This is a genomic window from Streptomyces sp. NPDC001852 (assembly GCF_042891825.1).
In the GTDB taxonomy this organism is placed as follows: Bacteria; Actinomycetota; Actinomycetes; order Streptomycetales; family Streptomycetaceae; genus Streptomyces.
In genome coordinates this window covers 54,988-111,310 of sequence record NZ_JBIATN010000025.1, presented here as the reverse complement: position 1 = coordinate 111,310, position 56,323 = coordinate 54,988, and the positions used below count along the sequence as shown (strand labels likewise).

The following is a 56,323-nucleotide window of genomic DNA, read 5'->3' as shown; positions in this document are numbered from 1 at the left end:
GGGCCGACACGGTGCCCACCCGGTGTCGGCAGCATCGCACTGTCCGGCGGATAACCAGGCTCCATGCCATCAGCACGCCTCCCGCCTGACCGTCCGGGGCTGCCGGACCCGTCCGTAGCCCGGCTGCGGACTCGGCGAGCTCCTCACCCAGCCGAGGAAGAGCACACCGCCCCATGTCCGGACCAGAGTCCCGCACTGACGGAACATCAGCACCACCTTGACGACGAGGAGCCCTCGATGACCGCCGGCACGGAATCGGGAGCGACGACTACTTCGACCGCTACACCTCGTTCGCCGTCCCCGCCGAAGTACAGCTGCACACCGCCTCCCATCAGCCAATCTCTACTCCCCACCCAGCCAGCCACCACTCCCCCGCCCGCCCAGCTAACTGAACACACCAGCTCACGGACCCGCCCGCCCACCATGATCACCGGGCGCGGACACGGGCGGCTGATCTGCACGAGCTGGGTATGGTGTGGGACCCCTCCGAGGCGGCATGGGAGGAGAACCTCGCCGCCGCGCGCGGTGGCGCGGCTGATCGCCTGGGCGCCGAGGTGGCCGACATCGTGCCGGGCGTGACCTCACACGGGGTGGACGTGGGGCGGTGGCTTCAGCGGCAGCGCCAGCACGTCATCTGGGGAGGGCTCGCGCCGGGGCAGCGCGAGCGGCTGTCCGACCTCGGGGTCACGCGTCGCCGAGCACGGCGACGCATCCGGTCGACCAGCGCTCCAGCTGGACCTGGCAGGTGGAGGCGAAGTAGAAGTGCTCCGCGTCCTCCATGGCCGCAAGGAGGCGGGGGACCTCCCAGCCGCGGCCGGCGAAGGCTGCGCCAAGCCCGCGATGCAGACGCTGCATGAGTCTTTGGAAGAACCCGGCTGGGCGCCGCCGCCAACCGGCCCCGCTCCTGCGCCGCATCAGGACACGCTCGACTTCGGCTCACGCAACAGCGGGGCTGGACAAGGTGGCGCTGTCCGGCCCCGCTGCCCGGCCCAGAGCAGCTACGGCCGGCTCTGGACCTGTATCAGCGCGCCGTCAGCTGACCTGAACGGTGACCGGCGAGGATTGGAACGTGCCGGACTTGGTCGCCACCCGCACCTGCTCGCTGCCCTTCTTGGTGAACGTCCGCTTGATCGTGTAGGTGCCGTTCTTGTTGACGACTGCCGTGGTCCTCAGCGTGGTCCACTTGCCGTTGTGCAGATGCTGGAGCACCAGCGTCGAACCGGCCTTGATGCCCTTGACCCGGCCGGTGAACACCACGGTGTTGCCGACCTTGACCGCCTTGCGGTTGGCCGCGACGGTGATCGAGCCCATGGCAGTCGGCGTCCGCGACGGCTTCATGCTCGGCATACTGGTGCGCGTTATGGCGGCCTTGGGCGTCGGCATTCCGGTCGCGGTCGGCGTCCCGGTCGGGGTCGGCGTTCCGGTCGCGGCGGCGGCTCCCGCCGTACCGGTCGACAGCATGGCGGCGGACAGGGCGCCGGCGGCGAGCGCACGGGCGCGGCGGCTTCGGGTGGAGCTCATTGCGGGTCTCCCGTTTTCGTCGGAGTCCCCCCTGTGAGCGAGTCGGCCACTCGGGCGGCTCGCGCATCCAGGCTGGCCCGAGCGCGGCTGACCGGCATATCGAAGCGGACCCGCGAGCCGTTCAAACTTCTATCGCTTTGGGTGAATCCGCAGGCTGGACGGCGTTCCCTCCCCTCAATCCCCCTTACGATATCCTTACCTTTTGTCACTGAATCGGCTCAATGTCGCCACGGACAGTGAGCGCGGCAGGGTGTCATCGGGACGGCTGGCATGCCGGACACGCGGGGACCATCGGCCGGCTGAAGCACCGCATGACGTTTTTGCCGTTCGCAGGGAGCGTCCGGTGGACGTCGAACCGAGCGGCGAATAGGGGAACTTCACGACTGGCCTGCGGCCCCGGGATTCACAGCCATGACCTCCCGGGACCGCCTTCACCGGCCGGTTCGCCAGGTGACACGGGTGCGGCCCGACCTGCGCCGAGGACGGAGAAGATGCTGATCAAGGCCGCAGACACGCGGTGCACGCGTCGTGTCGACTGCTCAACGCAGACAAGCAGGCCAAGGACACGCAGCCGTCAACACTGCTTGGCTGATCATGTGCGGCGGACGGCCACTGCTCCGACCCTGCGCGAGACGCAAGAGGGCCAGCCGCCTGGTCGGCGGTGCCCCCTTCGGCCGGGACAGAGCCGAAGGGGGCGAAGGCGGCGGGGGCCGCGTGCGGGGCCGTCGGCACCCGACGGCACACGGGCCGCCGCGGTCAGGCGGTGGCGAACTCGGGGGCGATGCGCTCCGCTGCGGCCGCCGCGTGGCGCCTGACAAGCTCCTCGTCCAGGTGGTCCAAGCCGAGCTCGGCCAAGAGCCGGTCGGCCTGCTGGCGGGCCAGCGCCCCCAGCGTGTGGGGCAGGCTCTGGACGTCGGCCAGCTGCCCGGACTCCTTCAGCTTCTGGGTGGCCTCCCAGGCGGCCGCGTAGCCTGCCTGCTCCTCGGTGACGAGACGGTCCAGAAGGGAGCCGCCGTAGATCACGGTGTGCGCGTCCTTGTACTGCGCGATGCTCTGGGACACGGTTTCTCCTCGCATAGGGCCAGACCGGGCTCTTGCGCACCGGCCGGTTACCACCCCAGACAAACCCGACCCGGCCGACCCGCGCCCGGCAGCGCCCCATGAACGGGTGGCCTGCAGGGGGCGGCACGCGGCTGAATCGGCTCCGCCACATCTGGAACCTCGCGAACCCGATCTTGACAGTGATGCCGAACGATGTCCCTGCGCTCCGGCGCTCCTTGTAGCTGCCCCCGCTGACCGGGCAGGAACAGCGTGACGCCAGTCGGGAGGTTCATCATCATGACTGCGCGCACGGCGGCAACGCGCGCCTGCACCACATCCCTTGCCCGTCGTGCCACTTACCAGCGCTCAGGCGTCAGTCCGATGAGCGAGACAGCCGATGAGGGTGAACCAGCTGTTCTTGTTCCGAGGTTGCCTGCTCCGTCCGGGATGGCGGTGAGGGCGGGAACAGGAAGTCCTCCAGAGCGGTCAGCGCGAACATCATGAGGAGCACGATCTCCGGGGCGAGCAGAGCTATCACGATCACGACGCCTCCCCGCACAGCAGCGATCACAACTGTTGCTCGGCGGCAACCTGGTCACGCTCACCGTGCGACCGAACGGGCTACCCCGCACGCCGGGGACGGAGCCCGTGTAGGCCGATCGGGTGACGTCCTGTTCGTACGGATGCGCGACAGGGACGCGGCGGTGATCCTGGCGGAGCAGGGCCCCTTGCGGCCTGGGCGCCCCACGACAGTCGGGCGCCCAGCCCTCTCTGGCAGGCGTCACCTCGAAACGCCTCCCGCTCTTGGCTACAAAGCCAAGAAGGCTCGATCAGCACCGGGTCCAACGAAGGGCTGTCTCGCAAAGATCACGGGGTGGACCGGTCCCGCCGGCCGACCGGTGACGCGGCATGATGGCTGGCGTGAGCAACGATGTGGATCTGCATCCCGCACGGATACCCGGCTACCACCACGAGGGTCCGTTTGCGCAGCGCGCCGAGCTACTGGACGAGAAGCTGTTCTGGATGGGACACCTCTACTCCTGCTGCGGTTCGGGTGAAGCCGGGAGGCTGCTCTTCGGGCCCGGCTACGCGTGGGTGGACCATCGGGCCTATTGGCAGCGGCTGTGGCAGCGGGCCGACTGGCCCGCCTTCACCGTTCCGCTTGCCGCGGGTCACCGCCTCCATGTCGTCTACCGCACGGTTCCCGAAGAGGCGGGAGTCGACTATCTGGTGACCCATCCCAGCTGGGCTCGGGCCGAGCTGCTCGCACGGGACGACCGGCACTTCATGGGCCCTGGCCTGTCCTGGCCGGAGCTGGTCGCAGCCGCGGACAACGGCCTGCCCGGAGGCACCACCACGAACCCCCACACCCGCCTGCTGCTCCTGCTGCCCGCCTTCGGAGACGCAGCCGCACCTCACGAGGCCGTCGACCGCCTGGCTGCGGCCTTGTCCTCGCGCCTGAGCCTGCAAGACGTCGACTCGTTGGCCGAGGCGATGCTCGAAAAGCAGGGATTGGCCGGGCGGGTGCGCTGGGCAACTACCGAGGATGGCGGGCGGACCAACGACGGCAGGTACTCGTTTCGCAACCCCGACAACGACTTCGCCCTGCCGGGCGACCGTCTGGGCCGCGTGAGTGCCGCGCTGGCCCTTTGAGCGGTCCGGACGCGACCTGCCCTGGGAAGATCACGCCGTGGCTGGAGTGATCACGGCAGCGGAACCGTCATGGATACCCCCGTTCACCGGGCTACGCCCACGCGATTTCCGCAAGCTGATCACGATGTTGCGCCGAGAAGGCGCCGATCGGATGCGCCGAGGGCGTCCCTGGTCACTTCCACTGGAAGACCGGGTGCTCCTCGTCACAGCGTACTGGCGGACGAACCTGACACTGCGGCAGCTCGCCCCGCTGTTCGGCATTTCCAAGTCTGCTGCCGACAGAATCATCGACCACATCGGGCCTCTTCTGGCGCTCAAGCAGCGGCAACGCTTCCGCGCCGGCACGGTGCCCATCGTCGACGGCACGCTTGTACCCACCCGCGACCACAGCATCGCCGAGCAGTCCAAGAACTACAGGCACTCCAGGCGGCGCGCTATGGGCCACCAGCACCACCACAACCGCACGATGACCAAGCCCTGATCCCTGCCGTACGTAGCACGGGGCCGCGCACACCGCGGCCCCGTCAGCTTGGGATTTAACCCGTAGGAGCCTTGGGTGCGTGGCTCGCATACTGGTCCAATGAGCTCGATCTCCAAGCACCACCGGTTCCGGGACCCCCGGAGCACGAAGTACGACTTCCTCACGTCGGTTCTCGTGCGCTGTCCCGGCTGCGGAAAGATCGCGCACGTCGGTACAGCACCAGATCCGTCTGGAGTTCACGACCAGGGCCTCTTCGCATGCAGGCGTCTCGTGTGTCGGAGCTGCGGGAGGGCGAAGGAGTGGAGCCGTAGCGGTGTGGCCTTGCACCGGGACCGGCATGCGCCGGCCACAGACCCGTACTTCGATGTGCGGCTCTGGCTGCAGACCGAGACCCGGCACGGGTGGGTATGGGCCTACAACCTGGAACACCTGGACCTGATCAGACGATTCGTGCAGGCACCGCTGCGTGAAGGGATTCCCCGGCACGACCATGGCCGAAGGATGACCGTGGTGGCGCGCCTGCCCGCATGGATGCAACAGGCCAAGAACCGTGACGAGGTGCTGCGGGCCATCGCTCGCATCCACGCCTCACTGCTGCGCACCTGACCTTGCCTTTAGCCAGTTCGGCGCGGTTTTGTGCCGGCCTTGTGGTGGGTGGGGCGGCTGAATGCCTCGCCGGTGGCGAGGACTCTTCACCTCACCGTCTCCCGGCACGGCAGGCAGCACGGCCGCTCGACGAGACGCTGGACCGGCACGTCCGGACGACAGGGACAACGACGTCGCAGTCAAGGACGTGTACGCGGGTGAGGGCCGGTTGGGCCTGGGCTGAGGGCCTTGTCCGACTGCGATCCTGGCGGGGATCATGACCGCGTGCAGCACCGAGAGAACCTCCACGAACTACTCGCACGCGCCGGCCTCACGGTCGTCGAGGACGTGCGCCCGGGCAGCCTGTTCCCGCCGGAGGCCGGCTGGCGGATCGCGCGGGGGATCGCGGCGCCGGACAGCATGGCCCGCGAAGCGCTCGATGCCGCGTGGTGGCGCCGTCTTTGCGACGTCGACGGCGAGTTCCTGGTGGCCGTCCTCGGGCACCGGATCGGCGGCAACGACTCCTGGTGGACCCGGGTCCGGCACGCCGGGAGCGGCGTGCCGGAGTTGACCGGCGACCCCGGGTTCGTGGCACTCTCCCTCGACGGGCAGGTGCTGCTGGCGGAGGTGCCCTGTGCCGGCGGGCCCCGGGTGACGGCCCTCGACCGACTGCCGGAGCGGCTGGAGGAGGCCGCCGCGGCCGCCGGGCGCGAGACAGAGGCCGAGCGCGCCGAGGTATGGGCGGCGGTGCCCGGCCGACCTGCGTGGCCTTGGCACTGGGCGGAGGGGATCGGGTCCAATCCGGCCGCGACGGACGAACTGCTGATCCGGCTGCTGGATGTGGAGGAAGGCTTCCTGCACGGATGCGACCGGCCCGCCGTCCTCGACGCCGCCCTGGCGCACCCCGATCCGCGGGTGCGGTCAAGGCCCGCGGACACCTTCCGGCCCAAGCTCACCTCCGATCAGTGGGTACGCCTGGTCCGCGCCGAGCCGTCGCCCGATCGACGCGTGCTCTGGGCGGAGCGCGCCTGCATCTGGGGCGCCGAACTCCCCGAGGACCTGTACGACGACCTCCTCGCCGGCCCGTCCCGCGCGCGAGCCGCCGAACTCCCCGGACTCCCCGCACAGTACCTCCCTGGCCTCGCGGCCGACGCCGATCCCCGGGTGCGTGAGGCGGCCTGTGCCCGGTGGGAGGACCTCGCTGCGCCGCTGCGGCAGCGGCTGCTGGTCGACACCGACGACGCGGTGCGAACGGCTGCGCTGCTCGCCCACCACACCCGCGTACCCATGCCCCGCGAGGTTTTCGCCCACCTGCCCGACCCGCGGCGGGCGCTCGAACAGTGCCGCCTCGCCCCCGAACTGGAAGCGGAACTGGTCCAGGACGGGGACGCCGAGGTACGCCGGGCGCTGGCCGCCAACCCGGGCCTGGACGCGCACGCCGTCGCCGTGCTGGCAAATGACCCGCAGGACGACATCCGCTCCGCGGTGGCACTGCGCCCCGACCTCACCGAGGAGCAACGTGCCACGGTGCGCCACGACTTCGACCCGACGTCGATGTCGCACACCCTGCCCTGGGTCGAGGACCTGCACGGCGACACCGACGCGATGCGCCGTCTCGCCGCGTCGTCCCACCCGCTGGTCCGCCGCAGCGTGGCCCGAGCCCCGCACCTCCCGCCGGATGTCGTGGCCCGCCTGGCGCAGGACGAGGACCGGGTGGTCCGCCTGTTCCTCGCCGAATCGTGCGAGGACGCGCCCGCCGACACGCTCCTGGAGGTCTGGCGCTGGTGGGACGGCAGCTTCAGCCACCCCCACCGGCCCCACAGCCACCCCAACTTCCCCCGTACGGGCCTGCTGCGCTACACCACCGACCCCAGCGGGCGCATGCGCCGCCTGGCCCTGGACGATCCGGAGTCGACACCGGCCGACGTCGCACACCTGGCCCGGGATCCCGAAGCCGAGGTGCGCCACCGCGCGGCTGAAGACCCCCGGCTGTCACCGGCCGACGCGGTACGGCTGCTGAACGACCCGGAGGCCCACGTCCGCAGCACCGCGGTGCGCAATCCGCGGCTGCCGGCCCGCATCCTGGCCGGACTGCTGCACGACCGCGACACGGCATGCGCAGCGGTCACCAACCCGGCGATCCCGGTCCCCGTCCTGCACCGCATCCTCACCGCGGCCGCGGCAGCCGCGGCAGCCCCGCGCTCAACACCGACACCCCGCACGAAGACCGTACCGGCTCAACGCTGAACGCCCGTCTTCTTAGGCGGAGGTGTTGAGCATCTCGGTGAGCATGGTTCGTAGCGGATCGTGCGGTCATTGTCTTTGACCGTTCCGCGGATGTAGAGCGCGAAGGTACTGGTCCCGATCGGATTGCCGTTGTTGCGCATCCACACAGTGGTGACCTGAATGCCCGTACACACCGCGAAGCGTGACTTGATGTAGATGGCTGCATCCCCCGCCATGTGCGTCTTGCGCTCCTGCAGCGACATGGTGTGGGGCGGACCCGGATACGACACGGTTGGCCCAGTCGACAACCTCTGCGGCCGCGCGAGTGTGGGCGCGGGTGTCGCGGCCGGTGCTGTCGCCCGTGCGCCGTAGCCTGACGCCGGCCCGACCGTTTCCAGCGCCGTCCTGACGCCCGCCAGGCGACGCGTCTGATCCGCCAGGCGGTTACGCAGCTGTCGGTCATGGAGCTGCTTCAAGCTTGGCACTGGCGCACCGACGGGCAGCATGTACGTCTGCGCACGCGCCCCCTCCGCCGAACTGGCCGCAGCCCCGGGCGCGGACACCCCCGTCAACGCCCCCACGGTCAGCAGAACCGCCGCTCGGACTCCGACACGACGAAGCCATGGTCTTTCACTCAACGAATCCCCCGGTCATGCACGATGGCGAACCCTTTCGCCACCTGGTCGCCATCATCCCTATCGAACAAATGATCAATAGTGCGGTCGACACACCAGGACTGGGGAGATCACACCGCCACACTGGCCGAGACACAGTGCTGAGACCGGGGCCGGTTCGGATCAACAACCACCTGGTTATGACGGCGATCTCCGGCTCAGGTGGTCATGCGGGCACGCGCCGAACCACCACCTGGCCGAGCACCGTAGGCGCGGCGCTCATACTCGCGGTGGTGCCGGCGCTGTCCGGGTGCGGCGCTTTCGACAAGGGCGCACCCACGCCGGTCGCGACAGGCCCGGTGACAATCCCCTCCATGTTCGCGGCCGTCTACGCAACCCTCTCCGGAACATTCGCGGCCGCCACCGGCATCAGCTACACCATCTACCGCTCCCGCCGCAAAACTGACAAAGACGACTGACCAGCCATTCCCACGGCGACGGCGCACGCCGCCCATACCCCCAATGCCGGGACCTGCCAGGCTCCTACCCGCCGCCACGGCCAAGCAGCCAGCTGATGCCACCTATCAGCGGGCTTCATCATCGGTGCGCGGACGGACTGATCATGGGGGCCGGTGTGGAACCACTCTGCTGGGGGCACCGGAATGCTCAGGAGTGGGCCGAGGTGCGGGCCCGCACCGAAGGGTGTGGGAGGGCACATGGACGTGCTGGCCCGGCTGGACCGATACCAGCGGCGGCACCGGTGGGCGGGTATGCCGATCGCGGTCGTGTACAAGTTCTTCGACGACCAGGCCACCTACCTCGCCGCACTGCTGGCGTACTACGGCTTCGTCTCCCTCTTCCCGCTGCTGCTGTTCCTGGTGGCGATCCTCAGCGGCGCCCTGCACGGCAATCCTCAGCTCCAGCACACGATGCTGCACTCAGCACTCAGCGAATTCCCCGTGATCGGCGACCAGCTCGGCCAGAACATCCACTCCTTCCACGGCAGCGGCGCGGCCATCGCGGTCGGCATCAGCGGCAGCGTCTACGGCGCCCTCGGTATCGCCCAGGCGGTCCAGCACGCCCTGAACAAGATCTTCGCCGTGCCGCGGCACACCCGCCCCGACCCGCTGCGGTCACGGGCCAAGAGCCTGTACTTCCTGCTCCTGCTGGCCGCCGGCCTGTGCCTGACGACGGCCCTGTCCACCGCGGAAGGCGCCGCCCTCCTCTTCGGAACCCGCCTGGCAGTCGGCATCCGGATTGCCGTCGGTGTCGCGGGTGTCGGCCTCAACGCCGCCCTCCTGCTGCTGAGTTACCGGCTCATGACCCGGCGCGAACTGCCTGCGCGCAGCATGTACGGGCCGGCTTTGGGAGCCGCGTGTGCCTGGCAGGCACTGCAGTGGGGCGGCTCGTACTACGTCGGCCACGTGCTGCGGGGCGCCACGGCGACCTACGGAATGTTCGGCATCGTGCTGGGCCTGCTCGCCTGGATCTACCTCGCCGCCATCGTGTACCTCACCGCCGCCGAGATCATCGCCGTGCGCTGCCTTCGGCTGTGGCCGCGCAGCCTGGCCACCCCCTTCACCGACCACGTCCACCTCGCCACGGGCGACCTGCGCGCCTACCGCACCTATGCGACCACGGAGTCCTTCAAGGGCTTCGAGAAAATCTCCGTTCGCTTCGGCGAGCCTCCGCCGCCGGCCGTGGGCGACAAGGGGCCCCCGTGAACCGCCGGAAGGGATCACCGAGTACGTCGGTGGGCCTGGACGGCGGTACACGGCACGCCGCATGATCACATCTCATGACGGACGCTCAGGAGATAGTGGAACGGCAACTCGCCGCGTACAACGATCACGACATGGATGCCTTTGTCGCCACCTACGCCGACGACGTGCGCGTGCGTCTGCGTGATGGGACCTACCTGCGGGGGCCCGACGCTCTGCGGGAACGGTATGCAGCCCAGTTCGCCGAAGGGCGGTGCCAGGCGGAGATCGTCGGCAGGCTCACCGAGGGCGAGTGGGTGGTGGACCACGAGATCGCCCACGGACTGGGCGACGTTCCCCTTCGTGTCCTGGTCGCCTATCGCGTGCGCGCAGGGCTCATCGACCGCGTCAACTTCCTCGGCTGAACCAGCGCCCCGCGGATAGCAGACGAAGTGCGCCAACCCTTTCGCCATACGGCGACGATCCAGGTGGCGATCAGGTGCTCGAGCTGGTCGGCGGTCAGGACCGCGTCCGCGGACGGGTCGGCCCTGCGGTCGACCACGTCGGCGCCGGTGTAGCCGATCGGGTGTTCGAACAGCAGCTGCTGGATCACGCCGAAGGCCCGCTCGACGGCGGCCTTGTCGGTCGGCCGCAGCACCCGCGCAGGCAGGACATGGCAGCCGAGCACCCGCTCGACCTCGACGAGGGGGTGGTTGCGATAGACCGGTCCGTGGTCGGTGGTCGCTGTCTCCGGGGTGAAGAACGGCAGGCCGGCCACCGCGTGCCCGCCGAACTCGGCCACCACTGCGGCGGGCAGGCCAGGGTGGGGCCAAACCAGGTCCTCGTCCCAGTCCGCCCGTATCGGCAGCGGACCACACCCCGCCCCGGTGGACGTGGACGTCGGCCAACAGAAACGTGTCGAGGTCGTGGCGATCTCGGACGAAGTCCAGGGAAAGAGGCTGACCACCGGTCCATGAGAGACCGGCCCTGAGAGCCGAGCCCTGCGCCGTCAGTTCGCTGCGAGTTGCGCGGCGAGCGCGGAACTGAGCCAGGTGTTCACGGCGCCGAGAGTCGGGGCCGGGGTCAGCTCGCCCGCGAGCGCCCAGTAGCGGCGCATGGCGGGGTGGTCGCCCACCGCCAGGTCACGGCCGAGTTCGCGGCGGTAATCGGGAGTGTCGCGGCGGTCGTGCGCCCGGGCGTGGGCGGCGACGAAGCAGTCCAGGGCCTCGCCTTCGGCGGGGCCACGACCGGCGAGCAAGGCGGGCGCGGCAAGGTCGTAGGCCTCGCGCAGGCCGTCGTAGAGCATGTCCGGCCGTGGCGGCGAGGGCCGGTGCTCCGCCAGGCATGCGTCGTTCACGGCCACGGTCAGTTCGTGCAGCTGGGCGAAAGCCAGCACGTGTGCCGGCGAAGGTTGCTCCGGCAGCGGCGGCACCGCCGCCTCCACGATGGCGGCCACCAGCCGAGCGGGGAGCCGCGCCGGCAGCAGCCCACGCCAGTAGCGGGCCAGGGACTCCGTGCTGGGAGGTGTGCCGAGCGCGCCGACCAGACGCAGGAGCTCGGGACGCTCCACGGCAGCGGCCTCGTGCAGCAGCCGCAGTGCCGCCTCCCGCCAGCGCAGCGCGGCAAGCTGGGCGCCCAGACTGTCCAACTGCCGGGCCACGACGGCCTCGAGACCCTCGTCGAAGCCCTCCCCGGCCCCGCCCTCGGCCGTCTGCTCGGCGACGACACGGGCGATTTCCGGCAGCGACACGTCCAGCGCGCGCAGCGAGCGGATCAGCCGCAACCGCTCCAGCGCCTGCGGGGCGTAACGGCGGTGTCCGCCGCCGCTGCGGTCGGCCTCGGGCAGCAGGCCCTGCTCCGAGTAGAAACGCACTGCCTTCACGCTCACCCGGGCCCGCTCGGCGAGCTCGCCGATGCTCAGCAGGTTGTGCGGCAGCACCACTTGAACCTCCCGTTAGGGGAGTTCCTACCGTACCCGCATGCGAAGCGATCACGAGATTCAGACTGCGTTCATCCTGGCCTCCGGCCCGTTCACAGGCGGGCTGCTGTGGGACCGGGTGGGCGAGAAGCTGCGCGAGGCGGGCGCCGAGGTGCACGCCGCGACGCTGACCGGCATGGGCGGCGGTGCGGCGCCCGCAAGTGGTCAGGACGAGCGCGAGGTGGAGTTGGAGACCCACATCGCCGACGTGGTACGGCTGATCGACGGGGTCACCGCGCCGGAGGTGGTCCTCGTCGGGCACGACTACGCCATCCACCCCGTGCTCGGCGCGGCGCAGCGCCGCGTGGAGCGGGTGGCCCGGGTCATCTACCTGGACTCCGGGCTGCCGCAGGACGGCGACCTGCCACTTGCGCTGGTGCCCGACACGGACGTGCAGGCGCTGCTGCGCGAGCGGCCGGACGCGACCGTGCCGGCGCCTGCGCCCGACCAGTGGCGCAGGTGGGGCAACACGACCGGCCTGTCGCCGGCCGATCTGGAGCGGCTGTCGTCGCTCGCCGCGCCGCAGCCAGGCCGCACACTGACCGAGCCGCTGCGGCTGACCGGCGCGCTGAACGGCGTGCCGACCAGCGGCATCCTGTGCACGGCGGGCGGACTCACCATCGAGGCCGTGCAGCGGATGGTGACGTCAGGCATGCCGCAGTTCCAGACGCTCGCCGACCCGAACGTCGGCTTCTTCGAGCTGGAGACAGGCCACTGGCCGATGCTCTCCTGCCCTGACGAGTTGGCCACGACACTGTTGCGTGCCGCAGCCGGAGAGGGCCACCGGCTCAGTCCGACAAACAGCAGGCCGTTTCAGGGGCGTCCGTTCCTGCTCGACGTACCGGTGGCGGCACGGGAACGCACAGGGCGTCTGGACCTGCACCTGCCGGACTCGGCCGGCGACGGCGGCCGCCGTCCGGCGATCCTCTTCGTGCACGGCGGCCCGCTGCCGCGGGACATGGTGCCCGCGCCCCGGGACTGGCCGCTCTACGTCGGCTATGCCCGGCTTGCGGCGAGCCAGGGCGTGGTCGGCGCGGTTGTCGCCCACGGGCTCCACACGACGTCCGACTACCCGGCGGCTGCGGCAGACGTCGCAGAGGCGCTCCGAGTGCTGCGGGCAGATTCACGCGTCGACGCGGACCGGATCGCGCTGTGGACCTTCTCCGGCGGGGGCCTGCTGTTGTCCGACCATATGGCTGCTCCTCCGCCCTGGTTGCGCTGCGTCGCCGCCAGCTACCCAGTGCTGGCGCCGCTGGCGGGCTGGGTCGGTGTCGACCCGCGCTTCGCTCCGGCGGCGGTGCTGCCGAAGGCAAGCCGACTGCCAATCGTGCTGACCCGGGTGGGGCTTGAGGCGCCGGAGATCGCCGCGACGGTCGCCGCGTTCCTGGCGGCCGCGGACGAGTGCGGCGCGGCACTGGAGCTCGTGGACGTGCCGCACGCGATGCACGGCTTCGACGTGCACGACCCCACGGACGAGACCCGGGAGGCCGTGCGGCGCGCGCTGTCCGCTGTCCTCACGCATCTTCGCGCCTGACCGAACGCCCCTACTGCGTGATGGAGGTTGCCGCCTCGGCAGCAAGCGGGGACCCAGGGCCAGGGGGTAGCTGGCACCTTGGGGGATGTTGGACGGATTCGAAGACCGCGCAGGAGTTGGATGTTCGATCCGCAGGCTCATGCCGCCGAAGCGCTCCATCTGCTCGCGCAGAGCCGTGTCGTAGGCGAAGTCCGCCCAGGAAAAGACTGCCCGATCGGGGCGATCCTTCCAGATCAAGACCGTGCAGGTCTGCGCGAGTGACGGTCAGGCTTCCCCCCGTTCATGCGTACGGGAGCCACGCCGGGGAGACACGCGACCTCGTCCACCAACCTGCGCATCGTCCACGGCCGCGTCACGCAGGAATGCCAAGACGTCGCTTCTTATGGCTGTCGGCAGGCAGTTGGCGGACGTGACCGGAGCGATGTCAGAGTCTGCGGTTAGGGTTCGCGTCCATGGGCATCCACTGCGAGTACGTCCGTCTCTCCCCTGCTGAGCTGCAGCGGTCGTTGAGTGATCCGTCCTGGGCGCAGGAACACATCGACGAGCTGGGTGATGCCTGGGCCGAAGAGGACCCGCTTCCACCCGAGAAGGCGCCCTACTTCAGCATCGAGAAGTCGTGGCACAAGCTGCACTACCTCACTGCAGCCCACGGTCGCATGCCAGTCGATGTCATCCACGGAGGCGCTGAGCTTCCGTTGGAAGACGACATGGACTACGGACCCGCCAGGTATTTGAGCCCCGAGCACGTTGCACGGGCCAGCGGCTGCCTCGCCACCACACCGTTTGACGAGTTGGCCCGGCACTACGACTTGGCGGCCATGCGCAGCGCCGAGATCTACCTCCTGCCGGAATCCGAAACCGAGGTCCCCTCGGACCTGGACACTCTGCGGCACCGCTACGAGGAGCTGACCCGGTTCTTCTCCGCTGCTGCCGCCGCAGGCGATGGCGTAGTCCTCATGCTGGCCTGACACGGCTCCCAGCCTGTCTGATCGGATCATCTGTTAAGACGGCGTTGGCAGATGAGGGCTGCGGCTACGGCGACGAAGGCGAGAAAGTGCTCGGCCTTGCGTTCATAGCGGCAGTGCAGGCGGCAGCAGCCGGCCAGCCAGGAAACCGTCCTCTCGACCACCCAGCGGTGGCGGCCCAGCCGCTGCGAGGACTCGATGCCCTTGCGCGCGATGCGGTGACGGATACCTCGCTTGCGGAGCCATCAGCGCAGGTGGTCGTAGTCGTATCCCTTGTCGGCATGGAGCTTGCCCGGTCGTCGGCGGCGCGGTCCGCGCCGGGAGCGGATGGGCGGTATCCCACGCACGAGCGGTTCCAGGCCAAGGCTGTCGTGCATGTTGGCGCCGGAGATGCCCAGTGACAGGGGCAGACCGTTCCGGTCGGTGATCCGGTGGATTTTCGATCCGCTCTTGCCGCGGTCGGTCAGATTCGGTCCGGGCAGTGGCCCCCTTTTGCCGCCCGGACACTGACGGAGTCGATCGCGCACCGCGACCAGTCCAGTTCGCCGCGGGCGCCGAGTCCGTCGAGGACGACCCGGTGGAGGCGAGCCCACACCCTGGCCCGGCCACTCGGCGAAGCGTGGGTAGACCGTGGGCCAGGCCGGACCGAACACCGGCGGCAGTTGACGCCAGGTGCAGCCCGAGGTGGCTACAAAGATGATCGCCGCAAGAGTCTCGCGGTCACCTGCCCGCCGTCGCCCCCCGGCCCTGCGGACGCTGCACCTCAGTCGGTGGCACCACTCGCCGGAACAGGACCCACAACTCATCCGGCACCAACCGCTCAACTAGCCCGTGTTTTAGGTAGCGCGGGTGGCCAGCCATTTGGTGAGGTCGCCCGCGATCTGATCGATGCTTGTCTCTACGGTGACGTCGTGCTCGCGGCGGCTGGTGTCACGCCGGACGATCTCGTAGCCGCCCGTCTCCAGGACGGCGACGGACGCGAACCAGGCGGGATCGTCCTCATCGGGCTGGATCACGACGAAGGTGTTGTCTGTGCCGTTCAGGTCGCTGACCAGCTCGAACAGGGCGTCTTCAGACGGGTCGTCGACGTGGTCGCCGTTCTCGCTGTCCGCGCAGTAGTAATCAGCGGCCACCGGACCTCCCCATGCGTGTGCTGCTCGAAGTGCCGGGGGCCAGCATGGCACGGCCGCCGGGCCGCCCGACGGCTCACAACCGTTGGTGGATCGCCGCGACGTGAACCGTCGCCTCGTACCGAACCGCGAGCTTGTCGAATCGGGTGGCCACTGCCCGGTGCTGCTTGAGACGGCTGATCCCGCACTCGACCGCATGGCGTTCGCGATAGTCGATCTTGTCGAACTAAGATTCACCTCGCCGGAGAAGGCGGGGGCCGCCCTCTGGCCCTGCTGATCACCCCGGGCCAGTGGGGCGACGCCCCGCAGCTCATCCCCGTCATGGAACGCATCCGTGTCGGCCGGCTCGGTGGCGGACGGCCCCGCACCCGACCTGACCATCTCGGCGGCGACTAGGCGTATTCCTCCCGGCGTAACTGCCGCTACCTGCGCAGACGGCGGATCAAGCACACCATCCCCGAGCCGAGGAACCAGCGGGCCAACCGTCAACGCCGCGGCAACAAGGGCGGACGACCTGCGGGCTTCGACAAGACGGTCCACGAGCGCAGAAATGAAGTCGAGCGGACGATCAACGCTCTCAAGAGCTTCCGGGCCGTGGTCACGAGGTTCGACAAGCGTGCCTATGTCTTCCAGGGCACTGTGACCGTCGCGGCGATCCGGCTCTGGCTCCGGGGGTAGATCCATTATCCCGGTGTGGCGAGGCGCCTGTCACCGTTCTCCGGAATGATCTTTACATCCGTTTTGCACCTCTAGGCTTGCGGGCGGACGCAAAGCACGGATCTGACCGGGGAGTTGAGAGTGGCCTACGACGTTGCCGCGCTGGCGGTGGAACTCACGGACATGGCTGCGGCCGATCATCGGTTGGCAGTCCGCGCGAACAGCGATGACCCCGCCGAGCAGTTGGCGTGGCGACGGCTGACCGCACGGCACGGTGACCGGCTTGACCAGATCATGGAGGACTACGGCTGGCCGACGGCGGAACTGGTCGGCGAGGAGGCCGCACGCGCGGCATGGCTGATCGCTCAGCACGCCGACCGGCAGCTCGACGTTCAGCGTCGTGCCCTCCAGTTGATGCAGCATGCGGTGTCGGCAGGCTCGGCCAGCCCACGCGAGCTGGCCTTTCTGCGCGACCGCACGCTGGTCAATGAGGGCCGCAAGCAGGTCTACGGCACTCAGATCGCCGGCGTGAAGGACGGGTCTCCGGTTCCGTGGCCCTGTGAGGAGCCCGAGCGCATGGACGAACTCCGTGCGGAAGTCGGCATCGAGCCCTTCGACGAGTACGTCGCCAAGTTCTCCATGGCGTGACGCCCCCTTTCCCAGCTGCGTCCGGTGGATCACTGCCCGGGCTCACCTGCCGCAGGCGATGATCCGCCGGACAGGCCCTGAGCACCTTCACGCGAGTCACCACCTCGATCGAGTACGACGAGGACGTGGCTCTGCGGGCCCGGGAAGCTCTCGGCCGGTTCGGCACGTACCCCAAACCTTCTGATCGGTGGGGGCCTCCTGGGCGGCGGCGAGGGCGCACTGTACGACCGGATCATCGCCACGTGCGCCGTACAGACGGTGCCCAGGGCCTGGCTCGAACAGATTCGGCCGGGCGGGCAGATCCTGACGACCATCGGTGGCTGGCTGAGCGCATCCGAACTGGTCCGCCTGACGGTCCACGAAGACGGCACGGCCTCCGGGCCTGTGCTGGGCGGGCAGGTCAGGTTCATGCTTGCCCGCCCTTACCTGACGCTGCCGCTTGGCCTGCTTCCTGACCTCGGCCGGGGCAGGGAATGCGGGGCCGTGATCGGCCCCGACGTCCTGGACGATTGGACGAGCCGCTTCGTGGCACAGGTCGCTGTGCCGAACACGCAGCGCCTGAAACTGCGGCGCGACCAACACGACGAGGACCTGCTCGTCGACGTCGAAACCGGCTCGTTCGGCGCGCTCCACAAAGAGAACGGCCACTGGAGCGTTCGGAACGATGGCCCTGACCTGCTCTGGGATGCCGTCGAGGAACACCTCGGCCGCTGGCATACCGCAGGGACGCCAGCAGTGGAAGAGGCCACCGTTCATGTCACTCCGGAGGGCCAGAGCATCCACTGACGACTATCGGGGCATAGTCGGATCATCACAAGCTCGGCCCCGATTCGGGGTGGGTTCGTCCCACGGCGACCGTCGGATCACGTTGCCTGACGCCGGAGTTACGTGCTCCATTTGGTGGTATTGCGGTTACGGACAATGCGATGGGACGTTGAACGTGTATGAGCGGAAGTCATAAGCGGAAGCGGTCAGGGTCGCGAGCATTCGAGCAGGTGCAAGCCCAGTTGGCTCGTGCGGCTGCTGCGATGGCTGTGAGGAAGAAGTCGCCGCGTCGGGGAGCGGAAGAAACGGTTTGCCCGGGTGCGGAGCCGGATAACGGCCGTGACCAGGCGGCACCGCCCGGGTTGAGCTGAGGTCATTTCCCTGCCGCCTCGTCGCCTCACCAGCGGCGGTCGGCGGCGGCTGCCTCGGTGAGCATCAGTCCGTTGTCGAACTCGGCAAACGTGGCGCGGACTTCCTCGAGGTCTGCCTAGCCTCGATCTTGCGTGACGGTCCGTCGGATTCGTTGGCGGGCGGCCGTTTCGTTCTTGTGGAGCGGGTGGTGGCAGGCTGGTGGCCCGGCCGTCGCGTCGTGTGGGCGCCGGGTTCCACTACTGCAGATGGGTGGAATGGATCGTCGGGATGGAGCGTTGTCGCTGGTCAGCCGGGTTTCGGTAGAGCTTGCAGGCGGTCGAACACGGCGGCGAACGACTGGGTGCCTACCAGTCCGAACGCGGCCGCTACGACGGTGCAAGTGATGAACCGTCGCTGGTGCTTCGGGGGCATCATGCCCTCTCCACCCTGCGACGGGAGCATGGGGGTGTCCCGGCGCAGGGTGATCTTGGCGTGGCCACAACAGTCACACCAAGGGCTCACAGGAAAAATGGCGGTCTGTTTACCTTACGCCTCACATGAACCCGAAGTTCCGGCAGCTGCAGCCAGTTTGCGACGCCCCTTCGGTCACCGGACGAGCCTGTGCGGCCGGGCTCCCAGCGCTCCTGCGGCGCGCTGCGGGGCTGTGGCCGTGGCCTCGGCAAAGGGTCCGTAGGTCCTCCCGGTGGGGAGCACACCGCTGTAGGCGTCCGTGGAGTCCTGCGGCGCATTGACGTTGGTCTCGATGAACAGTGGCCGTACGGCGAACCGGCCGTTCGTATCGAGGCCCTCGTAGTCGCCGAGGAAGTGGCCCCCGGCGTAAGGGGCCTGCAGCCAGTCGAAGACGCGGGAGACGCGACGCTCGGTAGCACGGCCTTGCGCACCACGAGGCAGGGAGACGAGCCAGGCGGCGGTGGGCAGGGTGGTGGTGTTCCCGGCAACGAGGTAGCGCAGGTCGTAGTAGGTGATCGCCACCGTCCCCCGTGCGTCCACGCTGATGGAGGGCGTGAAAGCGGGCGCCGGGGCGACAGTGTTCACCCTCTTCGGGGCCGACCACGTCCGCCCGCCGTCGACGGAGTGGATCAGTTCCACGGAGTTGTAGGCGCCACCGCTGAAGTCCGAGCCCTCGTAAGCGACGTACAGCTCACCGGTGTGCGGATCGATCGCGACGTTCGGCAGGTCGCCGCCCGCGCGCAGGGACTTGGTCGCGTCGGTGGGAGCGTTGGGATCGACTTCGGGTACGGCCGTGTCCTTGGCGATGGTGACCGGTTTGCTCCACGTGCGCCCCTGGTCGGTCGACTTCACGACGGCGAAGTGCAGGTCGGTGGGCGTGAAGGTGCCGGTGCTGTAGTCGATGTCGTACGTCTGCCAGTCGAAGACGTCGTAGAGGGTGTCGCTGCGCGGGTCCACGACGATGACGTTGCCGATGGTCTGCGAGTGCGGGACGACCGAGGTGTCCACGAACGGACGGGCCGTGGACCAGTGCCGGCCGCCGTCGCGCGTGATGGAGATATAGGCCGGGCCGTCGTAGACCTTGGCGGAGTCGTCCTCGTCGATACGGTCCCAGACCTGGTAGGCGACGCCGGGGTGCACGGGATCGGCAGTGACCGCGTTCTTGTCGTCCGTGAACTGGACCTGCGTGTCGTCAATCAAAGGCGTCGTGTGCTTCCAGGTACGCCCGCCGTCGTACGACGTCGAGGCGGCCACTCCGTTGCGCGCGTCGGTGGCGTCGAACACCAGACCGCTGGCGTAGACGGTGCCGTCGGGGCCGGTGCTCACCCAGCCGTCCGAGGCTCGCTGGTAGTTGAGCCCGCCCGGCGCGCAGTGCGAGAACGGCAGCGGGACCTCGGTGAAGTGCCGCCCGTCATGGGTGTACGTGGCGGTCAGGCCCCGGGCTCCGCCGTTGGACCAGCGGTCCTGCTGGAAGATCCCGACCGCGTCGCGCGGGTCGCGCGGGGAGACGGTGACGTACGGCTCGTCCTCCGCGGACAGGTAGTTCGTGCCGGTCCCGTCGCCACTGATGTCGCAGGCGGCATAGGGGTCACTCGGCGAAACCAGGTGGACCGGCTGACTGCCGCCTCCTCCGGCCGCGGCACTCCCCACCGCGGCAACGAGCAGATACGCAGCAGCGGCGGCCACGAGAGACGCTCTTGTACGTGTGCGCATGGCTGTTCCCCCAACTCCGCGAATGACGGTTCGTCATGGGCTGTGCTGGCGCAGGTACGGTCCCGGGGTCGCCGGGACATGAGTCGCCCGGCGAGCCTAGCCCGCACCGTGGGACCGGAGTTGGAGGAAGAAGTCAAGGACACGTCAATATTCGCCTGCCGGTTCCGTCACCCGTCGGCCTGCCGGCAGCGGCCTAGAACTCCAACGGTAGATCGTGATCACGGAGCGGAGGCTGCTCGTCGGTAGTCTGCCTACGTGGCTGAGACCTGGGACGAAGTGCAGCTGATCGCGGACGGCTTTGAGCGTGTGTACGTCGAATTGGAGTGGTACGACGGCCCCCGCTTGGGCCTCGCTGACGTAGACGGCAAGCCCCACTACTTTCAGAACGACGACTACGACCACGCCGACGAAGCCAACGAGTACCGTGTCTGGCCCGCCGACGAGGCCGCGGTGGAGCTGGAGCGCGAGCAATGGGCGATCTTCGCCCGGTGGAACCAGCGCTATGAGGCCGGGACGGTCACCTCTGAGAGCCATCCGGGCCACGGGGGAATCGATGCCCGCTACGACGAACTGACACTGCTGCTGGCCCCGCACCGCCAGGCACCGGACGACGCGCGTCGGCTTGTGGGCGAACTGCGGCTCGACGCGGGTGCTCGCTACCGGGTCGAGGGGCTCGACTACTGGTTCCGGTGGCGTCCAAGCAGGTGAGGCCGCCGGTGATCATCAGGTGTTGTGTGGACATCCAATGATCACGCGGCGGCCTCGGGCGCCGGCGTAGTACCCGCCCGATGGCAGGAAGCGTTCGAGGGCCTGATGAGGCGGATAGCAGGCCGGTTCGCCAGGGTTGAACCACGCCGCCGGGTAGGGCGGTTGGTACTCGGGCTCCTGTCGGACCTGCCGTGCAGGAACTGCTGGACCCTGGCCGAGCACGCAGGCGACGCCGGCCCGGACGGCATGCAGCGCCTGCTGCACCGCGCGAAGTGGGACGCCGATGCGGTCCGTGACGACCTGCGTTCCTACGTGGTCGAGCACCTGCGCGACGACGAGGCCGTGCTCGTGGTCGACGAGACCGGTGACCTGAAGAAGGGCACCGCAACAGTCGGCGTTCAGCGCCAGTACACCGGCACCGCTGGACGGATCGAGAACGCCCAAGGCGCCGTCTACCTGGTCTACTCAGCCGAACACGGTCATGCCGCGATCGACCGGGCCCTTTACATGCCGCGCTCGTGGACCGATGACCCGGACCGCTGCCGGGCCGCCGGCATCCCGACGACCTCTCCTTCGCGACCAAACCCCAGCTCGCCGCCAGAATGATCCTGCGGGCGTCGGACGCGGGGATGCCCGCCCAGTGGGTCGCGGGCGACGAGGTCTACGGCGACAACCCGCATCTTCGGTCCGCCCTGGAAGCCCGTCCGATCAGTTGCGTGCTGGCCGTCTCCAGCACCCATCAAGTCGCCGCACGCGCAGGCAAGTTCCAGGCATGAGCACTGGTTGCGCGGATCCCCCGGGCGGGTTGGCAGGGGCTGTCGGCCGGAGCAGGCGCGAAAGGCGAGCGGTACTACGACTGGGCCCAGCTCGACATCACCGGACCGGACGGACGGCCCGGCCACTGGTGGCTGCTGATCCGCCGCAATCGCCGAAGCGGCGAACTCGCCTTCCACGGCTGCTTCTCCCCCTATCCGGTGCCGCTGTCCGAGTTGGTGCGGGTGGCTGGGCGGCGCTGGACGATGGAAGAGAACTTTCAGGCCGGCAAGGGCCTGGCCGGCCTGGACGAGCACCAGGTTCGTCGCTGGACCTCCTGGCACCGCTGGCTCACCCTCGCCATGCTCGCCCACGCTTTACTGGCCGACACCGCAGCCGCCGAACGCCGCGACCAGCCTGCGCCAGCCGAGCTGATCCCCCTGACTGGTAGCGAGATCCAGCACCTGTTCGCCGCGCTGATCAACACGGTCCACGATCTCGCGCATCGACTCCGCTGGTCGCAGTGGCGACGCCGCCACCAAGCCCGCGCCCGCGCCTCCCACTAGCGACGGCAAGCGGCCTCCCAACCATAAGGATCACGATCTACGGCTGGAGTACTAGGACGCTCCAGGGGCGGCCAGACCAGCAAGATCCACCTCGCCGCCGACCGCAAGTGCCGTCCGCCGGCGTTCGTGCTGACCGCGGGCCAGGCCGCCGACAGCCCGCAGTTCATCCCTGACCTGAAGAAGTTACGGGTCCGCAGGCCCGTCGGCCGCCCCCGCACCCGGCCGCACGCGGTCGCCGCCGACAAGACACCCGCGGCAACAGAGCCCACCTGCGCAGACGCGGCACCAAGGCAGTGATCCCGGAGAAGAAGGACCAGGCCGCCAACCGGAAGAAGAAGGGCTCCCGGGGCGGCCGGCCCGTCAGCCACGACGCCGGCCTCTACAAGGAGAGGAACACCGTCGAGCGCCTGATCAACAAGCTCAAGCCCTGGCGAGGCATCGCCACCCGGTACGACAGGACCCCGGACAGCTACCTCGCCGGCTTACACCTGCGCGCCTCGATGATCTGGATCAAAGACCTCGTCCGGCCCACTCATTGATCACGACTGGATACGCGCCCTGGTCGGTCCACTGCTCGCCCACGGCGCCACGCGCGCACCGGGCACTCGTCGGTGTCTGGGTACTCGGTGCGCCGAGGCTCTCGCGTCAGGAGGTACGCCATGCACTCGATCAGGATGAGAACGGCCGCCGGTCTGCTGGGAGCCGCCGCGTTCTGCCTCGTGGGGCCCGCCCGGGCGTTCGCCGACACCGGCGTGCACCCGGAAGCCACCTCCTACTGCGGCACGGACCGGGCCACCGGGCTCGGGGTGTCCGCCACCGGGAACGTGCCCTGTCGCACCGCGCTCCAGGTGGCGGCCGCCTACACCAAAGTCTGGCACGGCACGGAAGGCGCACCCGTCGAGGTGCGCGCGGGCGGGGTCACTTGGAAGTGCCAGGAACGCCAGGGTGCCCCCGACCCGTTCCGGCAATGCGCCGCGACGGAGGGCAACACACGGCTGGTCAGGCTGTCGTCCTGAGCGCAGCCCTGCATGCTCGCGCGCCGGAGCTTCCTCCCATGGTGGCTGCCTTGGCGTGCGTCACCCGGATGGCCGTCTTACGGTGGGAGCGGATCCCGTAGATGTATGCGAACGTCGGGCGCCGGATGGACCGGCATGTGGCCATCGGAAAGGGTCAGCACCGGTGTGGCCACGCTGACCGGCGGGAGCGCGCGGATACAGTGCGGGACGCTTGAGCCGGGCCGGTCCACCGATTGGCGCCGCGTGACGTTCCACAAGGACGGGAAGAGCGTGACGTACGAGACCGTCGAGGGACAGATGGCCGCCCAGACCTGCACCTGAAGGATCCGGTGGAGTGCCTCCGCCTCCAGAGCTCGGCGACAGGTCATGGCGCATGAGCGCACCAGGCTCATGTGTCGGGATGTCGTCAAGGCTCCGTGTCAGCACTGGGCGAGGACGCAGAACTCGTGGCCCTCCGGGTCCGTCAGGCACGTCCACGGGACATCGCCCTGACCGAGGTCGAGGTCGGTGGCGCCAAGGGCCCGCAGCCGGGCCACCTCCGCTGCTTTGTCGTCACCGGGGTATGGCAGCAGGTCGAGGTGGACGCGGTCCGGCGCGGTCTTCACGTCGGGCGTGCGGAGGAACTCGAGATACGGGCCGACACCCTTGGCGGAGCGAAACACCGCATGTTCGTCGGTCACATCGTGCAGGGTCCAGTCCATCGCCTCGCCCCAGAACCGGGCCATGGCCCGAGGATCCGCGCAGTCGACCACCACCGCCGCGATCGGCCCGGTGTCCCGGTAGATCTCCCGCGGCTCCAGCACACAGAATTCGTTGCCCTCGGGGTCGGCGAGGACCGTCCACGGCACTCTGCCCTGGCCCACGTGGGCGGGCGTCGCTCCGAGAGCCTTCAGGCGCGCGACCAACTCGGCCTGATGGGCCGCAGACGTGGTGGCGAGATCGAGGTGCACACGGTTCTTCGTTGTTGTCTTGGGTTCCGGGACGGGAACGATGTCGACGCAGACGGCGACCGGGTCCGGCCAGACCAGGCCGCCGGCGGGTCCGACGTAGGTGGTCACGCCGGGGCTGTAAGCACTCCAGCCGAGCGCCTCCGCCCAGAACCGGCCGACCGCCGAGCCGTCAAGAGCCTTTATGTTCACGTGAACGGGTCGCAGTGCCATGCCCGCGATCCTATGCGCCCGCTCTGCGACGACATACCGTCGCCAAACAGAGACCAACCCGCTCACCAGTGCAATGCGCAACTCGCGCCTCCGCTACGGAGTCAGCGGCGCAGGAGCGTCTCTTCCGCGCCGTCCGCCGGAGCTGAGTGCAAACCTGGGGTTGGCGGTAGAGCGCATGTCACGGGGCGCGTGAGCGGCCCGCCGGCTGCCGGCTCAGGGTGCGGTGAACAGGGCCGGGAATCGGGGAGCCAGCCACGGTCGGGGGCCCCAGGCGAGGACCTGCCCCTGGGCGATGGCTCGCCAGGGATTCAGCCGGCCCAGCGCGATGAGCAGGAAGGCGACGGGATCGAGCATGATGGTGCAGTCCGCGCGCTGCGATGGTGCCCCTGGTGTCACCTGCACGGTTCCGTCGGCCAGGGACACGCCGAACGTTTCACCCCCGCGCAGGCGGATCCGGTAACGGGCCGTGAGCCCGGCCGTGGCTTCGGGATCCGCGACGTGCGGCATGACCGAGAGCATGAACGGCATGCACAAGGCCACTCGTGCCCGGTCGACCATGTGCGGACGCTTCAGGGCGCGAGCCAGGTCGTAGCCATGGCCGAGCATGTGCGTAAGCAGGTACGACGCGAGAGCGGACCGGTTCATCGGGCCCAGGGGACTGGCTGGGGCCGGGCCGTCGGCCGCGAGGTGTGACACAGCGTCAAGGAACGCCTCGGCCTGGTCCACGATCATCGTCGCGAGAGGATCCGCCCGGCGCTCCCGGAAGACGGCGAGGGACTCCGCGTTGGCCACGGCGAGGCTTTGGGGCGTTCCGTCGCCGTAGGGGCGTTCCCGCCCGGCTGCCAGGTCGGCCATCAGTTCGTTGGCGATGGCCAGGTGGGCGGCGGCCTCGCCGACGGTCCACTCCGACCCCGGCACGGCCAGCGCCGTGTCGCTCGCGCTGCGCACCAGCGCGGCGATTTCCTCGGCGGTGTCCCGGATCGCCTGCCCCAGCCCCTCGGGCAAGGCCCCGGAGCCGTTCTGCCGTACCGTCGTGTGCACGTTGCCTGCTCCACTCCCACCCCGGCCGACACGCCCAACGTGCCTGCGGCGCTGGTACCCAACCAGACTCAGGGGGCGCGCGACAAGCCCCGCGCGCCCCGCGGTTCCGACTGGGCATCGCCCTCTCCGATCTCATGGCGCCCGGGGCCGACCTTACCGGCGGAGGGTCTGCTCCCTGCCCTCAGGCTTCTCCTTCACGAAACCGCGGCCAGAGCCCAGTTCGGCTCTTGCCGCAAGTCCGTGAAAGGGAGGCCGGCCCTGTGAGCGCGTTTGCTGTCCGAACCCAGCCGGCCTCCGCAGGGGCGCGGCCGCGCTAGAACGCGACAGCCGACAGGTCGGCGGCGACTTCGACGGCCTGGTACCCGTAGGTATCCGCGGCGTCGACGCGCAGCATGAGACAGAATCGATCGAGGGACTCGATCTCCCTGGCGAGACGCTTGTAGTCGTGCTTGAGCAGGTGCACCGCCGCACGGTTGGCGATCGCCGACTGCCCCATGATCATGAGGACCGGCTGTGCGGACTGGGAAGGGGTGAACTTCGCGACCAGCGCATGGTCCGTTCGACCATACTTGTGGAGGAAGCGCTCACCACCGACGGTGAAGTCGCCACGTCGATTGACCTTCACACCGGGCAGGTGCCTCGCCAAGTACTCGACGTTGCGTCGGTTCGACCCCAGGCCACCGATGCTCAGTTCGGTGCGATCCCCGTTCAGCTCCGGTGCTTCTGCGGCAACGAGAGAGAACGCACACCCTGACTCCTCGGCGAGCATCGCAAGTTCGATGATCGCGTAGACGTCACCATGCTCGGTAACGGTGGGCATCTGCCAGTGGCTGTTCAGGATGACGACGCACGGTACACCGGGCCGCAGGCCAAGGAGTGCCTGCTTTTGGTGCAGCATGCGAGCGGTGCTCACACGCGTCCAGGCCCAGACGGACCCGCCGCTGACCACGCTCGTGATCAGCCCGATCACGACATTCAGCACTGCATCCGACACACAGCCCCCGCCCTTGTCGTGGCAACACCATCTGATAGTCGGTGTGTCAGCCTACTGATCAACGACCCCTACGGCGTAGTGACTCGATGGCTCTCGACTCGCCAGCCGCCGCCTGTGCAGTGTCCAAACTGATGAGAATCATGGGCCTGAGAGCGGCTCTGAATGATCACGGATGGGTGAGGATGCGGGTCCGGAGGAGTTCGAACGAAGCCCGGCCATACATAGCTCGCTTGAGTGCTTTCACCCTATTTACGTGACCTTCGACGACTCCGGAACTCCACGGGAGGGTGAGCCCAGCGGTGACGGCGTCGAAGTCCTGGCGGAGGAAGCCGGCGAAGCCTCGCATTGACTTGGGGGCGTCCTGTTCGGCCTGGCGGATCCACTCCAGCAACAAGTATCCCCGCCGGTGACGGACGAGATCGGCGAACGTGCGGGCGAGATCGCAGGCCCGGGCGATGTCCAGGCAGGCGAGCCGGACCTCCAGCAGCCGCTTGTCCTGGCTCTCGGTGAGGGTCTGGCGGGGCCGCATGATCCATGAGGTGATCTTGCGGGGGCTCGGTATGTCGGCGCGGACCGGCTCGGCGGTGCCCGCGCGCAGAGCGGCGAGGTGTTTGCAGACCACCTGTCGGCTGCCACGGTAGCCGCGTTCGTGGATCTCCTGGAACAGGCGGGTGCCGCTGACCTGGCCTCGGGTCTCGGTGAAGCGGGCGCTGAGGTACGCCTTGAACGGTTCCAGGACGCAGTTGGGGCGGCGGTCGGGGGCGGAGGCCCAGGTCGGCCGCGGAGTGGCCGCCATCTTCCTGACCGAGGCCGGCTTCGACCCAGCCGCCCTCAACGCCACGACGGCGGACACCCACTCATCCCAGGACGGCTGACCACCACCCACTGCACCAATTCCCAAGGGGCCGCCGACCTCACGGTCGGCGGCCCTCACGGTTCGCACTCCCCAATCTCCCCACACCCTTCAAAACCAGATCAACCGAGGAGGAAGAGCAGCTCTGGCCGAATCCAGGAAGTCCCATCAGTGACAGCCCGGACTGCGGGCGGCGGACGTTCGCCGAGCAGGTAGAGGGGCTGACGGTTCGCTACCAGCGCCGCAGCCTGCTGCGGGCAGCACCTGGTGGAGATGGCCGGGGTGCTGCTCGCCGGCCGCGGCGGCGCCCGGTTCGTGCAGATCCTGAACGTGCCGCTTTCGCGGACAAGCGTGCTGCAGGCTGCCGCGCGGGAGCTGGCCGAAGAGCTGGCCATTTGTGGCCTGCCGCCAGCCGGCCAGGGGAACCGGCTTGTCGAGGGCTGCGGGGCCGTCGTAGGCCGGGGTGAGGACGGAGTCGGTGCCGGGTGTGGGATGGACCGTGAGCCTTCCGTCCTCGGGAGCGTGCGGGGCCAGGTCGGCGCGGGTGTGGACCAGGTCGTCGCCGGGATCGAGGACGGCCGAGAAGGATCAGGACTGCGCGGCTCGGAACGCGAGATACCGGCTGAAGGCTTCGTGGCTGTCGGGCGTGAAGCGCCACTCCAACAGGGCCGAGTGAAGCTCCGGCTCGGTCAGCCAGCCATGCCAGGCGACCTCATCGGGATCGGGGATCACAGCGTCCGGAATCACGCTTTCATGCACGCCGAGCCAGTGAGGGCTCAAGCCGCTGCGGTTGATGAACGTGAACAGCAAGCGCGGCAGGCCACAAATGCCCAGCTCTTCGGCCAGCTCCCGCGCGGCAGCCTGCTCATAGGATTCGCCGACATCCACGGCTCCACCGACCATGACCTCATAGAGACCGGGGTAGCGCGACAGCCGCTCCGACCGCCGATGGACGAGGATCCGGCCACACTCATCACGACACACCGTCGAGGCGATTCGATGCAGCCAACCCTCCCGGACGGCCTGCCGACGGGTGACCACCCCCAGGACACGATCTTGACAGTCGACACGCTCCACCAGTTCATCCACACAGCACACCCTGGCAGAACCCACTGACAACGCCGTTTCCCGGCGAGCCGCTCTCGAAACCCGACAACATTCTGGACAACATCCGTTGCCTGAACTCGGCATCAACCGTTCTCGCATTACACCGACGAAGCCACCCGCCCCCGGCACCGACGGCCAAGAGGGGAGGCCGAAGGGAGGCCGGCCATGCTCGCAGGGTTCCCCTCGGGCAGTGGATCGCCGACGCACGCCGCCTCCGGGGACGGCGTTGGTCCTCCTCATGCGCGGGGAAGGATCGCTGCCTGGGTCAGCTGAGGGTACGCAGGAGGCGGACAGGCTGGGTTTGGTGTTGAGGACGACGAGACCAGTTGCGGAGCGCTGGCGGTCGAGGTCGGCGCTGGCCACGTCGTCTGCGGGGCAGGCCGGGCCGCGAAGACGGCGGCGTCGGCGAGCGTGCCGGGTCGGAGCTCCCTGCCGACCGGCTCAGCCGGCTCGCGCAGGTGGTCGGCGAACGCGGGGCAGCTGAGGCGCTGGTCTTGTCCGATCCACCGCCAAGGGGTGCCCCCTGGCACGACTGGTTTCGTTCGCGGGCTGGATTGCTGTGGGGGACGCAACACCGGTAGGTGGTGCACGCCCCGGCCGGCGGTGCCGGCCCGCCCCCTGTGACGGCACAGCGGGGGGCGGGCGCGGGGCATCAGCTCGCAGCGCACGATGCAGCACTTGATCAGGAAGGCTGACGCGGCTCAGGGTCCGGCTCGGAAGGGTCCTGGGCCGGCTTTGTTTTCTGGGTGGCCCCAGTCAACTCCCTCCATACCTCGGCCAGCGGGATGCAAGCCCGGATCAGGCGGGTGAGGCAGCGCGGCACATGTTCCATGGCGGCGAGTACGGCCAGCACGCCGGTCGTGGCTGTGACGAACGTTTGGGTCATGCCGTTGTCGTAGGGGGTGACGCGGCCGTCGCATCACGATCGCGTGGTGATTCACACGTTCGGGGGGCCCTTTTCGGGATCGCGTTATCCGCGAGCCCTTCCTCTCCCTACAACGCTCTCAGAATGTGACCGCATCGGTTCGCAGGGAGAGGTATGCCCGACGACCAGTTCGACGGGGCTCCACCATTAGGGGCCCAACAACTGCCAGCAGCACGCGCCGACAGCGACGCTCTGGAGCCGCCGCTGTTCAGGGTACGGATCGAAGAGAATTCCGCTGCCCTCACCCTACTCGCGGACGAGGCCGCCGCCGAAACCAGCCAGAGAGCAGCCGACGATGCGGCCCTGTATCAAGCCCTGGCAGCGGCCCAGTTCGACGGGCCGGCCTGGGAGCTTTTCGCGCAGGCGTTGACCGAGTACGCCTATCCAATTGTGACCAACTGGCTGTACACGGGGGAGATCTTCACCTTGTGTGCGGTCCGGGGACGGCCTGTTCGGGCGCCCCGGACGCTGCAGGACATGGAGGCTCTGCGCGCTGACCCGGACGAGCGGGAGGAGCTCATCTGTGAGGTCGTGGCGCGGTCCCTGCACCTCTACCGCCGGAACGCACTTGCCGGCGCTGGCTGGCGCCCGGACGGCGGCGCCTCCCTGAAGACGTATTTCGTCGGTGCCGTCCTGGGGGAGTTCGCCGGAGTCTATGACCGCTGGGCTTCGGAGCGCGCCCGGCGCCCGCCGTGTGACCCCGACGGCATGGACGCATTGCGAGATGTCGCAGGTCATCCCGGTGAGGAACCTGAGAGCCGCGCGATCGGCCATGACGCTGTGCGGCGGTTGCTTGCGGGAGTGAAGGACGAGACCACACGGACCGCTCTCTTCCTCATGATGAGGGGTTATACGACGAAAGAAATCGGCGAGTACCTCGACCTTTCGGCGGCGGCCGTCGCGATGCGCATGTCTCGGCTGAGAAAAAACCAACCGCAGCAGGGCGGCCCGGAAGATCAACTTACCCCCTCAACGGCGCCGGACGGCAGGGAGGACACGTGAAGCGGGAAGAAGGCCTCGTAGACGGGGTCGCAGAGGCCATCGCGAGGATTCAGGAGGCACAACTGCATGCCCCCGACGCTCTGCGCCCGAGCTTCCGTGTGTGCCTTGAACACCTCACGGAATTGCAGGAGCGCCTTGACCGAGAGGTCGGGGGAACTGACGGACATCCGGACGGTTTGACTGGCCCGGACTTCGCGACCTTACTCAAGCGGTCCTCGCTCGGCACACCAGGGGCGGCGGCTCTGCGCGCTCGCACCGGCGCCGAGGTGCGGGAGCGGATCGACAGGCGCTTGGCCGAACTGGAGGGCAGCGTCCCGGACGATGCGCCGCCCCACAGCGTCGGTGAAGCTGAAGACGTACGGAGGGTCGCGGGCCAACTGCGCACTCTGTTTCGCAGCTACGTGGAGCATCGCCGCCAACAGGCCAAGGAGCAGCCGCAGGAGAAGGAATGTCCCGATACCTCGGAGGTCGTCTGCGAGGTGAGCATGCGGCTGTTGGTCTCCAACAGTTCCTCGATGCCCGTGCCGACGAGGCTGCGCTACCGGCAGTCAGATCCCTACGCCATCGAAGCGTGGTTCCGGACGGGCCCAGGCGAGCTGGTGCCCTGGGTCTTCTCTCGTGAGCTTCTCGTAGCCGGACTCCGCACCTCCGCAGGTGCCATGGACGTGAAGATCCGGCCCGCTGTCTCACACGGAATGGAGGTCGTCATCATCACTCTGCAGTCCCCTGAGGGAACGGCGCTGCTGGAAGCGCCCCGGGCAACTCTGCAGAAGTTCCTCCGACGCACCAACGGCCTAGTAGCGCCTGGAGAAGAGAAGCGACACGTCGACGTGGACGAGCTATTCAAACTCACCGCACTTGACGGGCGGGACACGGTGAGCAGACCCGACGCCCCCATCGAGCCGGTGAACGAGGAGGAAGAATACGAGGACGAAGAATACGAGGACGGCCCCGACCAGCGAGCCGAGCCCGACCACCTCCTCGATGAGCAGAAAGGACACGACAACGGGTGATACCTCCGATCCCACTCGCGGGCCCGAATCGGATGGTGCCCACCGGCCGACACATGATCACGGGCCGTCCGGCCCGTGACGTGATGCTGATCCGTCGGATGGCGCGGTGTCGGCCGCCAGCACCGTGACGCACGGAGGTCTTTCCGCTCAGCCGCTCCAGAGTGAGGACGGCCGCGGAGATTGACGACATTCGATTCGGGCTGCACCGGGATCGGCGGAAGATGCGCCAGGACTTCAAGCGTGCGACCCCTCGCTCGACCGGCGCCCGTGCCGCGGACAGCGCGCGGTTGACGGTTTGCCGGGTCGGCGTGAGGTCACGGCCCGGCGGGCGTCTGAGGGGTGTAGTCACCCAGGAGCGGCTCCTACGCAGGCGCGGTCGGTGAGGATGGGGACGCCCTGGCGTTCGCAGATCCGGATGATCCGGTGGGCGCGGGCTGCAGTGAGATCGTGCGCGCGGCCGGGCATCGTCGGCGAGATCCACAGCAGCCGCCCGACCGGGTCGGTCACCACCTGCACGTTCACCCCGTGCCGGCGGTGTTTGTGGGAGAGGTCGGCTGGCCCGGCTGTCGGCGAGCAGGTCGAGGACGGCTGTCGTGTAGGCGTGGGCGGTGCCCACGGAGATGCCAGACCCGGCAGCAAGCTGGGCGAGGGGGTCGTGCAGGCGCAGGTACACCAGGCCGACCGGGGCACGCTGGTGCGGTGGGAGCTTGCAGCGGCGGTCACCCTCGCAGGTGACGATGAGCATGGTTACCCACTCGACCAGGGCGTGGGGCAGGTCGAGTGCGGCAGAATACGGAACCAACGCGGCTCCTGTGCCTGTGGGTTGAGACTTCGAACACCTCCCCCAGCGGCACGGGAGCCTCGTGCGTTGCGGGCATCGGCTCCGTCATCCGTTCGGTGGCCCCGCTGAAAGACCTCACTGCCTTCCGCAGAAGGGACAGGCCTTCTTCCGCTGCCAGGCGCTTCCCGGCACCCTCGATGGGGAAGGGCCACCATGCTCGCGTACAACCGAAGTTGTACGACGGACGGGCACGTGATCTGGGCCCCGCTGAAGTAGCTGAAGGTGCCGAAGCTTGGCCGGTGGTGTTGACCAGGCCGTCGGTGGCCTTGCCGGAGAAGTTCTTGGCCGCCTGGACCGCCGGCGGCTTCGTCACTGTTTCGCTGTCCCCCTTGACGTAGTTGTTGTTCCAGCCCCAGTTGCCGGTGAAGACTCCTTCAGCTTTCGTGGTGATGCCGCACATGCCGCTGGGATCGGTGCGGGTGGTAGGCATGTTCTCCGCGTACGCGTACGGCTGGGTGTTCGGGGCCTGCCGTGCGGGCGTCAGAAGGTGCCTGAGGCACGCATGACAATTCGTCGGCTACCCCAGTCCGTACGCGGCCTGCGTCGAGGGTCACCGGTGAGCGCGACCTCGATCGCCAAGGTGGTCGGCGTGTCCACCGACTTCATCTACCGCCACCCCGTCCTGCGCCCGCACATCGAAGCCTTGCGCCGAGCACGCCGCGGCAACGGCCCCGCCGAAGCCACCGCCCACCCCGACGCCGAGGCCGCTGCCAGCACACTGGTCCGCCGCCTCATTCAGCAACTCGCCACCGAGCGCCGCAAACACCGAGAAGAGGTGACACAACTGCGAACCGCGCTGGAGACGGCGCAGGGCGGACTACTCCCCCTGTGCCGCCAACTCGCAGACCGACAGTGAACCGGTTCAATACGCCTTTTGCCGCAAAGGGAAACCGGTCTCCAGTACCCCCGCACGCTTCCCCTCCGGCATGCACGAGGTCAAGCTGGTGAGTCCACTGAACGTTGTCCCAGTCCTGCAGGAGTCCTGTGGCAGGCGACGTTCACAGCGGTAGCGGTCTCACCTCCGGCCCGCGACCGGGGCGGAGCTCCCTGGGGAACGTGTGGCGTGGCGGATGTTCCGCGGCTGGCCATGCGATGTCGTCAACGGCGAGAAACGGCTCGTTGGCCACGGCCGCCGGGGTTGCCCCGGTGAACTCCATGACGTCCCGATGCAGGTGGGACTGGTCGGCGTAGCCGGTGTCGGCCGCAACTCGGGCCGCGCTCTCACCCGCGACCAGGCGGTGGGCGGCATGGTCGAAGCGGACCAGTTTCACGGCGCGCTTGGGCGGCAGGCCGAGCTGCGACCGGAACCGGGACCACAGCCGCTTGCGGCTCCATCCGACCTCGGCGGCGAGTCCGTCGACCCGGATCAGGCCACGGCTGACGGCGATCCGGTGCCAGGCCCAGGACACCTCCGGGTCCACCGGCGTCCCCGCCTCATGCCTGCGGGCGAGCAGCGCGTCCGTCAACACGAAGCGATCCTGCCAGGACGGGACATCGCCGAGTTGCTCGCGGATCCGTGACGCCTCCCGGCCCCACAGGTCGCCCAGCGACACGACGGCGCCGTCGAGGTCGGCGGGGGAGGTACCCAGAACCGCGCGTGCGATCACCGGGGACAGGCGCACCTGTACGCATTCGACGTTCTCTCCCCGCGCCCGGACCGCGCCGCCGGACCCGAGTCCGGGCCCCGCAACGAGGCTTCCCCGCTGCTGCCTGGAGGCACAGTCAAGGACGGGTGCACCGGCGCCGAACTCCAGGAGCAGAGTCACGGCCGGGTGCGGGACGATCTGGAGCCCCTCCAGGTCACGGACACGGAACCCGGCCATGGTGAGTCCGGCCACCCGGCTGGGCCGCTGAGGGCATACGACGTCCCACACAGCCGAACCGTGCATGAAAGTCCGCACCATCCCATGCTATCTGAGGCCGCGAGGGGAACATTTATCCAATCCACCGTTGAGTACCGGCGGCGACATTGGGCTCATGACTGTTTCTGACGGCGGACCGCACGTGAATGGCGGCACCGAAGCCACCGAGAGTTCGACCCTGTCGCTGGACGACGGCGACATCCACGTGTGCCAGGACGGGCCCCGCGACGCCCCTGCACTTCTGCTCATCCACGGGTCCGCATCGTCGACCCGTTCGTGGGACCCGATGGTTGCGCTGCTGACCGGATCTCACCGCGTCGTCCGGATCGACCTGCTCGGGCACGGCCGGTCGGCAAAACCGGCCGACCGCAGCTACGCGATCCCGGACCAGGCACGCCGGGCCGGCGTGGCGCTGGACCGGCTCGGCGTCGAGCACGCCGTGGTCGTCGGTCACTCCAGCGGCGGCGTGGTCGCCACCGCCCTCGCCGAACAGCGGCCCGACCTGGTGACCGCCCTCGCGCTCATCAACACCGGCCCTAGCCTGGACGCCTTCATCCCATCAGAGTCCGCCGCCATCGGCCTCTTGCAGTGGCCGCCGACCGACGAGCAGCTCCGGCAGTTCGCGAGCACGGGTTTCAGCCGCGTGGGCTACCGGATCCCGGAAGAGCTCCTGGCCGATGTGCGCGGTATGACGTACCACTCCCTCACCACGACGATGCGGGCCACCCGCTCCTACCTCGAGCAGCGGACGCTTCCGGAGCGGCTGACGGTTCTGGGCAAGCCACTACTGGTGATCTTCGGCGAGGACGACCGCAGATGGCGATCCGCATCCGCCTCCGACTACCGCGCCGTTCCGGGCGCAAAGGTCGAGCTGCTGTCCGGACTCGGACACTCACCCATACTCGAGGATCCCCCGCGAGCCGCCAGCCCCCTGCTGGCCTTCACCGCGATCCACGCCGTACGGGCGAACTGAACGACAAGGAGACATGCCATGCGGATTCTCGTCTCCGGCGCCAGCATCGCCGGTCCGGTGCTGGCCTACTGGCTCACCAGACACGGCTTCTGCGTCACCGTCGTCGAGCGCGCGCCAACGCTGCGCAAGACCGGCGGCCACGCCGTCGACCTCTTCCGGCCCGCGATGAACATCTCGGAGAAGATGGGTGTGCTCCCGCGCATCGAGGAGCGGGCCACCGGCACGAACCGAATGACCGTCTACCGGGAGGGCGCACGGCGTCCCGTCCGGGCGGACCTCTCCAAGATCTTCAGCGGCACCTCCGACCGGCACGTCGAGATCATGCGCGACGACCTGAGCGAGATCTACTACGACGCCACACGCGACGACGTCGAGTACGTCTTCGGCGACTCGATCACCGCGATCTCGCCCGATGGCGAGGTGCGGTTCGAAGAGGCCGCGCCGCGCCGCTTCGACCTCGTCATCGGCGCGGACGGGCTGCACTCCAACGTGCGCCGCCACGTCTTCGGCGACGAGTCCCGCTTCAGCGCCTTCACCGGGGCCCACTTCGGGGTGCTGACCCTGCCGAACGTCTCCGACCTCGACGGCGAACTCCTCATCCACGTCGGCGTCGGCCGCACGGCCGGCATGTACGGCGCACGGCACCTCGGCGACGCGCGGGCCTTGTTCCTGTTCCGCAGCAAAGGCGAACTCGACTGTCACCACCACGATGTGCCCCGGCAGAAGGAGCTGCTGCGCGGTGCGTTCGCCGGCATGCACGCCCACGTGGACCGCTGGCTGGACGAACTCGACCGCACCCCGGCGTTCTACTTCGACTCGATCACCCAGCTCCGCATGGACACCTGGTCGCAGGGGAGGGTGACGCTCGTCGGCGACGCAGGCTACTCCCCCGGCCCGGCCGTCGGCGGCAGCACCACCCTCGCCGTCGTCGGCGCATACGTCCTCGCCGGAGAGCTGGCACGCGCGGGCGGCGACCACGAGCACGCCTTCCCCGCCTACGAGCGCATGATGGCGGAGCACGTGCGCGGCAGCCGCATGGCCGCGCTGAGCGCGGCGAAGACCCTGATCCCCATGTCCCACCTCGGCGTGTGGGGACTGGCCCAGGGCGCCCGCCTGATCTCTGCCCTGCCCGCAGGCCCCAGCCGCGCCCTCCTCCGCCTGACCACCAAGAGCGCACGCCTCTACAACTCCATGGCCGTCGACGACTACCCGCCGTTGCCCACCGCATCGCGAGGCCGGGTCGGCCTCGCGGGCGACTTCGGAGGCGGGCTCGGCGCGGAGTGAGGGGTGCTCGTCGCCGTCTGCCTGACCCACAGCGCCAAGATGTTCGTACCAAACAGGACACGGACCGCGCGCACTGCTCGGCCATCAGGGTCGACCAAACCCAGGACAGCCGACGCACGTTGGCCACCGCCACCGGATCCGGATCCGCGATCCCGCCGAAGTGCTGCAGCCCCGGCGGCCGGTACCACAACCGGATGCCGTGCTGGTCACAGCCGCACCTCAGGGCCTCGCCCTTGAGCTCGGCGGCGTTGTCCCCATACAGCTCGCGCGGCTTGCCGATCATCGGCCAGACCGCCGCCACCCCCAGCCGCTCCAGCCACGGCCGCTGGTCGCAGGCCGCGCGCGCCAGACACAGCCCGACCGAGGCCGCCGACGGCGCCTGCAGCGTCACGACCAGGCCCACCACACACCGGCTCGCCACATCGATCGCCGCCGTCACATACGGCCGGCCGATCGGCAGCCGGTGCTGCTCGTCCACCACGATCACATCACCGGCGTGTGGTCGACCCGGACCTGCTCCAGCAGACCGGTGACCGCGGGCGGCATCCCCCCGGGCGGCCGTAACCGGCGGGCCGCCTCGTCACCCTCCCGCGCTGCGACCGAGGACGCCGGATCCAGCCCGGCGATCCGCCGCACCACCGTTGCCCGCGAGGGCACCCGCAGGCCACGAAGGCGGCTGGCGCTCGATCTCCCGGCAGACGGCCGCCACGGTCCGGCGCTGCCGAGCCAGGTACCGCCTGCGCAGCACCTCGACAACGCGCCCGGAGATCGTCGGACGGCCGGCCCCCGCCTCGTCCACCGCTGGAACGGCCCGGCAGCAGGTCTGTCACCACTGTCTCGCCCGCGCGCCACCGCCCCTGCAGCACGTACACCTGACAGTGGCATAGCCCCAGCATCGCGACGGCCTCGTCCGCGTCCGCCATCCCCACCCTGCTCCGTACGGCCGGCAGATGCTCCACCGCAGCGAGCATCCCGATCTCCACGGCCGTGACAGCGTCCTGTGGAGCTCTCTGGTGCTCCAGATGAATGACGCCGACCCACACGATGCTCGTGGGCGTCACGGGTCGGGGACACTGGTAGGTCGGCCGCCCCGAGGGCCGGTCGGCGTCTTCCAGCACACTCAACCTCACGGCCTTCGGACGTCATTCCCTCCGGAACTCGCACCCGATCGGCTCGTCGCCAGCGCGATGCGGGACGCTGGCAGGGTGCCCAGACCGTGGCCCGCCTGCCGGCGCCGACGCACCAAGGCCCGCAGCAAGAAGAGCGCCACCAGCAAATACCACGCGAACTACGGCAAGCACCCCCAACAAGCCCAGCGCTACACCGCTCACACCGCCATCCAAGTCTTCGAGGCCCAAATCGCTCCCCGCCCCCGGCGTTGACCGGGTTGCACCGCAGGGCACAGGTCTAACGCAACGGTGTTGACGTCGGGGTTCGAAACTCTTTGCTCGCGACAGAGCGGCGCCTATCTCGCGCGTGTTTCCACTGGGGTCCGTAGAGCGAGGAGGGCGACGTCGTCGTCGTTGTCGGCGGGGCGGACCCGGCGCAGGAGCTGGTCGGCGAAGGAGGCGAGGGAGCGGTGGGCGAGGGCGGCCGCGTGCTGGCGCAGCCGGCCCAGGCCCTCGTCCAGGGAGTGCCCGGCTGCTTCGATGAGGCCGTCGGTGTACAGCAGGAGGGTGGATCCGGGCGGCAGCACGGCGGTGGCGTCGGGGCGGGGCGTGCGGCTGTCGGTGCCCAGGAGGATGCCGTGGCCGTCGGTGAGGCAGCGAGTGAGGCCGTCCCGGCTGACCAGCAGGGGTGGCGGGTGGCCGGCGTTGGTCCAGGACAGTTCCCAGTGGCCGTTGTCCGCCTGATCGAGGCGGGCGAAGATCATGGTGGCCATGGGCACGTTGGTGATGTGCGTGATCGCCTCGTCGAGCCGCTGGACGATCCGGCTGGGGGGTTCCTGCTGGGACCAGGCGTAGGCACGGAGCACGTTGCGCACCTGCGCCATGCCGGCCGCTGCCTCCAGGTCATGGCCGACGACGTCGCCGACGGCCAGGGCGGTGGCGCCGTCGGACAGGCGGAAGGCGTCGTACCAGTCGCCGCCGACCTGTGAGGCGTGGGGTGCGGGCAGATAGCGGGCGATCATCTCCAGCCCGGGCACGCGGGGCAGCTGGGGCAGCAGGTGGTTCTGCATGGTCTCGGCGACCTTGCGCTGACGCTGGTAGAGGCGGGCGTTGTCCAGAGCGACCGCGGCCCGGCGTGCGATGTCCTCGATCAGCGGCAGGTCGGCGGTGGTGAAGTCCCCAGCCTTCTCGGCGCGGCCCAGGGTCAGGGCCCCCAGGACCTCCCGGGTGCTGCGGATGGGGACGATGGCCGCGGAGCGGATGCCAGTCCTCTCGAACAGGTGGCGCTGTTCGACCGCGATGCCGGAATCGGGTGGCTGCTGGTAGGTCGTGGGACCGGCGAGGGTGGAAGCAACCCCGCGCAGCGCTCTGGACAGGGGCATCGGGGATTCTTCCGGCACCGGGGGCATCGGTCCTTGCAGCTCTTCGTGGCGCACCAGCACGCCGTCTTCGGCGTGGACCACAGCGGTGCGCCACACCTCGTCGCGCTCCGTGATCAGGTCGATGACCACCCAGTCCGCCAGCCGGGGCACGAGCAAGGCCACGAGCCGGCGCAGCGCCTCGTTGGTATCGAGGGTGGAAGTCAGCTGCGTCGTTGTCTCCGCGAGCAGCGCCAGCCGCTCGAGCTCCGTCAGCGCCTCACGCACCGTCTCCGGCCGCGGGCCCGCTTCCTGCGGTTGCTGGTCGCAGTGGAAGACAACGAGCGTGGCGGCCTCCCGGTCACCGGTGTCGTAGGGAGTGATCACCCAGTTGATGGGCAGCAGGGAGCCGTCACCGCGGGCGAACCACTCTCCTTCGCCCTGGGCAGTGCGTCCGGCGTGGAAGGCCTGCCGCATGCTGCATCGGCTGGTCGGCATCGGCTGGCCGCTGGCATCGCGGTGCAGCAGATCGTGCGCGTCACGGCCGACGAGGTCCTCAGCGGGCCGGGCCAGCAGCTGCTCGGCTCGGGCGTTGACCGCGATGATGCACCCCTTGTCGTCCACCACGTACGCCCCCGCGCCGATGGCGGACAACGCCCCACACACAGTGGTGTCAGCCGCCCCACGGGACCGCTGATCCATGCTCTCGGTCCGCTCAGGCTCCGCCACGCGCGTGCCTCCTTCATGATCGCCGGTCGTGCCGCCCGCTGCGCACCCGGACACTGCGTACTGTCCTGCGTTCCTTTCCCAGCTACCCCCTTGTACAGACATGCCGGCTCTTGCCCCCGGCGCGCGCCGGGGACGCATGCACCGCTCTCCTGACTACTGGGCCAGTGACATCAGAAGGTCTGGTGCCGCGGGATGCACGCACGTCGCAGGTGGCCATGAGGTACGACGAGTTCCTCGCCCGCGTACGCGAGCGCGGCGAATACACCGACCAGGACGAAGCCGCCACCATCACCGAAGCCGTCCTGGGCGTGCTGCCTCAGCGGATCACCCCAGGAGAGGTCGACGACCTCGCCTCCCAGTTGCCCGGCCCGCTCGGACAGGTGCTCGCCGACACCAAGCAGCAGCAACCCGAGAGGTTCGGGATCGAGGAGTTCTACCGCCGGGTCGCGTAACGTATCGGGGCACGGCCACGCACCGCCGAATGGGACGCCAGCGCCGTCCTGACCACCGTCGCGGACACCGTCAGCGGCGGCGAGCCGAACCAGATCATCAGCCAGCTCCCCTCCAGCTACGCCCTCCTGCTCGGCAAGCCCGACCTCGCCGACTGAGAACGCCGCCTCCCGACGAACTGGCCCAGCAGCCGGACCCGCCAAGCGGCTGTGACCTTGAAGGCCCTGGCAATCCGGGCCGCGCAAAGACCCAGCGGCTGTGAAAGACGCGTGCGATGCGGGTTGAGTTTTGATGTCACCGCTCGACGAGAACCCAGCAAGGACCGAACGCCGAGTGCAGGCAAAGCCAGATGCCTGGGCGCCTGTCCTTGCCAGGCTTTCCTGGTTCGGATCACAGTCGCCGGACCGCCTGCTTGTCGTGACCAGGGTGCCAGAGGCACATCGGGGTAGGCGCATCTTAAGGCCGGGGCACCCGTCCCGAACGGATCTTCCGGATCTGGGGTGCCCTTGGCCTGTGGCGCCCGGCCCCGCTACGCCCGCTCCCCCGGCGCCTTCAGCAAGGACATCGATACCCTCGGCTGGCTGCCGGCCTCCCACGCCGCCGTCGCCCTGCCCGCACCATCGACCAGCTCGAGCACGCCCTGAGGACCCGTCACGTCATCGGCGAAGCCATGGGCATCCTCATGGAACGCCACCACCTGAGCGAGGACGACGCCTTCAACGTGCTGCGCCGCATCTCCCAGCATCACAACATCAAGCTGCGCGACGTCGCCCAGCGGGTCACGACCGGACGCACCGACAGCGCCTGATCACCCAGTCCCCGACGCGCCTTGCGCGCTTCCACCCGAGGCAGTCGGATGCCACCCATGAGGCGGGATCGGCCGGGCGCGGGGCGGGCAGGCGACGGGGGGACGCACCCGCCCGCCCCGCGGGCAGTGGCCCGTACGGGGGGAACGGGCCTTGCGGGGGCCGGCATGACCAGCCCGTGAAGCACAGCGTCTCACAGACCACAGACGTCACACTGCATGCGGTCACCAAGTGCTCGCGCCAACCGTGCCCGACGGCAGCCCGGCCGGTGATGATCACGCCCCCTCCCGCAGCATGAGGGGGCCGGTGCCCGTCAGGTGGAACAGCCGCCCGACCGCTGGAGTCACCGGTCCCGACACAGAAAACGCACCCCCGCGTCCCGACAACGGCTGCGGGCTGCGGGCAGGACGTTCAGCCCCTCACCCGCCGCCGACACCACCGTCCGGCCCTACGACGTGGTGCTGGATAGACGCAACCGCTCGCCAAGCGGATCGCCAGAGCTGCTGTCCACGCGCTCAGCGTCCCGACCGGGCCGCGTCAACGGTCAGCCCCGGCCGGTCTCGATACTCGGTCGGGTGAAAGCGCTCAAGTGGAGCCGCTTTGCCCACGTATGTGGTGGCGTTCTTCGGGTAATCGGACTTGTGCTGGGTGAAGGTGCGAGGACTTGGGCGGCTTATGAAGCAGGCTGCTGACGGTGAGGGCCGGGCGCTGTCCGATGGGCCGATCTCGGTGTCGGCCGCATTCGAGGGCAATGAATCGATTGCTGAGGCGCGCGCTCACGCATGGGTGTTCCTGCGGTATCTGCAGGCCGAGCGCGGGGTGCCAGTATCCGAGCGGGCGATGGACATGGTGCAGCTGGTGGTGAGCGAGCTGGTGACCAACACCCGCAAATACGCTCCGGGCCCGTCTCTGCTGACACTCGACGCCCGCGACGGTGCCGTCTCGGTAACCGTCTGGGACACCGAACCACAGCTGCCGGTGGTCCGGGACACCAACCCAATCCGCGTGGGACAGCACGGACTCGAGATCGTGATGGCCGTCTGCCGGAGCTTGGAGATGCACCGCGAACCGGTGGGCAAGCGGATCACAGCCACGATCGACCTTGCCGAAGACCCAGTGGGAGACGTGGCCGATCGCCGGCCCTGACCAGGTGGCGCATCACGTGTTTGGCGCCGCCGGCCCGTGGTACTTCAGGCTTGTGGACCGCGGTTCGGGCCAAGGGCCGTGGACCGCATCCTTCAATCGTGGGGCTCGCCAGGTGGCCGGGCCCCACGATCACGTCGATCTCCAGGCCCCGTGGCTGCCAGTGCCGTTCCGACAGCCCGCAGGCCCCCGATCGGCACCACCGGCTCGCGGCCTCAAAGGAACCCACCAAGCTGTACGCGGGGCGGCACTGAGATACGGCCCCGCATGCAAGCGGTAGCAGGCGCCCGTGGCAGACCGGGATTCCCGTCACGGGTGGACCGGATCGCTTGGCGATGCTGGTCTTCCGCTCTGCTGCGGAGTTCAGTCAGACCTTGCGCTCGTAAGCGCGGATTTCGGTCGCGATGGCAGCGAAGGAGCCGCCGTCGGGGCCGCCGTGGAGCTGCAGGACGTCATGGCCTTCGGCGGTGAACTCGTAGGTGACTTCGTGCCAGTAGTAGTGGTGGTGCACGCCGCTCGTTGAGATTCGTGGCGCAGGATGTCGAGAACGGGCCACCGGCTCCGTCCCAGGGGCATCGGCGGCCACCACCGGCCGCACGCGGAAGAAGGAGAGACCAGCATGGCGATTCAGCGGATGGACAACGTCGGCATCGTCGTCGAGGACATGGATGCCGCCATCGCGTTCTTCGTGGAACTGGGTATGGAGCTGGAGGGCAGGGCGGAGGTCAAGGGTCTCGTCGCTGACCAGTGCACCGGACTCGACGGCGTCCGCTGTGACATCGCGATGCTCCGGACCCCGGACGGTCACGGCCGGCTTGAGCTGGCGAAGTACCGCAGCCCCGCGGCGATCAGCGCCGAGCCGCGCAACAAGCCGCACAACATTCTGGGCACGCACCGCGTCATGTTCGCCGTCGACGACATCGAGGACACCGTTGCCCGCCTGCGCACTCACGGCGCCGAACTCATCGGCCAGTTGGCACAGTACGAGGACAGCTACCGGCTCTGCTACGTCCGCGGCCCCGAGGGCATCATCGTCGGACTGGCCGAGCAGCTCAGCTGAAGGGTGGCGGGGATCCGGTGCACCCCCGCGCGCTGCCTGGAGGCTTCCCGGGTCAGCTGCGCCAGCGTCCGAGCCAGCCGCCGGCCTTCGAGGCCTGCGCCGCCTCCTGCTCCTGGCGCCCGCGTTCGGCTTGTTCGGCCTGCCGCTCCGCTTCGAGCGCCTGCTCTTGCAGTCGTACAGGTTCGAGTCGCTGTCCCTCCGGCCCCAGTCGACCGCAATGCTGGCCTTCCACCGACCGTCGGTGAATTTGGTCCCGCAGTCGGCGTACACCCAGACGCCTGGCCTCGCGTTCGGCTATCTCCTGCGCTGGGCGGCGCCGCGCGACCGACCAACCTGCCGAAAGGCCGGCCTGGCGCGGCAGAGAAGGCAGCACCCGCGCCCGATCCCACGTCAGGGAGGATTTGATGCCCCGCAAGCGTCCCGGCCGCGTCCGGACCAAGAACACGAACCGCCGTGAGGCGCTCAAGCTCAGCACCATGGCCCCGGAGGACTTCAACGTCCGTCCGGGCGAAGTGAAGTCGATCGCCTGCCCCGACTGCCGTACCTGGCGCCGGAGGCCCCGCTGTCGTCGGGGTGTGTGGTCAGGTGGCGGTGAACTCGTGGGCAGGGCCGCCGCGCCATTCCACCCACTGCGGGGCGTCCAGGATCGTCTCGAGGTCGGCGATGCCAGCGCCTTCGAACAACACGACCAGGTCGTGGTCGCTGTGGGCGGTGCCGAGGACCTCGTCCCGGCCCTGACGGTGCACGGTGACTCTCCGGCCACCCGTACCGGCAGGCCGGTGCACGACGATCGGTGCGCTGGTCACACCGGCCCCAGCAACCCCGTCAGGGACCCATCAGTCCCCTGTCAGGGGCCCATGTCACTCTCTTTCACGTGAACGGCACCGGAGACCACCGAGGCCGGGAACGAGGAGAGGTGCCCGGAGTGGTTGATCGGGGACCAGCGAGCACGCCTCAAGGTCGGATCCTTCAGGGATCCACGCAGGTTCGAATCCTGCCCTCTCCGCCCCATGCAGCACCGCGCTCACCGACGAAAGGCCCGGTGAGCGCGGGCCGCTGTCGAGGGCGGGTCAGTTGCTGCAGGTGTGGAGCATCGAGGACAGCGCCGTCTTCTCCTTGTCGGTAGTGGTCACCTTCCAGATCGACTTGAGGCGGGTGTAGTCCTTGGCGTAGGTGCACCAGAACGCGTGGTTGGTTGGCTTCCAGTCGGCCGGCCCGCTGTCGGACTTCGACGAGTTCGCAGACTCCGACGCGATGAGCAACTGGGGGTCTTTGAGGTCGTTGCCCAAGGCCTTGCGCTGCTCCGTACTCCAGGTGTCGGCGCCGGCGCGCCAGGCTTCGGCCAGGGGGACCATGTGGTCGGATTTGTCCTGGACGTTTTGCCGTGGCGGGCCAGGACGTCCTGGCGGGTGGTACAGCCGTCGGGCTGGGTGCCCCAGATGTCGAACTTGTCGCGGGCGTAGCCGTCCATCGAATGCGGCGGGGCGACCCGTGAGTGCGCGTTTCTTATCAGGAGGCAGGTGCAGTTCGGTGAGCACGGCGCCGGGCCGCGCTCCGCTGGATGGCTGCGTGGGTGAGAACGGCCCGGCCCTGCCCGTCAGGGACGCGGGGCTTTCTCGCCGTGTACGGCTGTGTATTCGGCTGCGAGCCAAGGGCCGAGGTCGTTGATGAGCATCCCGAGGACCGCCGGGTCGGGCGAGGGTGCACGACCAATTGACGCGGCGACACGCATCTGCTCGACGCGCTCGGGGTAGTAGCGGCCGAAGAGCTCGGCGGACTGGTCGAGGTCACTGGTCCAGCCGCCCCATCGGGGCATGATCAGAGTGAATCCCGTGCGGACGATGCGACGGCCGACGAGTCGGCCGAGGGTTCGGCGATGGGCGTCCGTGGTGGCTTCTGCTGCTTTGGCACGCCAGCGTGGAAGCACGCGGGCGAGGTCACCGTTGGTCTCCCGCGCGAGTAGGGCAGTGGGGCGAAAACGGGGCAGCTCTTCTGCGAGGTCAGGGCCCAGCAACGGGGTGCAGAGGCAGGCGATGAAGAATCCGCCATCGTGACGTTCAACGTCGCTGAGCAGAACCCGCGTGCTGGTCAGCAGGATCCCGACGCCATCGATCTGCGGGAATGTACGGTCGAGTGCGGCCTCGATCGCTTTGGCGTCAGCGCGGTCGGCTTCGGTGGGCTCGTCGTGGAGGGCGAGCTGGAGGTCGAGGTCGGAGACTCCAGGAGTGGCGGTGCCACGGGGGATACTGCCGTAGAGGTAGGCGCTGTGCAGGCGCGTTATGTCGAACGTCGCGGTGACATGAGCGCGGGCCGCATCGACGACGGGGACGAACGCTGCCGGCACTCGGTCCAGTGCGCCTTCGCGCGCGATCGTTCCGTCGCGGTCCAGCCCTCGTTCATCCATGGGGCCACTGTGCCTTGTGCTGCTGCGTGCTGCCGAGCGGATTTCTGAGGCGGTGTGGATGCGCGAATCGCACCGCCCGGGCTGGGTCAGCAAGAAGCGGTGCCGGCACGGGACGGCGGAGGTGCCGGATGCGGCCGGGAGTAGCGCCGTCAGCTGTCGGCCGATGCCGGTTTCTTCGGCCAGCCGGGGGTGGCCCCCCTTCCGTGCGAGGCGCCTGGTCATGAGGGTGACGGCGGCCCAGGTGATCAGGGTCTCGGAGTGTTGGATGAGCCGTTCGTAGTCCCTTGCGTGGCGGCGGGCGTGCATCATCCACGCCAGTGACCCGCGGCGGGGATGCTTCTCCGCCCGGCCGCCCTTGCTGGTCTCGCAGGCCGGGGTTGGGCAGCAGTCCTTCGAGCAGCGCCCATTCCGCGTTCGTGGTGTCCGAGGGGTACGGCGTCGGCGCATGAGGGGGTGCCTTCGAACGAGCGCGGCGGGGCCACCCGCAGGGCGGTCCCGCCGCAGGTCAGGAGCTGGCGATGAGGTCGAGGGTGGACTCGATCGAGTCGAGCTGGGCGACGATGTGCTTGACTCACTTGTCGCCCGGGTGTGAGGCGCGGGGCATGCCTACTCACCCTTCAGCAGACGGGCCAGTTCGTCGTCCATGTCGACCTTTCCGGTGTCCACGGCGGTCTCGATCCAGTCCAGCGTCGCCCGCACCTTCGCGACGTTCTGGTGCACGATCGTGCGTTCGTCGTCGCTCAGAGCAGCAGGTCACCCTGGAAGAGTTCGACTTGACCGCCTCTTCGAAACTGCCTGCCGCCCAGATCCGCGACCCGGGAGCCCTGCGCTGGCTGCATGCCGGCGAGTCGGTCATCCTCTTCGGACCGGTCGGCGCCGGAAAGACACTCATCGCCCAAGCCCTCGGCCACCTCGCCGTCCGCCAGGGCGCTCACGTCCGCTTCGCCAAGACCAGCCGCATCCTCGCCGACCTCGCCGGCGGCCACGCGGACCGCACCTGGGAGAAACGGATCCGCGAACTCGTTCGCCCCGACGTCCTCATCGTCGACGACTCCGCGATGCGCCAGCTGTCCGCGGACCAGGCTGACGAGCTCTACGAACTCGTCTCCGAACGGCAGGGCCGATACCTGATCATCACCAGCAACCGGGCGCCCAGCGACTGGTCCCTCTTCCCCAACCCCGTCGTCGCCGAATCACTCCTGGACCGACTCATCAACACCAGCCACCAGGTCATCATGAACGGCCCCAGCTACCGCCCGAACAAGCGACCAAAGAACCCCACCAACAAGCCCGATGAACCAATCACCTAGTGCTGTGACCGGAAAGGTTCGCCGGGTTAGGCGCGGACGAGCAGTTGGAATGGGCTGGGCGGTCTGTGTGCCGGGGGTGGGAAGATCGCGGCGTGACTATCACCCTGCATGACTTTGATGGTGAGCACTCGCTGACGCTCGATGCCGGCGACCTGGCCGCTGATGCGGCAGTGGTTGCCACCGGACACGAGCCGAACGGGTACTTCTGGGAAGGTCTTGTGCAGTTCGCCTGGCCGGATCTTGCTGAGCGCCTCGACTTCGACAGCGAGGACGGCATGTTCTGTGCGCTTGGGAGCTTGAGTGACCTCACGCAGCTCAAGACTGCCCTTGAGCCCGTGATCTCGAGTCCCAGCGTGGTGCGCGAGCTTGTTGCACGTGCGGAGACGGCAGGCTTCGAGTTCGACGACTGATGCTGTGCCCAGCAGGTCTGCCGGTTCAGGCCGCAAGCTGGAGAGATCTGCCGCCCCAGCGGATGTGTTTATCGCTGCGGATGCGTGCGCGTTCGCGTCGTTGGGCGGCGAGGACGTCCGGGTGGCGGGCGTTCTTGTAGCGCCAGCGCAGGTAGGCATGCAGGGCGCGGGTCTGGACGGTGTGGTTGGGATGGTTCGAGTTGGCGAGGGTGAACTGCCGCAGGGGCCCGAAGTGGGCCTCGATCGGATTGGCCCAGGACGCATAGGTCGGGGTGAAGCAGAGCTCGACCTTGTTCCGGTCGGCCCAGCGGCGGATCCGCCGGTTCAGGTGCGCGGACAGGTTGTCGAGGATCACGTAGATCGGGGCGCCGTCCGGGCGGGCCGCGCGGATCGACCGCAGTGCCGCCCAAATGTGGTCGATGCCCTTGCGGCGGCGGACAACTCCCCAGACCGGTCGTCGCCGACCGAGTAGCAACCGTGGAAGTAGGTGATGCCGTGGGTGCGGCGGTAGGTCGCCGGCAGCCGGTCCGGATTCGACCGGGGAGCCCAGAACGATCCTGCGATCGGACGGACGCCGAGCGGGCCGAACTCGTCCAGGGAGAAGGTCCGGTCCGGCCGCTCGGTGAGCGCGAACTCGATCTGGTCGAGCTTGGCGTCGAAGTCCGGGTCCGGGGACTCCTTCCAGGTCTTGGTGCGTTGGAAGGAGATTCCGCGGCGGAGTAGTAGGCAGCGCAGGGCCTCCTGGCCGATCCTCACCGGGCGGGCGATGTTGCGCCGCAGGTGCTCGGCGAGCTTGCGGATTGACCAGCGGGTGAAGGGCATGCCCAGCACGGTGGGCCGGGTGGTGGCCGCCTCAATGACGAAGTCCTCGTCCTCAATGCTCAGCAGACGGGGACGGCCTCCCGCCCACCGAGGGTCCAGAGAGGCCAGCCCCACCTCGTTGAACCGGCGGATCACGCCCCGGACGGTGTGCTCATCGGCCTGGACCAGCTGCGCGATCACCGGGACCGGGCTGCCGCCCGACGAGGCCAGCAGCATCATCGCCCGCCGGAACCGCACCGAACTGGTGCTTCCCCGCCGGACGATTCGCTGCAGCTTCTGTCCCTCCTGCTCGGTCAGCCGGCGAACCCTAACCGGTGATGCCATACCCGCCCCCTGCCGAATGCCGTCACTGGCACCCAGCACAACGAGCAACCCGGCAAAGGTTCGCGGTCACAGCACTAGCAAGCGGCGACAAGGCCAGTGAGGATGCCTGCTGGGTCGTGCAGCAAGCGGGCACCGTCAGTAACGACGCGATGTGTTCCAGGATCGACGGGATCGGTCTTTGGTCAGTTCGGAGAGCCGATGCCCATCTCAACTTCCAGGCCAGAGGCCGTGGAATAGCATCGCTCCGTGATCGCTCCCCACGACTGAGCGCGGATCAGTTCGCCCAGCCCGAGCTCCATGGCCCAGGCATCGTCGAGGAGATATCGGGGCTCGTCCGTGGTGAGCACGACGATGTCGATGTCGGATTCGGGTCGCGTAGCGTTGCGAGCACATGATCCGACCAGAAGCAGACCGATGCGACCGATGACCTCGCCGATCTCGGCGATCCGCTCCGGCGACAGCTCGGCGCGGGTCTCGCTGCCTGATTGCCACGAACCACCTCATGCCCCCTCAGCCATCGTTCATGCCTGACTCCCCACCATGCTACGGCGCATCAGGACCTGGGGAATTACGGGCTCTGGCGCTGATCTTGTGACGCGGTAGGCGTCGGTGAGCATCGCCGCCGCGGGCACCGGCCCGCTGTGGATGCAGTTGTATGGGCTCGCTGCTCCTCACCGTCGAAGCGCCCAGGGTGGCGTTCCGTCCGCGGGACGCCACCAACGGATTCGCGGTGCGCCGGGCATCCGGGCATCCGGGCATCCGGGCATCCGGGCGGTCAACGTGGCGCACGACGTGATGGCCGCCTCGCACGCAGCCGGGACGGGGAGCCGGCCATCGCCCGGCAATCCAAGGAGCAGTTCGACGTCTCGATCACCCGGGAGGATCTCGCCGGGCTGCGCAAAGTGACCTCCCTGCCCCTGGCATTCAAGGGCGTGATCACCCGCCTTCGGCCTGCACCGCGTGGTATGCGGCGGGGCCGAAGGCGCCTTGTCGTACGGCCGTTGGGAGCGCGGTGTCAGCCGGCCTGTCCGGTCGGCCGCATGGTGATGTGGTTGATGTCCACGCCCGCGGGCTGGTTGACGGCGAAGACGATCGTGTCCGCGACCTGCTCGGCGGTCATCACCGGCGCCGCCTCGGGGGTGCCGCCGCGCTCGTCCCAGAACGGGGTGTCCACCACCCCGGGGGCGACGACCGTCACGCCGACCCCGTCCTTGCCGACCAGCAGCCGGGTGTTCTCGGCCAGCGCGTGCGCGGCCCACTTGGTGACCGAGTACAGGTTGCCGGGCGTGTTGCGCACCCCGGCGACCGAACCGATGATCACGATCCGGCCCGTGGACTCCCGCAGGTGCGGCAGGGTCTCCCGCACCAGCAGAGCCGGGCCCAGGACGTTGGTGAGGACCATGGCGCGCATGTCCTCGGGGGCGTGGCTCTCCAGGTTGCCGGGCAGTGAGAAACCGGCGTTGGCGATGACGTTGTCCAGTCGGCCCCACGCCTCCACCACGCGGCGCACGGCGGATGCGACGTCGTGCGCGTCGCTGGTGTCGCCGGTGATCGTCAGCAGCCGCTCGCCCGCTGCGGCCGAAGCAGCGAAGGCGGCCAGCTTGTCCGCGTCACGTCCGGTGACGGCCACGCGGTGGCCCTGCTTGAGCAGGGCGCGGGCGGTGGCGGCGCCGATTCCGGTCGAGCCACCGGTGATCAGCGTGACGGGTTCCATGGGACGGCCTCCTCAGCGATGTGGTCATCGGGGCTCCGCCAGGGCCCCGGATGCCGATGAACGCGAGGTGGCGCGTGAGGTCGACCGACTCCAGGTCGACGGTTCCCCCGAACGCCTGCACTATACCCAGCGATCTTCCCGCCAAGCCGGTACGCCATCGCTGACCGGCCATGATGCCGCACGAATGGGGCCGAACCCGCGCGCCTGGCCCCCCTGTTGGGACCTGCGCGGCGCGCAGGTCCCAGGCTGCGCGCCGGGCGGCGTTGGAGGCGCTGTTCGCGGAACGCAGCCTGACGACGCCGTGGGTACTGTGCTCGTCAACCCGGGCCCCGGGTGTGACCAGGCTCCGGCAAATGCACAATTAATCGCGCGCAAGTCCCCTGAACATGGCAAGCGCAGAACCAGTAATAATCGCGATTGCCGCCAAACTCAACGAGCGACTACCAGAATCCACTGCGACAAGAGCGATAATAAAGCCAAGGCCTAGCAGAAGAGTGGCCACCACCTTCCACCAGAGCTTCAGATACACCATCCGAGCACTGCAAAGGTATACCTAGATTACAATGATGTAAAAATAGAGAGGTATTGCTACGCAAAAGACGCCGATGATAATCAAGGTATTTCGCGCGGATCCGAATCGAGGCTCGCCCGACCTCCTGGCAAGCAGATCGCGAAAACCCCGCACATTAAACAGGAGGGCCACTCCAAAGTTCATGATGATCCCTGCAAGGAAGACCGCAGCAATCAAACCCATCGGGATCCCTAGCTGCCACTACTGCAGTGATTAGACATTTTGAAACCAACCTCGACAAACGGATCATTTGGGAGGACATCAAGACTTGCGCCAGGTCCCGCTCCAGCCTTCTCCATGGGTGTAGCCGCCGCCCATTGTTGTGGGTCCCTGCAGCGCGATTCCCATGCCCCCAGCCCATCCATCGACCACAGTTATGGCGGCCTTGATCATCAGTCAGACGGCAAGGCGCCGAGGAAGACCAGGCCGGAAACGGGCCGCATCAGATGCTTCTCGAGGGCAGCGTAGGCGCGCTTGTCGTTCGCCTCGGCCTGTGCAAGGTATTTCAGGGCCTTGCGGTACGAATCACAGCCGTAATATGCAGGACGACCTCGACTGACGTCGTAGTTGCCCATGTCGGAGAGGTTGAGGCAGCTGTATCGCGGATTGCCGTTGTCGTCGACCATGTTGCCGTTGCTGTCGAAGCCGCCCTGGTAGACCCAGTTGGTTTCAACGGTGAGCCACGCTGCCGTCGTCGCCCTCGTCGGTGCCGCTGGAGGTGGAGTCCCCTCCTCCGTCGTCCATGGTGGTCAGCATGGCGCCGGTGGGATCGCTGCCCGTGGTTGGGTCATTTCCTGCGTAGTCGTATCCGCCGAGCTGGTTGGGGTCTCGCGGGCACCGAGGTTCTCCAGACTGGTGGTGGGGTCGGGAGTTCCGCCGATGTAGCCGGTGTCGCCAGGCCAGCTGGGCGCGGCTGCCGCGCCTGCAAAGCGGCCGCCGCCCGCCTATAGGGCGTCAGCACCGTGTCGAGGCAACGTACATCGCCATCGCCTTCATCAATGGCGAGGAGACCGAGCACGTCGTAGGGTGCTCCGTCTGCGGGACACGTTTCGGCCTCGCGCACGGCCACCGCAGGGACGTCGTCTACGACCGCCCCGCCCGCCGGCAGAAGGCACACCGGGCCCGGCGCCGGGAAACTGGATCAGCAACCAACGCTCGAGGGCCGCTGCGGCTGAACCATGCTGTGCCGCCATGCGACGCACCAGCACCGGTCGTGGACCGCGTATCCGTCTTCGGCATCGGGCTGCTGCTCTCCGCGCCCGCGCCCCGTCGGGGGGAACCGGCCTCGTCGGGGGCGCGGGCGGGGCCTTGACGGTCAGCGGGAACGAACCTCGATGGGGGTGCTTTGGCTCGTCTCGCTTCCCACCTGGAACGTCAACGACGTGCGGCCCGTGGTGTTCGGGTCGATGGCCTTGACGGCCACCCACGCGGTGGATTTGGAGGACTTGCCCGTCAGTGCCAGGTTGACCTTGGAGAAGGTGAGAGTCTGACCGTCCTGGGACAGCTGGCCGATGAAGTGCTTCTGCGCTCCGTCGGAGTCCAGCACGGTCAGCTGGTAGCCGGGGTTGCCTTCCTCCACGAACTGCAGTCCCATCCCTTGGGGCAGGCTGACCCGGACGGTCTGCTCGGGCACCGGCCCTTCGGTGGTCTCGAGACGCACCCCGGGATAGCCGACCGGGCCGCCGGCGGTCAGATGGACGTCCGGCGGTCCGCCCGGGGCGACGGAAAAGCTGGCACTGCGGGTGGCGGTGTAGCGGAAGTAGACGCTGCCGATCTGGAAGGCTTCTTCCGGCTTGTCCGGATTCCAGCTCAGGGTGCTGGTCTTGCCGTCGGAGGTGTTGGTGGACTGCGGCCAGACGAGGAACCGGTAGTAGCCCCACTTGTCGCCCTCGTCTTGCAGGTTGACGGCGTCGAGGATGCGCTTGTTGCCGGTTCCGGCGTCCGCGTGGCCCTTGACGTTGAACTTGACCGGGGCGGGCGTGAGGTGGGACGGCGTGCCGTCCTCGTGTACCAGCTGGTAGTACACGTGGTCAGCGTTGTTGCCGGCCACGTTGTCCCTGCCCTGGCGGGGGTTGACCAGGTCGATGATGAACTTGTCGGCGATGTAGCCGTTGTCGGACACGTAGCCGAAGCCGGCCTGGCTGTTGGGTGTCCCGCCCCAGGCGGTGTCGTACGGCAGGCGGACGAAGGGCCGCCCGATGCGCCCGTTGTCCGGGTCGTAGAGGGGCCAGAGGACCTCGATCTCCACGTGCGTGGTGCGGGTCGTGCCGTCGTTGAGCGTGACCTTGACGCCGAGCTGGTAGGTGCGGCTGTACTGGCCCCGCTCCGGTGCGGCGTCGACGTTGAGGTCACCGCGCAGGGTGAAGGTGATGACGTCGGAGTCGGCGAGGAACGTCAGGTCGATGACCTCGTACTCCTGGTCGATGCCCATGCGGCCGCGTGGGACCTCGACAGCGGTGATGTAGGACTGGTCGTCCCGGCCCCAGTAGGCGTACTCGACCTTTGTGATCTTGACGCCCATCGGGACGCGGATCCGGCCGTCGTAGCGGAACTCCGAGTCCCACACGGAGAACCGGTTCGCGTACCCGAGGGTTTTGATACTCGTCCATTCCGGGTCCGACGTCTGAGCGTCGACCGGTGATACCGCTAGTGCTGCTGCATTCATGCCAATCTCCCTTTGACTGGAAAATGTGAGGGATATACCGAACGGCGGCAGCCGGCCTGTTCGCTCTTCGCGGTCGCCGCGCCCCAGCGGGTGTGGGACTGCGTGCAGGCACAGCCGCATCGCCGTGCCGCACACGGGAAGGACTTCGGCACAGCTCCTGCCCTTGTTCTTCAACCTCCGCCTGCGTGGGAACGCGGGGGCAACTGCCGAGCAGCCGCCCCGCTGGGCTGTTCGGGCACAGCGGGGACCGTGTGACTGCCGGGTTGCTCAGATGACGTTGATGGTGGTGGAGGGGGAGAGCCGGTCGCCGACGGAGAATTCGACCCGGGTGGCGCCGGGTGGGGTGGCGTCGGAGGCGCTCACGGCGACCCACATGACCGATCGTGATCCGGCATCGGGGATTCCCAGGTCGACATGGGAAAAGGTCAGCACCTGCCCGTCGTCGGAGAGGTTCCCCATGTACACGGTGGTGTTGCGGTTGGCGTCCCAGACGGTCAGCTGGTGGTCGGGATTGTCCGGTGTGCCGAACTGCATGTTGAGGTCGGCTGGGAGGGCCGCGGTGATGGTTTGCAGGGGAATGGCTTGTGATCCGTTGTTGCGGACTTCCACGCCCGGGTAGACGGGTGCCCCTCCTCGTTCCGCGGTGACGGGGTCGCCGCCGGGTGTGACGTCGTAGGCGGGTGTGACGACGACCGTGGTGGAGGCGGAGTTCTTGCCGGCGACGGTGAAGGTGAGGCTGGTGGCTCCGAGCGGGGCGTTGTGGCCGGCGCTTACGGCGACCCACATCACCGACGTCCCGGGCAGGTTCAGGTCCACGTCGGAGAAGACGAGCGTGGCTCCGTCCTCCGACAGCTTGCCCGTGTGGGGGGTTGTCCGTCCGGTAGGGTCCTGGACGGTCAGCTGGTAGTCGGCGAGCGTCTGCGTCCCGTAGAGCAGACCGCGGTCGACGGGCAGAACGACCGACACCGATACCGGGTCGACCTCCACGTCGGATTCGACGTGGACTCCCGGGTACCCGACGGGCCCGCCCCGCGTCAGCGCCACGTCCGGCGGCCCGCCCGGCGTCACCGTGAACTCCGACCACTGCAGCACCACTTGACCGTGGTTGCCTGCGTAACCGATGGGAGACTGGTACAGGGGATCGTCCTTGCCACCGGCCTGGGTGCCCTTGCCCGCCAGCGTGCTCCCCCCGGTCACACCAGGGCCACTCACAAAGCTGCTCCCACCGCCGCCACCGCTTTGCCAGCCGCTTCCCGAGCCACCGTAGGACATCCCTCCTCCGCCTCCCGCGTAGCCGGCGCCTCCCCCTCCATAGGCGCCGTAGTCCTTGCCCCCGCCTCCCCCCATACCGGGGAGCGGTACCTGGCCCCCAGCGGTACCCACCACGTTTGCCCCGCCGTTCTGGCCTGTGTTGCCGCCACGGCCCCCGTACTTGTCGCCCGTGGTCGCACCCGCACCGCCTGTCGAACCCGACGCGCCACGCGCCGGCGTCCCGGTCCACGAACCCCACGACCGGGCCATTCCATCGGAACCGCTCGTGCCACCGCCGCTGCCACCACGCGCCTCGCCGGCATCCAGGGGGCACGAACCGCCTCCTCCAGCGATCAGCAGCGGCTGGCCCAGCCGCTGGCTGAACAAGCCGCTCATCCCACCGCCGCCGTACGGGCCTCCTCCCAGGTCGACCACCACCCGCAGTGTCTCTCCCGGCACGACAGCGATGTCGCCCGTGGCGAATCCGCTCCCGCCCGCCGCGGCGGTGTTTCCACCACCGCCGCCGCCCCAGCAGCGCGCGTTGATGGTGGTGACGCCGGGGGGAACGGTGAAGTCTTGGACGGCTCCGGTGTAGTCGAAGCGCTGGATGTTTGTGTAGGGAGCCAGAGGCGCGCTGATGGTCGGCGCAATGGCAGCACGAGGCTCGATCACCGCGACGGTTTCGGCGGTGGGGAGAAGGGTTGCCTCCGTCATGACGTGCCTTCCTTTCGTTGCAGGTCGACGGGACCGGTTGTGGCTTCTCTGTGCTCCGCGGCACCATGACGGCCGCAGGCGCGGTTCGTCCCCCGGAGAGCGGAGTCGTCCCCAAGGCTGTGGCTCATCTCGCCCACATCGACGAGCGTGCCGATGGCGCGCTTGCGTACGCCGTTGGCCGTGCGCTTCATGGCCAGCGATTCGATGGCGTCGCACCAGGTGGCGATGTCGGGTGTGGCACTCAGTTCGATGGAGCGGGCCGCGGCCCGTTGCGAGGCGCGGGTCCAGTTGTCCGGGTCTTGCAGGGATGTCAGGGCGTCGATCCAGGCGTTGAGGTCGTCGCGGTAGGCGAAGATGCCGGCTTCGCCCAGGGACTCGACGAGTCCCGGGGTGGGGTGGGCGATCACGGGGATGCCTGAGGCGAACGCCTCGACGGCGACGCGTCCCCAGGACTCGTACAGGCTCGGCATGAGCATCACGCGTGAGCGGCTGTAGACGTGCTCGCGCATCTGCTGTCCGGGAACGCCGTCCAGGACCTCGCAGTTCGGCAGCCGTGGTGGCGGCATGATCTGCTGGCCGTAGGCACCTTGGACGCCGAGGAACTTCCACTGTGGTGTCCAGGCGGCGATCTGCCAGAACACCTCACCGCCCTTGTCGGCATTGAGGTTGACCAGAGTCGCGCAGTCGCCGGGTTGCGTACGGTACTCCTCCGCGATGACCGGCGGGCGCACCACGATGCTGTGCCGGGGCAGAAACTCGAGGGGGTAGCGGGCGTAGAAGATCTCGCCGTCCCGCCGGATCCACTCGCTGTTGTAGACGACGAGATCAGCACCCGCCGCGTTGTGGAAGCTCGTCGCGAAGTTGTCGTGACAGATCACGGCCAGCGGGATGAGGCGGTCACGGGCGAGGCCGGCGACCAGGGGCACGTTCTCGTAGTGGGAGACCAGCACGTCCGCTGTGTGGGCGTGGGCGGCGAAGTCGATGCCTTCCTGAAAGGGCACGACCCGCACCCCGTCGACCTCGTAGGTCTTCTCGCTCCTTCCGGGGTGGGACAGCCAGACCTCCACCTGGTGGCCGCGCTCGGCCAGAGGCCGCAGCATCGAGTGCAGCATCCACTCCGAACCCGCGTTGTGATCCGGTGGATACCCGTACACCCGGGCCACGACGGACAAGCACCGCCCAGTAGGTGCCGGGGCCAGTCGATAGGGGCGGGACGTCGTCCTGTCCACCTGTAGAAACTCCCTCCGAACGGGGCAATGCGGGGATGTGGCTTTCGACGCGCCGGGCCGCTGACGATGAGAGGGGGGCGGGCTTATGGGTGCCGGAAGAAGCACGGGCCCGGGAGGTCGGGG

Annotated in this window: 47 protein-coding genes and 17 pseudogenes; 31 read left to right on the top strand and 33 right to left on the bottom strand. The window is 68.6% G+C overall.

Annotated features, from left to right (window positions below; all coding sequences use genetic code 11):
* Positions 1 to 470: 470 nt before the first annotated feature.
* Positions 471 to 674: pseudogene (locus tag ACFYZB_RS34135) on the top strand (helicase associated domain-containing protein); the annotation flags it as partial.
* Positions 675 to 684: 10 nt separating this feature from the next.
* Here the strand turns inward: ACFYZB_RS34135 and ACFYZB_RS34130 are convergent.
* From ACFYZB_RS34130 to ACFYZB_RS34120, 3 genes are all read right to left on the bottom strand, one after another.
* Positions 685 to 855, bottom strand: coding sequence for a hypothetical protein (locus tag ACFYZB_RS34130; protein WP_388765153.1), 171 nt, complete (start codon positions 853 to 855; stop codon positions 685 to 687).
* 177 nt (positions 856 to 1,032) lie between these two features.
* Entirely contained in the window at positions 1,033 to 1,521 is a 489-nt protein-coding gene (locus tag ACFYZB_RS34125) for a hypothetical protein (protein WP_388765097.1), read from the bottom strand.
* Between the two features lie 756 nt (positions 1,522 to 2,277).
* Positions 2,278 to 2,583 carry a DUF3759 domain-containing protein gene (locus tag ACFYZB_RS34120; protein WP_388765095.1) on the bottom strand — a complete coding sequence of 102 codons (306 nt, stop codon included), beginning with the start codon at positions 2,581 to 2,583 and terminating at the stop codon, positions 2,278 to 2,280.
* A gap of 900 nt (positions 2,584 to 3,483) precedes the next feature.
* On the opposite strand from ACFYZB_RS34120, the gene ACFYZB_RS34115 reads away from it, so the two are divergent.
* From ACFYZB_RS34115 to ACFYZB_RS34100, 4 genes and pseudogenes are all read left to right on the top strand, one after another.
* Positions 3,484 to 4,215, top strand: coding sequence for a hypothetical protein (locus ACFYZB_RS34115; RefSeq protein ID WP_388765094.1), 732 nt, complete (start codon positions 3,484 to 3,486; stop codon positions 4,213 to 4,215).
* Positions 4,216 to 4,252: 37 nt separating this feature from the next.
* Positions 4,253 to 4,639: pseudogene (locus tag ACFYZB_RS34110) on the top strand (transposase family protein); the annotation flags it as partial.
* 156 nt (positions 4,640 to 4,795) lie between these two features.
* Positions 4,796 to 5,302: a hypothetical protein gene (locus tag ACFYZB_RS34105; RefSeq protein ID WP_388765092.1), complete on the top strand. Its 507-nt coding sequence runs from the start codon at positions 4,796 to 4,798 to the stop codon at positions 5,300 to 5,302.
* Between the two features lie 264 nt (positions 5,303 to 5,566).
* The gene (locus ACFYZB_RS34100) at positions 5,567 to 7,528 is read left to right on the top strand and encodes a hypothetical protein (protein WP_388765090.1); all 1,962 of its coding nucleotides are present in this window, start codon (positions 5,567 to 5,569) and stop codon (positions 7,526 to 7,528) included.
* On the opposite strand, the gene ACFYZB_RS34095 is transcribed toward ACFYZB_RS34100, so the two are convergent.
* Positions 7,519 to 7,770 (bottom strand): hypothetical protein, encoded by a 252-nt coding sequence (locus ACFYZB_RS34095; protein WP_388765089.1) that lies wholly within the window; start codon positions 7,768 to 7,770, stop codon positions 7,519 to 7,521. The two genes, ACFYZB_RS34100 and ACFYZB_RS34095, sit on opposite strands and share 10 nt — an antisense overlap.
* 551 nt (positions 7,771 to 8,321) lie before the next feature.
* Between ACFYZB_RS34095 and ACFYZB_RS34090 the strand changes: the two genes are divergently transcribed.
* The 3 genes from ACFYZB_RS34090 (at position 8,322) to ACFYZB_RS34080 (ending at position 10,246) form a co-directional block, all read left to right on the top strand.
* On the top strand, positions 8,322 to 8,600 hold the full coding sequence (locus ACFYZB_RS34090; RefSeq protein WP_388765087.1) for a hypothetical protein: 279 nt from the start codon (positions 8,322 to 8,324) through the stop codon (positions 8,598 to 8,600).
* Positions 8,601 to 8,837: 237 nt separating this feature from the next.
* Complete coding sequence (locus tag ACFYZB_RS34085; protein WP_388765085.1) at positions 8,838 to 9,845, top strand: YihY/virulence factor BrkB family protein; 1,008 nt, start codon at positions 8,838 to 8,840, stop codon at positions 9,843 to 9,845.
* Positions 9,846 to 9,919: 74 nt separating this feature from the next.
* The gene (locus ACFYZB_RS34080; protein WP_388765084.1) at positions 9,920 to 10,246 is read left to right on the top strand and encodes a nuclear transport factor 2 family protein; all 327 of its coding nucleotides are present in this window, start codon (positions 9,920 to 9,922) and stop codon (positions 10,244 to 10,246) included.
* Positions 10,247 to 10,284: 38 nt separating this feature from the next.
* On the opposite strand, the pseudogene ACFYZB_RS34075 reads toward ACFYZB_RS34080, so the two are convergent.
* Together ACFYZB_RS34075 and ACFYZB_RS34070 are read right to left on the bottom strand one after the other, a co-directional pair.
* Positions 10,285 to 10,692, bottom strand: a pseudogene (locus tag ACFYZB_RS34075) (transposase); the annotation flags it as partial.
* 138 nt (positions 10,693 to 10,830) lie between these two features.
* Complete coding sequence (locus tag ACFYZB_RS34070) at positions 10,831 to 11,763, bottom strand: MerR family transcriptional regulator (protein ID WP_388765082.1); 933 nt, start codon at positions 11,761 to 11,763, stop codon at positions 10,831 to 10,833.
* A gap of 37 nt (positions 11,764 to 11,800) precedes the next feature.
* Here ACFYZB_RS34070 and ACFYZB_RS34065 point away from each other — a divergent pair, with 37 nt between their 5' ends.
* Together ACFYZB_RS34065 and ACFYZB_RS34060 are read left to right on the top strand one after the other, a co-directional pair.
* Positions 11,801 to 13,333, top strand: coding sequence for an alpha/beta hydrolase (locus ACFYZB_RS34065; RefSeq protein ID WP_388765080.1), 1,533 nt, complete (start codon positions 11,801 to 11,803; stop codon positions 13,331 to 13,333).
* A gap of 452 nt (positions 13,334 to 13,785) precedes the next feature.
* Entirely contained in the window at positions 13,786 to 14,301 is a 516-nt protein-coding gene (locus ACFYZB_RS34060) for a YfbM family protein (protein ID WP_388765078.1), read from the top strand.
* Between the two features lie 26 nt (positions 14,302 to 14,327).
* Here the strand turns inward: ACFYZB_RS34060 and ACFYZB_RS34055 are convergent.
* The 3 genes and pseudogenes from ACFYZB_RS34055 to ACFYZB_RS34045 form a co-directional block, all read right to left on the bottom strand.
* Positions 14,328 to 15,104, bottom strand: a pseudogene (locus ACFYZB_RS34055) (IS5 family transposase).
* Between the two features lie 30 nt (positions 15,105 to 15,134).
* Positions 15,135 to 15,431, bottom strand: a complete 297-nt coding sequence (locus ACFYZB_RS34050; protein WP_067040005.1) for a hypothetical protein — start codon at positions 15,429 to 15,431, stop codon at positions 15,135 to 15,137.
* Positions 15,432 to 15,504: 73 nt separating this feature from the next.
* Positions 15,505 to 15,654, bottom strand: a pseudogene (locus ACFYZB_RS34045) (IS5/IS1182 family transposase); the annotation flags it as partial.
* On the opposite strand from ACFYZB_RS34045, the pseudogene ACFYZB_RS34040 reads away from it, so the two are divergent.
* From ACFYZB_RS34040 to ACFYZB_RS34030, 3 genes and pseudogenes are all read left to right on the top strand, one after another.
* Positions 15,654 to 16,106: pseudogene (locus ACFYZB_RS34040) on the top strand (IS5 family transposase); the annotation flags it as partial. The pseudogenes ACFYZB_RS34045 and ACFYZB_RS34040 overlap by 1 nt on opposite strands.
* Positions 16,107 to 16,226: 120 nt before the next feature.
* Positions 16,227 to 16,733 carry a DUF6624 domain-containing protein gene (locus ACFYZB_RS34035; RefSeq protein ID WP_388765076.1) on the top strand — a complete coding sequence of 169 codons (507 nt, stop codon included), beginning with the start codon at positions 16,227 to 16,229 and terminating at the stop codon, positions 16,731 to 16,733.
* A 180-nt stretch (positions 16,734 to 16,913) separates the two neighbouring features.
* Positions 16,914 to 17,519: a hypothetical protein gene (locus ACFYZB_RS34030; RefSeq protein WP_388765151.1), complete on the top strand. Its 606-nt coding sequence runs from the start codon at positions 16,914 to 16,916 to the stop codon at positions 17,517 to 17,519.
* 936 nt (positions 17,520 to 18,455) lie between these two features.
* Here the strand turns inward: ACFYZB_RS34030 and ACFYZB_RS34025 are convergent.
* On the bottom strand, positions 18,456 to 20,033 hold the full coding sequence (locus ACFYZB_RS34025; RefSeq protein WP_388765075.1) for a neuraminidase (sialidase): 1,578 nt from the start codon (positions 20,031 to 20,033) through the stop codon (positions 18,456 to 18,458).
* Positions 20,034 to 20,288: 255 nt separating this feature from the next.
* On the opposite strand from ACFYZB_RS34025, the gene ACFYZB_RS34020 reads away from it, so the two are divergent.
* From ACFYZB_RS34020 to ACFYZB_RS34000, 5 genes and pseudogenes are all read left to right on the top strand, one after another.
* On the top strand, positions 20,289 to 20,741 hold the full coding sequence (locus tag ACFYZB_RS34020) for a hypothetical protein (RefSeq protein WP_388765073.1): 453 nt from the start codon (positions 20,289 to 20,291) through the stop codon (positions 20,739 to 20,741).
* A gap of 105 nt (positions 20,742 to 20,846) precedes the next feature.
* Positions 20,847 to 21,517: pseudogene (locus ACFYZB_RS34015) on the top strand (IS701 family transposase).
* 243 nt (positions 21,518 to 21,760) lie between these two features.
* Positions 21,761 to 22,060 (top strand): hypothetical protein, encoded by a 300-nt coding sequence (locus tag ACFYZB_RS34010; RefSeq protein ID WP_388765072.1) that lies wholly within the window; start codon positions 21,761 to 21,763, stop codon positions 22,058 to 22,060.
* Between the two features lie 48 nt (positions 22,061 to 22,108).
* A pseudogene (locus ACFYZB_RS34005) lies at positions 22,109 to 22,599 on the top strand (IS5 family transposase); the annotation flags it as partial.
* 120 nt (positions 22,600 to 22,719) lie between these two features.
* Positions 22,720 to 23,076 (top strand): hypothetical protein, encoded by a 357-nt coding sequence (locus ACFYZB_RS34000; protein ID WP_388765070.1) that lies wholly within the window; start codon positions 22,720 to 22,722, stop codon positions 23,074 to 23,076.
* Positions 23,077 to 23,495: 419 nt separating this feature from the next.
* Here the strand turns inward: ACFYZB_RS34000 and ACFYZB_RS33995 are convergent, their stop codons facing one another.
* The 5 genes from ACFYZB_RS33995 to ACFYZB_RS33975 form a co-directional block, all read right to left on the bottom strand.
* Positions 23,496 to 24,236 (bottom strand): VOC family protein, encoded by a 741-nt coding sequence (locus tag ACFYZB_RS33995; RefSeq protein WP_388765068.1) that lies wholly within the window; start codon positions 24,234 to 24,236, stop codon positions 23,496 to 23,498.
* 213 nt (positions 24,237 to 24,449) lie between these two features.
* Positions 24,450 to 25,277, bottom strand: coding sequence for a maleylpyruvate isomerase family mycothiol-dependent enzyme (locus ACFYZB_RS33990; RefSeq protein WP_388765066.1), 828 nt, complete (start codon positions 25,275 to 25,277; stop codon positions 24,450 to 24,452).
* Between the two features lie 313 nt (positions 25,278 to 25,590).
* Positions 25,591 to 26,271 (bottom strand): hypothetical protein, encoded by a 681-nt coding sequence (locus ACFYZB_RS33985; RefSeq protein ID WP_388765063.1) that lies wholly within the window; start codon positions 26,269 to 26,271, stop codon positions 25,591 to 25,593.
* 166 nt (positions 26,272 to 26,437) lie between these two features.
* Positions 26,438 to 27,067, bottom strand: a complete 630-nt coding sequence (locus tag ACFYZB_RS33980; protein WP_388765062.1) for a transposase — start codon at positions 27,065 to 27,067, stop codon at positions 26,438 to 26,440.
* A gap of 645 nt (positions 27,068 to 27,712) precedes the next feature.
* Positions 27,713 to 28,213, bottom strand: coding sequence for an NUDIX hydrolase (locus ACFYZB_RS33975; protein ID WP_388765061.1), 501 nt, complete (start codon positions 28,211 to 28,213; stop codon positions 27,713 to 27,715).
* Positions 28,214 to 29,270: 1,057 nt separating this feature from the next.
* On the opposite strand from ACFYZB_RS33975, the gene ACFYZB_RS33970 reads away from it, so the two are divergent.
* Both ACFYZB_RS33970 and ACFYZB_RS33965 read left to right on the top strand, forming a co-directional pair.
* A complete protein-coding gene (locus tag ACFYZB_RS33970) occupies positions 29,271 to 30,158 on the top strand; it encodes an RNA polymerase sigma factor (protein WP_388765059.1) in 888 nt (295 codons plus the stop codon).
* A 485-nt stretch (positions 30,159 to 30,643) separates the two neighbouring features.
* Positions 30,644 to 30,994, top strand: a pseudogene (locus ACFYZB_RS33965) (SsgA family sporulation/cell division regulator); the annotation flags it as partial.
* A gap of 322 nt (positions 30,995 to 31,316) precedes the next feature.
* Here ACFYZB_RS33965 and ACFYZB_RS33960 read toward each other — a convergent pair.
* A pseudogene (locus tag ACFYZB_RS33960) lies at positions 31,317 to 31,973 on the bottom strand (transposase family protein); the annotation flags it as partial.
* Positions 31,974 to 32,568: 595 nt separating this feature from the next.
* Between ACFYZB_RS33960 and ACFYZB_RS33955 the strand changes: the two are divergent.
* Positions 32,569 to 32,868 carry a hypothetical protein gene (locus ACFYZB_RS33955; protein WP_388765058.1) on the top strand — a complete coding sequence of 100 codons (300 nt, stop codon included), beginning with the start codon at positions 32,569 to 32,571 and terminating at the stop codon, positions 32,866 to 32,868.
* A gap of 142 nt (positions 32,869 to 33,010) precedes the next feature.
* Here ACFYZB_RS33955 and ACFYZB_RS33950 read toward each other — a convergent pair whose 3' ends face one another.
* Positions 33,011 to 33,913, bottom strand: a complete 903-nt coding sequence (locus ACFYZB_RS33950) for a helix-turn-helix domain-containing protein (protein WP_388765057.1) — start codon at positions 33,911 to 33,913, stop codon at positions 33,011 to 33,013.
* Between the two features lie 76 nt (positions 33,914 to 33,989).
* Between ACFYZB_RS33950 and ACFYZB_RS33945 the strand changes: the two genes are divergently transcribed.
* Entirely contained in the window at positions 33,990 to 34,847 is an 858-nt protein-coding gene (locus ACFYZB_RS33945) for an alpha/beta fold hydrolase (protein ID WP_388765055.1), read from the top strand.
* A gap of 18 nt (positions 34,848 to 34,865) precedes the next feature.
* Positions 34,866 to 36,131: an FAD-dependent monooxygenase gene (locus ACFYZB_RS33940; protein ID WP_388765053.1), complete on the top strand. Its 1,266-nt coding sequence runs from the start codon at positions 34,866 to 34,868 to the stop codon at positions 36,129 to 36,131.
* Positions 36,132 to 36,614: 483 nt separating this feature from the next.
* Here ACFYZB_RS33940 and ACFYZB_RS33935 read toward each other — a convergent pair whose 3' ends face one another.
* A complete protein-coding gene (locus tag ACFYZB_RS33935) occupies positions 36,615 to 37,016 on the bottom strand; it encodes a DNA-binding domain-containing protein (RefSeq protein WP_388765051.1) in 402 nt (133 codons plus the stop codon).
* 320 nt (positions 37,017 to 37,336) lie between these two features.
* On the opposite strand from ACFYZB_RS33935, the gene ACFYZB_RS33930 reads away from it, so the two are divergent.
* The gene (locus ACFYZB_RS33930; RefSeq protein ID WP_388765049.1) at positions 37,337 to 37,513 is read left to right on the top strand and encodes a hypothetical protein; all 177 of its coding nucleotides are present in this window, start codon (positions 37,337 to 37,339) and stop codon (positions 37,511 to 37,513) included.
* Positions 37,514 to 37,596: 83 nt separating this feature from the next.
* Here the strand turns inward: ACFYZB_RS33930 and ACFYZB_RS33925 are convergent, their stop codons facing one another.
* Complete coding sequence (locus tag ACFYZB_RS33925; RefSeq protein WP_388765047.1) at positions 37,597 to 39,327, bottom strand: SpoIIE family protein phosphatase; 1,731 nt, start codon at positions 39,325 to 39,327, stop codon at positions 37,597 to 37,599.
* 215 nt (positions 39,328 to 39,542) lie between these two features.
* Here ACFYZB_RS33925 and ACFYZB_RS33920 point away from each other — a divergent pair.
* The 3 genes and pseudogenes from ACFYZB_RS33920 to ACFYZB_RS33910 all read left to right on the top strand — a co-directional run bounded on the left by ACFYZB_RS33920 (position 39,543) and on the right by ACFYZB_RS33910 (position 41,729).
* Positions 39,543 to 39,935 (top strand): annotated as a pseudogene (locus ACFYZB_RS33920) (DUF2267 domain-containing protein).
* 357 nt (positions 39,936 to 40,292) lie between these two features.
* Positions 40,293 to 40,585: pseudogene (locus ACFYZB_RS33915) on the top strand (ANTAR domain-containing protein); the annotation flags it as partial.
* 673 nt (positions 40,586 to 41,258) lie between these two features.
* Positions 41,259 to 41,729, top strand: a complete 471-nt coding sequence (locus ACFYZB_RS33910) for an ATP-binding protein (RefSeq protein ID WP_388765046.1) — start codon at positions 41,259 to 41,261, stop codon at positions 41,727 to 41,729.
* Between the two features lie 364 nt (positions 41,730 to 42,093).
* Here ACFYZB_RS33910 and ACFYZB_RS33905 read toward each other — a convergent pair whose 3' ends face one another.
* Positions 42,094 to 42,237: a hypothetical protein gene (locus ACFYZB_RS33905; RefSeq protein WP_388765044.1), complete on the bottom strand. Its 144-nt coding sequence runs from the start codon at positions 42,235 to 42,237 to the stop codon at positions 42,094 to 42,096.
* A 108-nt stretch (positions 42,238 to 42,345) separates the two neighbouring features.
* Here ACFYZB_RS33905 and ACFYZB_RS33900 point away from each other — a divergent pair, with 108 nt between their 5' ends.
* Positions 42,346 to 42,786 (top strand): VOC family protein, encoded by a 441-nt coding sequence (locus tag ACFYZB_RS33900; RefSeq protein WP_388765043.1) that lies wholly within the window; start codon positions 42,346 to 42,348, stop codon positions 42,784 to 42,786.
* 581 nt (positions 42,787 to 43,367) lie between these two features.
* Here ACFYZB_RS33900 and ACFYZB_RS33895 read toward each other — a convergent pair.
* Positions 43,368 to 43,592 (bottom strand): hypothetical protein, encoded by a 225-nt coding sequence (locus ACFYZB_RS33895; RefSeq protein WP_388765040.1) that lies wholly within the window; start codon positions 43,590 to 43,592, stop codon positions 43,368 to 43,370.
* Positions 43,593 to 43,696: 104 nt separating this feature from the next.
* On the opposite strand from ACFYZB_RS33895, the pseudogene ACFYZB_RS33890 reads away from it, so the two are divergent.
* A pseudogene (locus ACFYZB_RS33890) lies at positions 43,697 to 43,792 on the top strand.
* A gap of 64 nt (positions 43,793 to 43,856) precedes the next feature.
* Here the strand turns inward: ACFYZB_RS33890 and ACFYZB_RS33885 are convergent.
* From ACFYZB_RS33885 to ACFYZB_RS33865, 5 genes and pseudogenes are all read right to left on the bottom strand, one after another.
* Positions 43,857 to 44,141 carry a DUF1524 domain-containing protein gene (locus ACFYZB_RS33885; RefSeq protein WP_388765038.1) on the bottom strand — a complete coding sequence of 95 codons (285 nt, stop codon included), beginning with the start codon at positions 44,139 to 44,141 and terminating at the stop codon, positions 43,857 to 43,859.
* A gap of 242 nt (positions 44,142 to 44,383) precedes the next feature.
* Positions 44,384 to 45,190, bottom strand: a complete 807-nt coding sequence (locus tag ACFYZB_RS33880; protein ID WP_388765036.1) for a nucleotidyltransferase — start codon at positions 45,188 to 45,190, stop codon at positions 44,384 to 44,386.
* A 152-nt stretch (positions 45,191 to 45,342) separates the two neighbouring features.
* Positions 45,343 to 45,511, bottom strand: a pseudogene (locus ACFYZB_RS33875) (IS5/IS1182 family transposase); the annotation flags it as partial.
* 184 nt (positions 45,512 to 45,695) lie between these two features.
* Positions 45,696 to 45,785 (bottom strand): annotated as a pseudogene (locus ACFYZB_RS33870) (RacP protein); the annotation flags it as partial.
* Between the two features lie 11 nt (positions 45,786 to 45,796).
* A pseudogene (locus ACFYZB_RS33865) lies at positions 45,797 to 45,934 on the bottom strand (DUF6192 family protein); the annotation flags it as partial.
* 14 nt (positions 45,935 to 45,948) lie between these two features.
* Here ACFYZB_RS33865 and ACFYZB_RS33860 point away from each other — a divergent pair.
* Positions 45,949 to 46,500 (top strand): ATP-binding protein, encoded by a 552-nt coding sequence (locus ACFYZB_RS33860; RefSeq protein WP_388765149.1) that lies wholly within the window; start codon positions 45,949 to 45,951, stop codon positions 46,498 to 46,500.
* 92 nt (positions 46,501 to 46,592) lie between these two features.
* Positions 46,593 to 46,910, top strand: coding sequence for an Imm51 family immunity protein (locus ACFYZB_RS33855; protein ID WP_388765035.1), 318 nt, complete (start codon positions 46,593 to 46,595; stop codon positions 46,908 to 46,910).
* 25 nt (positions 46,911 to 46,935) lie between these two features.
* On the opposite strand, the pseudogene ACFYZB_RS33850 reads toward ACFYZB_RS33855, so the two are convergent.
* The 7 genes and pseudogenes from ACFYZB_RS33850 to ACFYZB_RS33820 form a co-directional block, all read right to left on the bottom strand.
* Positions 46,936 to 48,056: pseudogene (locus ACFYZB_RS33850) on the bottom strand (IS630 family transposase).
* Positions 48,057 to 48,238: 182 nt separating this feature from the next.
* Positions 48,239 to 48,466: a nucleotidyltransferase domain-containing protein gene (locus ACFYZB_RS33845; protein ID WP_388765147.1), complete on the bottom strand. Its 228-nt coding sequence runs from the start codon at positions 48,464 to 48,466 to the stop codon at positions 48,239 to 48,241.
* A gap of 605 nt (positions 48,467 to 49,071) precedes the next feature.
* A complete protein-coding gene (locus ACFYZB_RS33840) occupies positions 49,072 to 49,770 on the bottom strand; it encodes an SDR family oxidoreductase (protein WP_388765033.1) in 699 nt (232 codons plus the stop codon).
* A 963-nt stretch (positions 49,771 to 50,733) separates the two neighbouring features.
* A complete protein-coding gene (locus ACFYZB_RS33835; protein ID WP_388765031.1) occupies positions 50,734 to 50,967 on the bottom strand; it encodes a hypothetical protein in 234 nt (77 codons plus the stop codon).
* Positions 50,968 to 51,656: 689 nt separating this feature from the next.
* Positions 51,657 to 53,006, bottom strand: a complete 1,350-nt coding sequence (locus tag ACFYZB_RS33830) for a hypothetical protein (protein ID WP_388765029.1) — start codon at positions 53,004 to 53,006, stop codon at positions 51,657 to 51,659.
* A 267-nt stretch (positions 53,007 to 53,273) separates the two neighbouring features.
* On the bottom strand, positions 53,274 to 54,203 hold the full coding sequence (locus tag ACFYZB_RS33825; RefSeq protein WP_388765026.1) for a hypothetical protein: 930 nt from the start codon (positions 54,201 to 54,203) through the stop codon (positions 53,274 to 53,276).
* Between the two features lie 764 nt (positions 54,204 to 54,967).
* The gene (locus ACFYZB_RS33820; protein WP_388765025.1) at positions 54,968 to 56,071 is read right to left on the bottom strand and encodes a glycosyltransferase family 4 protein; all 1,104 of its coding nucleotides are present in this window, start codon (positions 56,069 to 56,071) and stop codon (positions 54,968 to 54,970) included.
* Positions 56,072 to 56,323: the final 252 nt, after the last annotated feature.

Coding starts and splice junctions, on each gene's coding strand:
- ACFYZB_RS34025 (WP_388765075.1), bottom strand. CDS start 20,033: ATGCGCACACGTACAAGAGCGTCTCTCGTGGCCGCCGCTGCTGCGTAT.
- ACFYZB_RS33820 (WP_388765025.1), bottom strand. CDS start 56,071: ATGCTGCGGCCTCTGGCCGAGCGCGGCCACCAGGTGGAGGTCTGGCTG.
- ACFYZB_RS33995 (WP_388765068.1), bottom strand. CDS start 24,236: ATGGCACTGCGACCCGTTCACGTGAACATAAAGGCTCTTGACGGCTCG.
- ACFYZB_RS33885 (WP_388765038.1), bottom strand. CDS start 44,141: ATGGTCCCCCTGGCCGAAGCCTGGCGCGCCGGCGCCGACACCTGGAGT.
- ACFYZB_RS33980 (WP_388765062.1), bottom strand. CDS start 27,067: ATGGCGGCCACTCCGCGGCCGACCTGGGCCTCCGCCCCCGACCGCCGC.
- ACFYZB_RS34010 (WP_388765072.1), top strand. CDS start 21,761: ATGGAAGAGAACTTTCAGGCCGGCAAGGGCCTGGCCGGCCTGGACGAG.
- ACFYZB_RS33840 (WP_388765033.1), bottom strand. CDS start 49,770: ATGGAACCCGTCACGCTGATCACCGGTGGCTCGACCGGAATCGGCGCC.
- ACFYZB_RS34090 (WP_388765087.1), top strand. CDS start 8,322: ATGACGGCGATCTCCGGCTCAGGTGGTCATGCGGGCACGCGCCGAACC.
- ACFYZB_RS34095 (WP_388765089.1), bottom strand. CDS start 7,770: ATGTCGCTGCAGGAGCGCAAGACGCACATGGCGGGGGATGCAGCCATC.
- ACFYZB_RS34065 (WP_388765080.1), top strand. CDS start 11,801: ATGCGAAGCGATCACGAGATTCAGACTGCGTTCATCCTGGCCTCCGGC.
- ACFYZB_RS33830 (WP_388765029.1), bottom strand. CDS start 53,006: ATGAATGCAGCAGCACTAGCGGTATCACCGGTCGACGCTCAGACGTCG.
- ACFYZB_RS33935 (WP_388765051.1), bottom strand. CDS start 37,016: ATGCCACTGTCAGGTGTACGTGCTGCAGGGGCGGTGGCGCGCGGGCGA.
- ACFYZB_RS34125 (WP_388765097.1), bottom strand. CDS start 1,521: ATGAGCTCCACCCGAAGCCGCCGCGCCCGTGCGCTCGCCGCCGGCGCC.
- ACFYZB_RS33940 (WP_388765053.1), top strand. CDS start 34,866: ATGCGGATTCTCGTCTCCGGCGCCAGCATCGCCGGTCCGGTGCTGGCC.
- ACFYZB_RS33970 (WP_388765059.1), top strand. CDS start 29,271: ATGCCCGACGACCAGTTCGACGGGGCTCCACCATTAGGGGCCCAACAA.
- ACFYZB_RS33900 (WP_388765043.1), top strand. CDS start 42,346: ATGGCGATTCAGCGGATGGACAACGTCGGCATCGTCGTCGAGGACATG.
- ACFYZB_RS33835 (WP_388765031.1), bottom strand. CDS start 50,967: ATGGTCGACGACAACGGCAATCCGCGATACAGCTGCCTCAACCTCTCC.
- ACFYZB_RS34130 (WP_388765153.1), bottom strand. CDS start 855: ATGCAGCGTCTGCATCGCGGGCTTGGCGCAGCCTTCGCCGGCCGCGGC.
- ACFYZB_RS33880 (WP_388765036.1), bottom strand. CDS start 45,190: ATGGATGAACGAGGGCTGGACCGCGACGGAACGATCGCGCGCGAAGGC.
- ACFYZB_RS34085 (WP_388765085.1), top strand. CDS start 8,838: ATGGACGTGCTGGCCCGGCTGGACCGATACCAGCGGCGGCACCGGTGG.
- ACFYZB_RS34105 (WP_388765092.1), top strand. CDS start 4,796: ATGAGCTCGATCTCCAAGCACCACCGGTTCCGGGACCCCCGGAGCACG.
- ACFYZB_RS34060 (WP_388765078.1), top strand. CDS start 13,786: ATGGGCATCCACTGCGAGTACGTCCGTCTCTCCCCTGCTGAGCTGCAG.
- ACFYZB_RS33910 (WP_388765046.1), top strand. CDS start 41,259: ATGAAGCAGGCTGCTGACGGTGAGGGCCGGGCGCTGTCCGATGGGCCG.
- ACFYZB_RS34000 (WP_388765070.1), top strand. CDS start 22,720: ATGCACTCGATCAGGATGAGAACGGCCGCCGGTCTGCTGGGAGCCGCC.
- ACFYZB_RS33945 (WP_388765055.1), top strand. CDS start 33,990: ATGACTGTTTCTGACGGCGGACCGCACGTGAATGGCGGCACCGAAGCC.
- ACFYZB_RS34080 (WP_388765084.1), top strand. CDS start 9,920: ATGACGGACGCTCAGGAGATAGTGGAACGGCAACTCGCCGCGTACAAC.